Source organism: Shewanella sp. 38A_GOM-205m, assembly GCF_000518445.1.
Classification (GTDB): Bacteria; Pseudomonadota; Gammaproteobacteria; order Enterobacterales; family Shewanellaceae; genus Shewanella; species Shewanella algae.
In genome coordinates, this window is the sequence record NZ_JADP01000037.1 from 1 (window position 1) to 41,666 (window position 41,666).

General features: G+C 53.2%; 40 protein-coding genes and 1 pseudogene. 15 read left to right on the forward strand and 26 right to left on the reverse strand.

What is annotated here, in order from left to right; genetic code table 11:
• Together N512_RS0117380 and N512_RS0117385 are read left to right on the forward strand one after the other, a co-directional pair.
• Positions 1-350: transposase (locus tag N512_RS0117380; RefSeq protein ID WP_028781132.1), on the forward strand; the 350-nt coding region annotated here is incomplete at its 5' end.
• Between the two features lie 283 nt (positions 351-633).
• Positions 634-846, forward strand: a complete 213-nt coding sequence (locus tag N512_RS0117385) for a DUF1107 domain-containing protein (protein WP_025010850.1) — start codon at positions 634-636, stop codon at positions 844-846.
• A gap of 2 nt (positions 847-848) precedes the next feature.
• On the opposite strand, the gene zapB is transcribed toward N512_RS0117385, so the two are convergent.
• On the reverse strand, positions 849-1,052 hold the full coding sequence (gene zapB, locus N512_RS0117390) for a cell division protein ZapB (protein ID WP_025010851.1): 204 nt from the start codon (positions 1,050-1,052) through the stop codon (positions 849-851).
• A 202-nt stretch (positions 1,053-1,254) separates the two neighbouring features.
• Between zapB and N512_RS0117395 the strand changes: the two genes are divergently transcribed.
• Entirely contained in the window at positions 1,255-1,602 is a 348-nt protein-coding gene (locus tag N512_RS0117395; protein WP_028781133.1) for a RidA family protein, read from the forward strand.
• Here the strand turns inward: N512_RS0117395 and N512_RS0117400 are convergent.
• Both N512_RS0117400 and N512_RS0117405 read right to left on the reverse strand, forming a co-directional pair.
• Complete coding sequence (locus tag N512_RS0117400; RefSeq protein ID WP_028781134.1) at positions 1,599-1,877, reverse strand: Rho-binding antiterminator; 279 nt, start codon at positions 1,875-1,877, stop codon at positions 1,599-1,601. The two genes, N512_RS0117395 and N512_RS0117400, sit on opposite strands and share 4 nt — an antisense overlap.
• 278 nt (positions 1,878-2,155) lie before the next feature.
• The gene (locus N512_RS0117405) at positions 2,156-2,710 is read right to left on the reverse strand and encodes an outer membrane beta-barrel protein (protein WP_025010852.1); all 555 of its coding nucleotides are present in this window, start codon (positions 2,708-2,710) and stop codon (positions 2,156-2,158) included.
• A gap of 236 nt (positions 2,711-2,946) precedes the next feature.
• On the opposite strand from N512_RS0117405, the gene N512_RS0117410 reads away from it, so the two are divergent.
• Together N512_RS0117410 and N512_RS0117415 are read left to right on the forward strand one after the other, a co-directional pair.
• Positions 2,947-4,305 (forward strand): alpha/beta hydrolase, encoded by a 1,359-nt coding sequence (locus N512_RS0117410; protein ID WP_028781135.1) that lies wholly within the window; start codon positions 2,947-2,949, stop codon positions 4,303-4,305.
• Positions 4,306-4,410: 105 nt separating this feature from the next.
• Positions 4,411-5,502, forward strand: a complete 1,092-nt coding sequence (locus N512_RS0117415) for a branched-chain amino acid aminotransferase (RefSeq protein ID WP_028781136.1) — start codon at positions 4,411-4,413, stop codon at positions 5,500-5,502.
• A 60-nt stretch (positions 5,503-5,562) separates the two neighbouring features.
• Here N512_RS0117415 and N512_RS23280 read toward each other — a convergent pair whose 3' ends face one another.
• The 6 genes from N512_RS23280 to N512_RS0117445 all read right to left on the reverse strand — a co-directional run bounded on the left by N512_RS23280 (position 5,563) and on the right by N512_RS0117445 (position 17,127).
• Positions 5,563-9,999, reverse strand: coding sequence for an EAL domain-containing protein (locus tag N512_RS23280; protein WP_051472851.1), 4,437 nt, complete (start codon positions 9,997-9,999; stop codon positions 5,563-5,565).
• A gap of 228 nt (positions 10,000-10,227) precedes the next feature.
• Positions 10,228-11,427 carry a 2-methylaconitate cis-trans isomerase PrpF gene (gene prpF, locus N512_RS0117425; protein ID WP_028781137.1) on the reverse strand — a complete coding sequence of 400 codons (1,200 nt, stop codon included), beginning with the start codon at positions 11,425-11,427 and terminating at the stop codon, positions 10,228-10,230.
• A gap of 85 nt (positions 11,428-11,512) precedes the next feature.
• On the reverse strand, positions 11,513-14,104 hold the full coding sequence (acnD, locus tag N512_RS0117430; RefSeq protein ID WP_028781138.1) for a Fe/S-dependent 2-methylisocitrate dehydratase AcnD: 2,592 nt from the start codon (positions 14,102-14,104) through the stop codon (positions 11,513-11,515).
• Positions 14,105-14,208: 104 nt separating this feature from the next.
• Positions 14,209-15,336: a bifunctional 2-methylcitrate synthase/citrate synthase gene (gene prpC, locus N512_RS0117435; RefSeq protein WP_165768832.1), complete on the reverse strand. Its 1,128-nt coding sequence runs from the start codon at positions 15,334-15,336 to the stop codon at positions 14,209-14,211.
• A 177-nt stretch (positions 15,337-15,513) separates the two neighbouring features.
• Positions 15,514-16,389, reverse strand: coding sequence for a methylisocitrate lyase (gene prpB / locus N512_RS0117440; protein ID WP_025010856.1), 876 nt, complete (start codon positions 16,387-16,389; stop codon positions 15,514-15,516).
• Positions 16,390-16,401: 12 nt separating this feature from the next.
• Positions 16,402-17,127 carry a GntR family transcriptional regulator gene (locus tag N512_RS0117445; protein WP_028781140.1) on the reverse strand — a complete coding sequence of 242 codons (726 nt, stop codon included), beginning with the start codon at positions 17,125-17,127 and terminating at the stop codon, positions 16,402-16,404.
• Between the two features lie 417 nt (positions 17,128-17,544).
• Here N512_RS0117445 and N512_RS0117450 point away from each other — a divergent pair, with 417 nt between their 5' ends.
• Positions 17,545-18,042, forward strand: a complete 498-nt coding sequence (locus N512_RS0117450; RefSeq protein WP_051472852.1) for a DUF523 domain-containing protein — start codon at positions 17,545-17,547, stop codon at positions 18,040-18,042.
• A gap of 72 nt (positions 18,043-18,114) precedes the next feature.
• On the opposite strand, the gene N512_RS0117455 is transcribed toward N512_RS0117450, so the two are convergent.
• Positions 18,115-19,053, reverse strand: coding sequence for an acyltransferase (locus N512_RS0117455; protein ID WP_028781142.1), 939 nt, complete (start codon positions 19,051-19,053; stop codon positions 18,115-18,117).
• Positions 19,053-19,949, reverse strand: coding sequence for an acyltransferase (locus N512_RS0117460; RefSeq protein ID WP_231473608.1), 897 nt, complete (start codon positions 19,947-19,949; stop codon positions 19,053-19,055). The genes N512_RS0117455 and N512_RS0117460 overlap by 1 nt, the downstream gene beginning before the upstream one ends.
• 584 nt (positions 19,950-20,533) lie before the next feature.
• On the opposite strand from N512_RS0117460, the gene N512_RS0117465 reads away from it, so the two are divergent.
• Positions 20,534-22,837 (forward strand): zinc/cadmium/mercury/lead-transporting ATPase, encoded by a 2,304-nt coding sequence (locus tag N512_RS0117465; RefSeq protein ID WP_028781144.1) that lies wholly within the window; start codon positions 20,534-20,536, stop codon positions 22,835-22,837.
• Positions 22,838-22,916: 79 nt separating this feature from the next.
• Here N512_RS0117465 and N512_RS0117470 read toward each other — a convergent pair whose 3' ends face one another.
• The 4 genes from N512_RS0117470 to N512_RS0117485 form a co-directional block, all read right to left on the reverse strand.
• Positions 22,917-23,759 (reverse strand): class I SAM-dependent methyltransferase, encoded by an 843-nt coding sequence (locus N512_RS0117470; RefSeq protein ID WP_028781145.1) that lies wholly within the window; start codon positions 23,757-23,759, stop codon positions 22,917-22,919.
• Positions 23,760-23,783: 24 nt separating this feature from the next.
• Positions 23,784-24,503: an SAM-dependent methyltransferase gene (locus N512_RS0117475; RefSeq protein WP_028781146.1), complete on the reverse strand. Its 720-nt coding sequence runs from the start codon at positions 24,501-24,503 to the stop codon at positions 23,784-23,786.
• Positions 24,504-24,513: 10 nt separating this feature from the next.
• Entirely contained in the window at positions 24,514-24,771 is a 258-nt protein-coding gene (locus tag N512_RS0117480; RefSeq protein ID WP_025010861.1) for a YjhX family toxin, read from the reverse strand.
• Positions 24,772-25,036: 265 nt separating this feature from the next.
• Positions 25,037-25,813 carry an AraC family transcriptional regulator gene (locus tag N512_RS0117485; protein ID WP_028781147.1) on the reverse strand — a complete coding sequence of 259 codons (777 nt, stop codon included), beginning with the start codon at positions 25,811-25,813 and terminating at the stop codon, positions 25,037-25,039.
• A gap of 154 nt (positions 25,814-25,967) precedes the next feature.
• Between N512_RS0117485 and N512_RS0117490 the strand changes: the two genes are divergently transcribed.
• Positions 25,968-27,083 (forward strand): multidrug effflux MFS transporter, encoded by a 1,116-nt coding sequence (locus tag N512_RS0117490; RefSeq protein WP_028781148.1) that lies wholly within the window; start codon positions 25,968-25,970, stop codon positions 27,081-27,083.
• Positions 27,084-27,559: 476 nt separating this feature from the next.
• On the opposite strand, the gene N512_RS24455 is transcribed toward N512_RS0117490, so the two are convergent.
• A complete protein-coding gene (locus N512_RS24455) occupies positions 27,560-27,727 on the reverse strand; it encodes a hypothetical protein (RefSeq protein ID WP_156029263.1) in 168 nt (55 codons plus the stop codon).
• Between the two features lie 884 nt (positions 27,728-28,611).
• Here N512_RS24455 and N512_RS0117500 point away from each other — a divergent pair.
• Both N512_RS0117500 and N512_RS23290 read left to right on the forward strand, forming a co-directional pair.
• Entirely contained in the window at positions 28,612-28,914 is a 303-nt protein-coding gene (locus N512_RS0117500; RefSeq protein ID WP_028781149.1) for a hypothetical protein, read from the forward strand.
• Between the two features lie 174 nt (positions 28,915-29,088).
• A pseudogene (locus N512_RS23290) lies at positions 29,089-29,301 on the forward strand (IS5/IS1182 family transposase); the annotation flags it as partial.
• Positions 29,302-29,463: 162 nt separating this feature from the next.
• On the opposite strand, the gene N512_RS0117510 reads toward N512_RS23290, so the two are convergent.
• The 4 genes from N512_RS0117510 to N512_RS0117525 form a co-directional block, all read right to left on the reverse strand.
• The gene (locus tag N512_RS0117510; RefSeq protein ID WP_028781150.1) at positions 29,464-30,339 is read right to left on the reverse strand and encodes a hypothetical protein; all 876 of its coding nucleotides are present in this window, start codon (positions 30,337-30,339) and stop codon (positions 29,464-29,466) included.
• A 12-nt stretch (positions 30,340-30,351) separates the two neighbouring features.
• Entirely contained in the window at positions 30,352-31,614 is a 1,263-nt protein-coding gene (locus N512_RS23295; protein ID WP_197021470.1) for a DNA methyltransferase, read from the reverse strand.
• A gap of 302 nt (positions 31,615-31,916) precedes the next feature.
• Entirely contained in the window at positions 31,917-32,096 is a 180-nt protein-coding gene (locus N512_RS24180) for a helix-turn-helix transcriptional regulator (RefSeq protein WP_037475428.1), read from the reverse strand.
• Positions 32,097-32,960, reverse strand: a complete 864-nt coding sequence (locus tag N512_RS0117525; protein WP_028781152.1) for a YicC/YloC family endoribonuclease — start codon at positions 32,958-32,960, stop codon at positions 32,097-32,099. It lies immediately after the preceding gene.
• 180 nt (positions 32,961-33,140) lie between these two features.
• Between N512_RS0117525 and rph the strand changes: the two genes are divergently transcribed.
• A complete protein-coding gene (gene rph / locus N512_RS0117530) occupies positions 33,141-33,854 on the forward strand; it encodes a ribonuclease PH (RefSeq protein ID WP_025010865.1) in 714 nt (237 codons plus the stop codon).
• Positions 33,855-33,959: 105 nt separating this feature from the next.
• On the forward strand, positions 33,960-34,601 hold the full coding sequence (gene pyrE, locus N512_RS0117535) for an orotate phosphoribosyltransferase (protein ID WP_025010866.1): 642 nt from the start codon (positions 33,960-33,962) through the stop codon (positions 34,599-34,601).
• Between the two features lie 102 nt (positions 34,602-34,703).
• On the opposite strand, the gene folE is transcribed toward pyrE, so the two are convergent.
• The 5 genes from folE to coaBC all read right to left on the reverse strand — a co-directional run bounded on the left by folE (position 34,704) and on the right by coaBC (position 39,916).
• Positions 34,704-35,354 carry a GTP cyclohydrolase I FolE gene (folE, locus tag N512_RS0117540; protein ID WP_025010867.1) on the reverse strand — a complete coding sequence of 217 codons (651 nt, stop codon included), beginning with the start codon at positions 35,352-35,354 and terminating at the stop codon, positions 34,704-34,706.
• Between the two features lie 192 nt (positions 35,355-35,546).
• On the reverse strand, positions 35,547-37,517 hold the full coding sequence (locus N512_RS0117545; RefSeq protein ID WP_028781153.1) for an alpha/beta hydrolase family protein: 1,971 nt from the start codon (positions 37,515-37,517) through the stop codon (positions 35,547-35,549).
• A 129-nt stretch (positions 37,518-37,646) separates the two neighbouring features.
• A complete protein-coding gene (slmA, locus tag N512_RS0117550; protein ID WP_025010868.1) occupies positions 37,647-38,240 on the reverse strand; it encodes a nucleoid occlusion factor SlmA in 594 nt (197 codons plus the stop codon).
• Positions 38,241-38,264: 24 nt separating this feature from the next.
• Positions 38,265-38,723: a dUTP diphosphatase gene (dut, locus tag N512_RS0117555; protein ID WP_025888140.1), complete on the reverse strand. Its 459-nt coding sequence runs from the start codon at positions 38,721-38,723 to the stop codon at positions 38,265-38,267.
• Positions 38,720-39,916, reverse strand: a complete 1,197-nt coding sequence (gene coaBC / locus N512_RS0117560) for a bifunctional phosphopantothenoylcysteine decarboxylase/phosphopantothenate--cysteine ligase CoaBC (protein ID WP_028781154.1) — start codon at positions 39,914-39,916, stop codon at positions 38,720-38,722. The genes dut and coaBC overlap by 4 nt, the downstream gene beginning before the upstream one ends.
• A gap of 128 nt (positions 39,917-40,044) precedes the next feature.
• Between coaBC and radC the strand changes: the two genes are divergently transcribed.
• The 3 genes from radC (at position 40,045) to rpmG (ending at position 41,261) form a co-directional block, all read left to right on the forward strand.
• Complete coding sequence (gene radC, locus N512_RS0117565; protein WP_028781155.1) at positions 40,045-40,722, forward strand: RadC family protein; 678 nt, start codon at positions 40,045-40,047, stop codon at positions 40,720-40,722.
• 122 nt (positions 40,723-40,844) lie between these two features.
• Positions 40,845-41,081, forward strand: a complete 237-nt coding sequence (gene rpmB / locus N512_RS0117570) for a 50S ribosomal protein L28 (protein WP_028769274.1) — start codon at positions 40,845-40,847, stop codon at positions 41,079-41,081.
• Positions 41,082-41,087: 6 nt separating this feature from the next.
• A complete protein-coding gene (gene rpmG, locus N512_RS0117575; RefSeq protein WP_025010872.1) occupies positions 41,088-41,261 on the forward strand; it encodes a 50S ribosomal protein L33 in 174 nt (57 codons plus the stop codon).
• Positions 41,262-41,316: 55 nt separating this feature from the next.
• On the opposite strand, the gene N512_RS0117580 is transcribed toward rpmG, so the two are convergent.
• Positions 41,317-41,666, reverse strand: a 350-nt coding sequence (locus N512_RS0117580; RefSeq protein ID WP_028781132.1) for a transposase, incomplete at its 5' end; no start/stop codon positions are given.

Sequence of the window (41,666 nt, forward strand, 5' to 3'; positions counted from 1 at the left end):
ATCTCAACGAGCTGTTGGAGTCGAACAAAAGCTTAATGACGGTTTACCTGCTCAGGGAGCAACTCAAGGAGATGTGGTACTGCACAGATGAAGCCGAAGCCACGGCTCAATGGAACCTCTGGTGGCAACAAGTCAGAGAGAGCGGTATCAGGCCACTACTCCAATTTGGCCAGCGTCTTAAAAACTATCTTCATGGCATAGTTGCTTCAGCGGTTCATCCGTTGCACACCTGCCGACTAGAAGGGATGAACAACAAAATCAAACTGCTGAAGCGAATGGGCTATGGCTACCGGGATACCGAATACTTCTTTCTGAAAGTCAGAGAGGCGTTCCCCGGAGATCCGCGATGAACCAAAAAAAAACCGTACTCCCTGGTCGCAAGAAGCACGGATTAGAGCCATAGGGCTCAGTTTTTACCCTGAGTAACGGCTTTACTCTAGCAGTGCGTCAAAAAATTGGCAAGTGTTGCTTTATTGACTATTTTCGCCTGGGTGAGAGGTATAACAGCAAGATTTTTAGAACAAAAGCGCATATTTGCGAATTTTGACTCATTTTCCCGGATTGAAATGAAACCTTCCACCGGGTTGGGGGGTCAAAACTTCGGGATCGGAAATCAACTAAAGGAGGTTTCTCGTGCGTGTATTTCCTGTCTATGCTCCCAAGCTGATTGTCAAACACGTAAGGATATTCTTGACCGGCGCCGTCTGGGTGAAAGATCTGGGAAGATTAGAGTTTGATAAAGGGCGCTTTTTGCTGCCGAGAAAAAGCCTGCCAAAGGTAAAGCAGGCTATCATGGAATTGAACGAACTCATTGAAACTCAGAATAGCCAAGCTAAAACCGTTTAGATTCAGTTGACTTCGTCGTTGAGCAGACCAACAAGGCCGGTGACTTTCTCGTTCCACGAGTTGAGATCTTGCTGAAGTTGTTGGTTTTGCTCTATCAGATGGGCATTCTTCTGCTTTTCTTCTTCCAGCTCCATTTTCAGAAGCTCAATATTTTCGAGCGCGGCCTGGATCTTGGTCTCCAGTTTGGACAGTAATTCTAGGCTCATACAGGAGTCCTTAAATAGTTGGGCGAATGAGATATTGATTCTATCAGTGCCGCTGGCTTAAGGAATAGCTCTTATCTCCAAGTGTCCAAAAAATATGCGATAAAATTGGCTGTTTGGCAGTTTTTTTCACTTATCTGAACCACAACTGTCCCAAGCCGACTTTTGCCGGATAAAATAACGGTTTTCACCTGGAACCAAGCCGATGACAATTCAACGTATCGATACCAATCCGCGCATGAGCAGCATAGTGATCCACAACAACACGGTTTATCTCTGTGGTCAGGTTGCCAAGGATAAGTTTGCCGATATTCAGCAGCAGACCCGTACCATGCTCGAAGAGGTGGATGAACTGCTCAAGCGGGCTGGCAGTAGTCGTGAGCGGATCCTCTCTGCGACTATCTACCTGAAGCAGATGAGCGATTATGATGCCATGAATGCCATCTGGGATGCCTGGCTACCGGCGGGGCATGCACCGGCCAGAGCCTGTGTGGAGGCGGCTATTGCCGAACCCGAGTATCTGGTGGAAGTCTCGGTTATTGCGGCGATTTAAATCTCACAGCCTGCCGAGGCAATCAGCACTCGGCCAAACTCGGCGCCTTCCTGCTCAGGTGTGATAGCCAGCAGTTGATCCATTCGAATGGCGCGGTTGCTGGTGGCCGTTTGCACCAGCAGCCACTCGCTCTTGTCGGGACGGGTCTCGGTGATCAGCGCCTTGCCATGCAGTATCTCTCCTTGCAACAGCTCTATTTTCAGCGGATAACCGCGAATACAGGCCAACTCCAGGTAATCATAGCGGCCGCAATCTATGGCTTGGTAAGGTTTCATATCTTGGTCTTTTAGTTTGAAGTTAAATAATGCGCTTCCAGATGGAAGCTTGAGCTATCCAAAGTTGCACCTGCTTCCATGCAGAATGGTATAAAAGTAGTTCGAATTTTCACTTATACCAAAATAACTTGCAGTAAATTGTGAGACATAAACCTGTTGGGGGGAGTGGCTTGCTAAAGTCGCTGTATCGTCGTGGCTGTTAACCATGCCAATCGATTCAAGAAGAGATATTAAACAAAAAGCCCCATAAATGGGGCTTTTTAGAGGCTGGAGTTTGGCTAGAATCGATAGTCGACACTCAGGTACAGTTGCTGGGTGTTATCCAGTGCATATTTGCCTGAGTCTATCTTGTTGTCATAGTCCTGCTTCAGATAGCGATAACCTATCTCGGTATTGAGATTGTCGCTCAGCTTATACACCAGACCTGTCTGACCACCCCAGACAAAATTATTGTCTGATTCCAGGGCACCGCTGTCCGGTGCCGTGTGGTTGATACCAGCGCTGGCACCGACAAACCAGTTCAGTTTGTTGGCCTGATCCAAACCTATCAGGTAGTCATAGGAAACCAGTCCCATCTGCTGCTTGGCAAAGTCATCGCTGTTGTAGCTGTACGTCGCGTAGAGACGCTGGTTGGGGGTCAGGAAGGCACCACCACGCAGCATGTAGACGGCATTGCGATCATCATCGCTAAACTTGCCGCCATCAGTGGGCTTATGAGAGTAGTCATTTTGCTGCGCACCAACACCGCCGCCAACAAACCAGTCAGCTGCAAAAGAAGGGGCTGAGAAAGCGAGAGCCGCAGCGGAAGCCAGTACTAGAGATTGAATTTTCATAATTTACTCCTGGATCCGGGAAAGTCCGGATGGCTGTTTTTAAGCCGGGTCAACTTGTGTTCATCGGCAGGTTAGGACCGCTTTACTGAACTCCACCTGAATGAGAGCTGGATCGGGTTTTTAATCGTATGTATTGGCTTTTTGTGTTAAAAAACCTGATGTTAGAAATTCCAATTGTTGTGGGTCAGTGATGGGTTTGTGGTCGAAAAATAGACTGTTAACCTGAGGGAAAAGGGATGAGACTGGTATTTGTACACGGCTGGAGTGTGACGTCCACAGAGACCTATGGTTATTTGCCGCAGGCATTGGCCAAGCTGGCAGACACTGAGCTTGAGGTGAGTCATCTGCACCTGGGACGCTACATCAGTTTTCAGGACCAGGTGAAGTTGGAGGACGTTGCGCTGGCCTTCGAGTCTGCCAGACGTGAAGTGCTGGGGGATGAAGCTTTCGCGGTGATCACCCACAGCACTGGAGCAGCCGTGATACGTTGCTGGTTGGAGACCTTCTTCGGAGCCCAAAAATTGGCGGCTTGTCCCGTGACTCATATGATCATGCTGGCACCGGCCAACCACGGCTCCGCCTTGGCACAGCTTGGCAAGTCGCGCCTCGCCAGGATTAAGGCCTGGTTCGATGGATTGGAGCCGGGGCAGAAGATCCTCGACTGGTTGGAGCTGGGCAGCCTGGGGCAGGCTGCTTTAAGTAAAGCCTGGTTGAACTATGATTTTGAGGCCGCTCGGCTTTGGCCCTTGGTGCTGACCGGCGAAAGTATAGATGCGTCCCTCTATGATTATCTCAACTCCTATACCGCCGAGCCGGGCTCGGATGGTGTCGTGCGGGTCGCCGCGGCGAATATGAATTATGCTCGCCTGCGCCTGGTGGAGCAGGCACAGGAATGTGACAGCTTTGATGGTGCCTGCGTGGCCAAGCTGGCGCCGGAAAGTTTCATTCAGGCCCCTGTCAGTGGCTTCGGCATTATTCCCAAGGCCAGCCACAGCAAAGAGAAAATGGGGATCATGCGTTCCGTCAGCCGTAGAAACGCTGCCAACAAGCCGGTAGTGCAGGCGATTCTGAATTGGTTGAAGGTCGACTCGGTAGAGGCTTACCGCCGTGCCTGTCAGGAGCTTACGCGGCAAACCCAAAGCCGGACCACCAAGAAGCGTTACACCATGCTGGTGATTCGGGTGTGGGATGATACCGGCGCCGCCATAGAGGATTTCGATTTTTATCTGCTCAGTGGCGAGCAGTATCTGCCGGGTATTCTGCCAAGAGGCTTTATGCAGGATAAGCAGCGCAACCAGCAGAGCCCCAACTGCCTGACCCTGTATCTGGATGCCGCCAAGATGCAGACCCTGTCTCAAGGGAAAATCGGCTTTAAGTTGGTACCGCGCCCAGATGATGGCGCCTGTTATTATCGTGCGGTTGAGTTCCAGTCTGATGCCGGCGCGGTATCCAGGCTGTTAAAGGAGGACGCCACTTTGGAAGTGGATCTCTTGCTTAAGCGGCACAGGGATGCAGGGCTGTTTGCTCTGGTCAGCCCTGAAGAGGGCGGCGACTTTTCCAGCTTAGCTCCTCAGGGGGAACTTGCCGATATTTGATGGCTGAATTTTTTACAGTACTCCTGCTGGACACAGTCCTTGGTCCTCTTGACATTATTCCGGGCGCTCCCTAGTCTGCTTGAACAATAGTCAAGGTGGTAAGCAATGGAAATCAAGTATCAGTTAAAGCCCGCCGCAGAGCGTCGCTCAGAGCAGTTTTGCCCTGAAGGTAATGTTGGCTTTGGTCGTCTGCGCACCGACCATATGTTCATGATGGATTATTATGATGGCGAGTGGCGGGATCCCCGCATTGTCCCCTACGGTCCGTTTGAGATGGCTCCCGGCGCGATGGCGCTGCATTATGGTCAGAGTATTTTTGAGGGCGCCAAGGCCTTTATGCATGAAGACGGTGAGATTTATACCTTTCGTCTCAACAAGAATGCCGAACGCATGAACCGCTCTGCCGATATCGTCTGTATTCCCAATATTGATGAAGCCATGCAGCTTAAGGCGATCAACGCCCTTATCGATGTCGACCGTCTCTGGTTCCCCATGCAGGAGGGAGCTTGCCTCTATATTCGGCCCTTTATTTTTGCCACCGAAGACAGACTGTCAGTCAGCCCGGCCAACCGCTACACCTTCTGTGTGGTGATGAGCCCCAGCGGCGCCTACTATGGTGAGAGCCTCAATGCCATTCGCCTGCTGATCAGTAAAGAATTCCACCGTGCAGTATCCGGTGGTACCGGTGCCTCCAAGGCCGCTGGCAACTATGCCGCTTCACTGCGTGCCGGTAAGGCTGCCGCGGCTCACGGTGCTTCCCAGGTGCTGTATCTGGACTCGACCAATGAATATATCGAAGAAGCCGGGGCGATGAACCACTTCCATATTCTCAAGGATGGCACAGTGATCATCCCTGAGTTTACCGATACCATACTCAAGTCGATCACCTCGCAGTCTATTATTGAGCTGGCGCCACTGCTTGGCTGTGATGTCCGCCAGGAGCAGGTCAAACTGGATGATTTTATTGCAGGTGTCGAGTCGGGCGAGATCATCGAAGCCGGCGGTTTCGGCACAGCAGCCGTGGTTTCTCCGGTCGGCTCCTACATTTTTGAAGATGGCCGGGTGGTCACTGTTGGTGACGGCAAGGTGGGTGAACATATCAGTCGCATCTATCGAATTTTCACCGAAATCCAGAAAGGGCACAGACCGGGCCCACAAGGCTGGGTTTGCAAAGTGCCCAGGCTGGAGAAGGCATAAGCCAATAACTAATTATTGATAAAACGCGGCCATTTGAGCCGCGTTTTTTATGGGGTGATGCTATTTTCGGCCGAGTAAGGCTTGTGCTTGCGCTTCTGTCATTGGGCGCCCCAGCAGGAAGCCCTGTGCCTGATCGCAGCCCTGGGCGGCGAGGAAGTTAAGCTGGGCCTGGGTTTCTACCCCTTCTGCCACCACCTGTAACTCCAGGCTGTGAGCCAGGACTATGATGGCGCTGGTAATGGCGGCATCATCAGGATCTTTGGTGATATCACGGACAAACTCGCGGTCAATCTTCAAGGTGTTCAGCGGGAAACGCTTGAGATAGGCCAGACTGGAGTAGCCGGTACCGAAGTCATCGACCGCCAGGCTTAACCCCAACCCCTTCAGTTGATTGAGTATTTCCACTGATTCCAGCGGTTGCTGCATCACAGCCGACTCTGTCAGCTCTATCTCAAGTAGATCTGCAGCCAGACCATGCATGGCAAGAGCAACCTCTATGCTGGAAATAATGTCAGTCTGCAGCTGTTTGGCGGAGATATTGATCGCTATCGGAACCGCTTCCAGCCCCTGATTCTGCCAGCGCTCCAGTTGACTGCAGACACTCAGCAGTACCCACTGACCTATGGCGTTGACCAGGCCGGTTTCCTCGGCCAGCGGAATAAACTCCGCCGGAGAAATAGGTCCCAGATCCTGGCTTTCCCAGCGCAGCAGGGCCTCCATGCCGGTGAGTTTGCCGGTATGGACGCAGAATTTGGGTTGGTACAGCAGATAGAATTCGTCGCGATCCAGCGCCTGTTTCAGCCCGGCTTCCAGCTGCACATGGCGCACCGCATAGGCGTTGAGTTTAGCTGTGTAGAACTGGAAGTTATTGCGCCCCAGCGACTTGGCATGGTACATGGCGGTATCGGCAAACTTCAGCAATTCCAGCGCCTCTTCGGCATCATCCGGATAGAGGCTGATGCCTATGGATGGTGAAACATTGAGGCTGAAGTTCTCCAGTGCGAAGGGGCGCTCGAACGCCGCCAGCAGTTTTTCGGCGATAACGGTCGCCGCCTTGGTTTTTTGCAGGCCTTCGAGGATGATGATGAACTCGTCACCGCCCAGGCGGGCAACCGTATCTCCATCTCTTATCGCTTGGGTCAGTCTGGAGGAAACCGCTTTCAGCAGTTGATCACCCACATGATGGCCCAGAGAATCGTTAATGTGTTTGAACCTGTCCAGATCCAGAAACAGCAGGGCGACCATGTTACGGTTACGGTGCGCCTGGCGCAGGGCATGATCCAGTCTGTCCTGGAACAGAGTGCGATTGGGCAGGCCGGTGAGCTGATCATAGTTGGCCAACAGACGCAGGTCTTCCTCGGCCTGTTTGCGGTCTGTGATATCGGTAAATACCACCACGAAATGGCTGGCTTCGCCCTGGCTGTTGAGCACCTGATTGACTTCCATCCATACCAGCAGCGGCTGCTTGCTGTGGGTGCGGATCTGCACTTCACCGGACCAGTGTTTTTGGTTCAGCAATTGATGCTCTATCTGCTGATAGAAGCTTCTGGCGTAGAGTCCTCGGGTCAGGAACAGGAAAGACTTGCCGGAGATCTTCTGTTCGTTGAAGCCGGTCGTGCTGCAAAACGCCGGATTGACCGAGATGATGCGGTAGTTGAGATCGCAGACCACCACAGACTCATTCATGCTTTCCAGTACCTGGGACGATAGCCGCAGTGCCTCTTCCTGGCCACGGCGCATGCTGATATCCGTGTAGGTGCCCGCCAGGCGCAGTGGTTTGCCACTACGGTCGCGTTCGACGATTTTACCGCGATCCAACACCCAGCCCCAGTGCGTGTTGCCAAGCTTGATACGATACTCGGCCTCGAAGAATTCGGCATCCCCCTGCAGGTAGCTCTCCAGTGCCGCTTGAACATGGGGCCTGTCGTCGGGATGTACCAGCGCCATCTGCCGACTGGCGTTGGTTTCCAGTGGTGTTTCCGAGCCTTGTTTGGGGCCGGTAACGAAGAAGCGATCGTCTTCCAACTGCCAGTCCCACATCCGGTCACCCGAGCCCCAGAGCGCCAGTTTCAGCCTCTCTTCAGAAAGCTGGATATTGGACTGTGTTTGCTGCTCGAGACGACGTTGCGACAGGAAACGCCTTAGCCAGAGGCCAAACAACAACAGCGCCAGTGCCAGATAAAACAGATTAGCCAGGGTGGTGCGGTAAAAAGGGGCCGGCACTGTGAGTTTTAACAACAGTTGCTCATGTCCTTCGGGATTGTGCTGCAACTGATGGCGGGCAAACAGCCGATAGTCGCCGGGCGCCAAATTGGTATAGCTGATCTCGTGCAGCGACTGGGCCGGATGCCAACTCTTGTCCCAGCCCTCAAGGAAAAAGCTGAATCTGTGGCGTTGGGGATAGGCAAAATCCAGTGCCGTGATCTCAAAGCTTATTAACTGCTCACTGTAGGGAATCGTCAGCTCGGGTATATGGCCAAGATCCAGCCTGGGAAAATAGCTGTTGCCCAGGCGGTAACCGGCCAGGGCCAGTTTGGGTTGTTTGCGTACCTTGGGCACCTGCTGAGGGTAGAAATGGTTCAACCCATTGATGCCTCCAAACCAGATACTGCCATCCTTGTCCTGCCAACTGACATTGCCGTTGAATTCCAGCGCCTGCAAACCTTCATATTCGTTGAAGGTCAGCACCTTTTCCTTGTCGATGGCAAAGCGGCTGATCCCTGAATTACTGCTGAGCCAGAGGTCGCCGCTCTTGTCTTGCTCCATGGCATAGACGGTATTGCCCGGTAATCCCTGATTACGGCCGAAGTGTTGCAGCTCATCCTGGCGCAGGCGACTGAGGCCACCGTGAGTGGCAAACCAGATATTGCCGTCCCTGTCTCTGAGAATATCCCGCACCATGGGATTGGCCAGGCGATCACCGCGGATGATCTGTTGTTGGCCCGTGTCAGGTTGCAGCCAGTAAGCGCCATTGGTGGTGCCGACCCAGATGCCATTGTTGGCCGTGGTCAGGCTGAGGATCATCTGCGACTGTGGCCCTTCTTCAAGATACTCGTTGACAAAGTGGGCCTGGAAAACACCGGTTTCCGGGTCGAAATGGTATAAAGTGTTGCCGGCACCGAGCCAGATCTGTTCATCTGGGCTGATGATCAAATCGCGAATACCGGGTTCGTTGCCCGGGGGCCGATAGAGCTGCATTTGGCCGCTTTTGTTCAGTCTTATCAAGCCTTCACTGCTGGCCAGCCATAGCCTCCGGCGGCTGTCCTCGGTAATCGCCCTGATAGTGAGGTCCAAAAAGGATTCATCCTGCCCAAGTAGTTTGGCAAGCTGGCTGTTGTGGGAGAAAAATCGGCCATCTTGATCCATATGAAATAAGCCGGCCCTGTCGGTGCCCAAATACAGCAAGCCGTCGCCGGAGCGGAAAATGGCACGGATATTGTTGTCCCGCTGGCGCTCCAGGGGTTGTTGATTGTTGTAGATATGCTCGAAGTACTGCCGGGCCAGGTTCACCTTGTCTATGCCTGAAAACAGGCTGCCAATCCACAGAATACCGTTGTTGTCCTGCAGCAGGCTGTAGACATCATTATCGCTGAGGCTATTGGGATCGGATGGGTCATAGCGATAGTGCCTGGCTTGCCACTGGCCTTCTTTAAGCTGTAGCTGGATAAGCCCCGTCTGTTGGCCCCCTAGCCAGATGCCGCCCCTGCTGTCAAAGATAAACTCCAGAATGCCCCGATTGGGCGTTGGCAGCCGGTAGATGAACTCTGGGTTTTTCAGCCCGGGCGGATAACGCCAGAGTGCGTCATCGATAACCAGCCACAGGGCGCCATCTTCGCTCTGGCGAGCCTGTAGCGGATGACCATGTTCGGCATCGGGTAAGGGCAGGGGCTTGAGTCCTTCATTACGCAAAACCAGCAAACCATCACTTTGGGTGCCAATCAGCAGGGCATCTTTTCCTATGGGAGTCAGTACCCGGATATCGGCGCTGATATTTTGCCCCAGTGACAACTCATGCAGCTCACCGCTGACCGTATCCAGGGCGTAGAGTCCATTGCCGCTTCCAACCCAGAGTGTCTCACCCACCAGAGTCAGGCGGTTGATTCTTTTGCTGTTGATCCCCTTGTCACGGCCAACGGGAGTGAATACTCCCGTCTGTAGATCCAGGCGATTCAGTCCGCCGTTGAAGGTGCCTATCCACAACTGCCCCCGGCTATCCTGCAGTATGTCGGTGACATGATTATCCGACAATGTCTGGCTGTGGTAGGGGTCATGTTGAAACAGAGTAAATTCGATGCCGTTGTAACTGTGCAGCCCATCCTGGGTGCCAATCCACAAAATGCCCGCCTTGTCCTGGTAGAGGCTGGTGATGCTGTTCTGATTCAGGCCATTCATGCTGCTGACATGCTGGAATCTGAGCTGGGGCGCAGGTTCTGCCCTGAGCTCAAACAGGCAGACAGATAACAGTAGCGCGGCGAGTAGGCAGCAGATCCGAGACAAGAGGCCCTCTTTTTCCAGTAGGTTTTTGATTGGTGAGAATTTATTTTATAACAGATTTCTTTTCTCAGTTTGGCAAACTTTATCGCACTTTATCCTACTTTGTTGCCCAGTTGATAACAGAAAGGAAAAAAGGCCCCGCCGGAAGGGAGGAAGCGGAGCCTTTTGGAAAGGGGGAGAGGCAATCGACAGCTGTGTTATCAACGACTGCCATCGAAAGCCAAGCTACTGTTAGAAACTGTCGTCCGGAATCCGTACTGCGCCTTCCATCAGGATGCGCGCCGAGCGACTCATGATGGCCTTGGTCACCTGCCACTGGCCGTCCTTGAACTCGGCTTCGGCGCCGACTTTCAAGGTGCCAGATGGGTGGCCGAAGCGTACCGAACTGCGCTTACCGCCGCCGGCCGCCAGGTTAACCAGGGTGCCCGGGATAGCCGCGGCCGTGCCTATGGCCACTGCCGCCGTGCCCATCATGGCGTGGTGCAATTTACCCATGGACAGGGCGCGAACCAGGAGGTCAACATCGGTTTCGGCCAGCTGTTTGCCACTGGATACCTGATGCGCCTGCGGTTTGGCTACAAACGCTACCTTGGGAGTGTGTTGGCGGGTTTCGGCTTCGGATAGCTCCTTAATCAACCCCATGGCCAGCGCGCCGTGTGCCCTAAGCAGCTCAAAGCGAGCCAGCGCCTCGGGATCGCCGTTGATCTCCGGCTGCAATTCGGTGCCTTGATAGCCGAGATCGGCGGCATTGACGAAAATGGTCGGGATCCCGGCGTTGATTAGCGTCGCCTGAATTTTACCGCTGTGGTGTACTTCGGCGGGAACCGTCAGCTCATCCACCAGCTTGCCGGTAGGGAACATGGCACCGCCGTCTTCTCCGTCATCGGCTGGGTCGATAAATTCCAGCACAATTTCGGCGGCGGGGAAGGTGACACCGTCGAGCTCAAAGTCACCGGTTTCCTGCACTTCACCGGCGCTGACCGGCACCTTGGCGATAATGGTCTTGCCGATATTGGCCTGCCAAATCCGCACTTCGCAGATGCCGTTTTCCGGTACCCGTTCAGGAGCAACCAGACCGGCATGCAGGGCAAAGGCGCCTGCCGCAGTGGAAAGGTTGCCGCAGTTGCCGCTCCAGTCGACAAAGGGCTTATCTATGGAGACCTGACCATAGAGGTAGTCTACGTCGTGACCGGGAACCTGGCTGGCATTCATGATCACGCATTTGCTGGTACTCGAGGTCGCGCCGCCCATGCCGTCTGTGTGTTTGCCGTAGGGGTCCGGGCTGCCGATGACCCGCATCAACAAGGCGTCGCGGGCCGGGCCGGGCACTCTGGCCACCTCGGGCAGATCGTCCAGGCGGAAGAACACTCCCTTACTGGTGCCGCCGCGCATATAGGTGGCGGGAATTTTTATCTGTGGTTTAAATGCCATGGCATTGGATCCTTTGAGATAAATATTTTTATCAGTCGGCCATAACCTTGGCTATGGCCGACTTGGTCACGCATCAAGGGCCGGCTTAAACATTGCCCTGCAAGAAGTCCTGCGCGAAACGCTGCAGTACACCACCGGCTTCATAGATGGTTACTTCCTCAGCGGTATCCAGGCGGCAGCGCACAGGTACTTCCACCGTTTCGCCATTGCTGCGATGCAGCAACAGGGTCAGGGTGGCACCGGGAGTGCGCTCGCCGAGAACGTCGAAGGTTTCTGTGCCATCTATGCCCAGAGTTAGCCTGTCGGTCCCAGGGAAAAACTCCAGCGGCAGCACGCCCATGCCTATCAGGTTGGTTCTGTGAATGCGCTCGAAGCCTTCGGCCACAATTGCCTCGACTCCGGCCAGACGCACGCCCTTGGCGGCCCAGTCTCGGCTGGAGCCCTGGCCATAGTCTTTACCGGCTATGATGCACAGCGGTTGCTTGCGCTCCATGTAGGTTTCTATCGCTTCCCACATGCGTACCTGTTGCCCTTCGGGCTCGATACGGGCCAGTGAGCCCTGGATCACCTTGCCGCTATCGTCCTTCACCATTTCGTTGAACAGTTTGGGGTTGGCAAAGGTGGCCCGTTGAGCCGTCAGATGATCACCCCTGTGGGTGGCGTAGGAGTTGAAGTCTTCCTCCGGCAAGCCCATCTTGGCCAGGTATTCACCGGCGGCGCTGGATGGCAGAATGGCGTTCGATGGCGACAGGTGATCCGTGGTGATGTTGTCACCCAATACCGCCAGTGGCCGCATCCCCTTGAGCGCACGTTCACCGGCCAGGGCACCTTCCCAGTAGGGCGGACGGCGGATATAGGTGCTCATTGGGCGCCAGTCATACAGAGGGTCGACCCCATCACCATATTCCACGGCGATATTGAACATGGGCTCATACACCTTGCGGAACTGCTCCGGCTTGACCGACGACTTGACGATGGCATCTATCTCTTCGTCGCTGGGCCAGATGTCCTTGAGGGTTACGGCGTTGCCGTTCTGATCTGTGCCGAGTGCGTCTTTCTCTATGTCGAAACGCACAGTCCCTGCAATGGCGTAGGCCACAACCAAAGGTGGCGAGGCCAGGAATGCCTGCTTGGCATAGGGGTGGATCCGGCCATCGAAGTTACGGTTACCGGACAATACCGCGGTGGCGTACAGATCTCTGTCGATCACTTCCTGTTGGATTTTGGGATCGAGCGCGCCGCTCATGCCGTTACATGTGGTACAGGCGAAGGCGACTATGCCAAAGCCCAGCTGTTCCAGGTAAGGCAATAGTCCTGCCTCGCGCAGATAGAGGTCCACCGCCTTGGAACCGGGTGCCAGAGAGGTCTTGACCCAAGGCTTGCGTACCAGGCCTTTTTCCACCGCGTTGCGGGCGATAAGACCGGCGGCAATCACGTTACGTGGGTTACTGGTGTTGGTACAGCTGGTGATGGCGGCGATAATCACGGCGCCGTCCGGCATCAGGCCTTCTTGCTGCTCTACCTTGCCGGCAATGCCTTTGGCGGCCAAGTCGCTGGTGGCCAAACGGGCGTGCGGGTTGGAAGGACCGGCCATGTTGCGCACCACGGAGGAGAGATCGAACTCCAGTACCCGCTCATATTCGGCGCCTTCGAGGCTGTCGGCCCACAGACCCGTGGTCTTGGCATAGTTTTCCACCAGCGCTACCTGCTCGTCATCACGGCCGGTGAGGCGCAGATAATCTATGGTTTGCTGATCGATATAGAACATGGCGGCAGTGGCGCCATATTCGGGAGTCATGTTGGAGATGGTCGCCCTGTCACCCAGGGTCAGGCTGGCGGCGCCTTCACCGAAGAATTCCAGATAGGCACCCACCACCCGCTCCTTACGCAGGAATTCGGTCAGCGCCAGCACTATATCCGTGGCGGTAATGCCGGGAGCGGCCTTGCCGGTCAGCTTGACGCCGACTATGTCCGGCAGGCGCATCCAGGAGGCGCGGCCGAGCATCACGCTTTCGGCTTCCAGGCCACCCACGCCTATGGCGATCACCCCGAGGGCATCCACGTGTGGTGTGTGGCTGTCGGTGCCGACACAGGTGTCCGGGAAGGCTACACCGTCGCGGCTCTGGACCACGGGGGACATCTTCTCCAGGTTGATCTGGTGCATGATGCCGTTACCGGGCGGGATCACATCGACGTTTTTAAAGGCCGTCTTGGTCCAGTTGATAAAGTGGAATCTGTCTTCGTTGCGTCTGTCTTCAACGGCGCGGTTTTTCTCGAAGGCATCCGCTTCAAAGCCGGGGTGTTCCACTGCCAGAGAGTGATCCACAATCAGTTGGGTTGGCACCACAGGGTTAACCTTGGCCGGATCGCCCCCCTTGTCGGCGATGGCATCACGCAGACCGGCCAAATCAACCAGTGCTGTTTGGCCGAGAATGTCGTGACACACCACCCGCGCCGGGAACCAGGGGAAGTCCAGATCCCGTTTGCGTTCGATAATCTGTTCGAGGAAGTCGTTGAGCCTGCCTGGCTCGGCGCGGCGGACCAGGTTTTCAGCCAACACCCGCGAGGTGTAGGGCAGTTTGGCATAGGCTCCGGGGCTGATGGCCTCGACCGCGGCGCGGGTATCGAAATACTCAAGGCTGGTGCCGGGCAGGGGAATTCGGTAATTGGTATTCATGAGTTCTGTCCACTGAGAAGCAACTGCAAAAAGAGCCGGGCCCCTGCTCACTTGGGTGCCCGCTCTTGCTCATTCATCGGGCGGCCGTTTGGCCGCCGCCGGGATCAACGCTCGCTGAGAGGCGTCACCTTGCGTGGCTCAACCCCAACATAATCGGCACTCGGGCGGATAATGCGGTTGTTGGCGCGTTGCTCCATCACGTGCGCGGCCCAGCCGGTGAGGCGGGAGCAAACGAAGATGGGAGTAAACAGCTTGGTGGGGATCCCCATGAAGTGATAGGCACTGGCGTGGAAGAAGTCGGCGTTACAGAAGAGTTTCTTCTCTTCCCACATCAGGGCTTCACAGGCAACAGAAACGCGATAGAGGCGATCATCACCATATTCCTGCGCCAGCTTTTCCGACCACTCTTTGATGATCACGTTGCGGGGGTCAGACTCGCGGTAGATGGCGTGACCAAAGCCCATGATCTTCTCTTTGCGCTCCAGCTTGCCCTTGAGCACTTCGCGGGCATGGTTTTCATCGCGCATATCCTGAATCAGCTCCATCGCCGCCTCGTTGGCGCCGCCGTGCAGAGGGCCGCGCAGTGAGCCAATGGCGCCCGTGATGCAGGAATGCATGTCAGACAGGGTAGAGGCGCAAACCCGGGCGGTGAAGGTAGAGGCGTTGAATTCGTGCTCGGCGTAGAGGATCAGTGACACATCCATAACCCGGGCATGCAGGGCCGATGGGGCTTCGCCGTGCAGCAGGTGCAGGAAGTGGGCGCCTATCTGGTCGTCATGGGTTTCTGTGTCTATACGCACGCCGTCATGGCTGTAGCGATACCAGTAACAGATGATGGAAGGAAATGCCGCCAGCAGACGGTCGGCCACTTCGCTCTGTTCGGAGAAATCTTTTTCGGTCTCCAGGTTACCCAGCATGGAGCAACCGGTACGCATAACGTCCATAGGGTGGGCATCGGCCGGGATCCGCTCCAGCACCTCTTTCAGTGCCTGTGGCAGGCCGCGCATGCCTTTGAGTTTCTGACGATAGGCCGCCAGTTGCGTTTCGGTGGGCAGTTCGCCGTAAAGGATCAGGTAGGCCACTTCCTCGAAGCTGACGTTTTCGGCCAGATCTTTGACGTCATAGCCGCGGTAGGTCAGGCCTGAGCCGGACTTACCGACTGTGCTCAGTGAAGTTTCGCCTGCGCTTTGGCCGCGTAATCCGGCGCCGCTCAGTTTCTTGTCAGTCATAATGCATTCCCTCTTCCGTTACACTCTTGTCAATTTGTTGGCCAGCCATGGCTGGTTTGGTATGCGGTTGCCTTTTTCAGCGCTCTGGGGTGCTGTGTAGGGCGGCAACCCCGGGTGTTTCTTGGGGCAAACCCTGCAACCGGCGCGTCTGCGCCGGTCAATCATCCCTGGATTCAGCCGTTACTTTTGGCTGAACAGCTCATCGAGCTTGGTTTCGTAGTGGTGGTAGCCGAGGAACTTATACAGTTCTTCACGGGTTTGCATGGCATCGACCACATTGCGTTGATGACCGTCGGTCATCAGTGCCTGCATCACTTTCAGGGCGGCCAGGTTGGCGGCGCGGAAGGTGCTCAGTGGGTAGAGCACCATGTCGGCACCGGCTTCGGCCAGTTGTTCCTTGTTGAACAGTTCTGTCTTGCCGAATTCGGTCATGTTGGCCAGGATCGGGGCGTTGACGGCCGCCTTGAATCGACGGTACTGATCCAGCTCGGTCAGCGCCTCGGCAAAGATCATGTCGGCGCCCGCCTCGATATAGGCCTGGGCGCGTTCGATACCTGCATCCAGTCCTTCCACGGCAACCGCGTCTGTGCGGGCCATGATGACGAAGTTCTCATCTGTGCGGGCATCCACAGCGGCCTTGATACGGTCAACCATCTCTTCGGTGCTGACCACGGCCTTGTTGGGTCTGTGACCACAGCGCTTCTGTGACACCTGATCTTCCATATGCACGGCGGCGACACCGGCCTTTTCAAATTCCTTGATGGTGCGGGCAATGTTGAAGGCGCCGCCCCAGCCTGTGTCTATGTCGACCAGCAGCGGCAGTTCGGTGGCCGATGTGATGCGGCCGGCATCGATCAGTACATCGTTCATTGAGGTCATGCCGAGATCCGGCAGGCCGTAAGAGGCATTGGCGACACCGGCACCGGAAAGGTACAGGGCCTGAACACCGGATTGCTCGGCCATCAGGGCGAAATAGGCATTGGTGGTTCCCACGATTTGAAGTGGCTTGGCCTTGGCCAGAGCCTGGCGGAATCTGAGTCCTGCGCTGCGAGTCATCTGTTTGCTTCCTTATATTGAGTCCAGGGCGGCATGCTCCGCCTGAAGCTGTTTGAGTCTGAGTTCGGTATTGCGCCGTCCCTGCTCGATATGACGGCGCATCAGCAAGCCGGCCAGTTCGGCATCGCGCTGGGCTATGGCTTCGACTATGCGTCTGTGCTCGGCGATGGCTTTGACCGGGCGGTTCTTATTGGTGCATTGATAGCGATACATTCTCAGCAGGTGATATAAGCCGCCGATCAGGGTTTCCTGCAGGTGCTTATTACCGCTGGCGCGGATGATCTGGTAGTGAAAGTCCACATCACCCTCTTCCTGAAAATAGGTATCGCCTTCTGCCAGCGCCGCTTCCTGACGGGCCAGCAGTTGCCACAACTGGTCGAGCTGCTCATCGGATATCCGTTTGGCGGCCAGTTCACAGGCCATGGCTTCCAGCGTGCTGCGCAGTTCGTAGAGGTCGTTGAGCTCGGCCACAGTCATGGCGGCGACTCTGGCGCCCACATGGGGGATACGTACTACCAAGCGCTGACGCTCGAGGATATGCAAGGCCTCACGGGTTGGACCGCGGCTGATACCGTACTTGAGTGCCAGCGCCTGCTCGTTGATCTTGCTGCCGGGAGCCAACTCACCCTTGATGATGCTGGTCTGAATTTGCACCAGGATCTGATCCACCAGGGTACTGCTCTTCTCCGGAGTGGCTTTATCAACGCCGTTTTTGTCCAATACAGGTGCCTGAGTCACTGCTTAAGTTTCGCTCGATTGTTAACAATGGTTCGACATTAGATGTGATCTGGGTCATTGTCAACAATACCTTTACCTAGACGTAAGTCTAATATTTTGGTGTTTTTGGTATTTAAAATCTTATATAACATTGCGTTAAGTTTATTTTTTAAACTTGCTGTTAGCATGGGTTTACACTTGCTATTGCAACTATTGTCGACAATCTTGTTTTAAACAGTTTTCTTGAGGGGCGACTGATAGAATGCTCCTTGTCAGCGGCAGACAAGGAAAAGAGCGAAGCTTGTTATCCGTAGCAGTGCCCCAGACCCTGGGCCGTTAAACAGAGAGAATGAGCCACTGCCAATTAGGCGAGGGCGGTTCCCCGGAGTGAATCGTCCGAGTGATGAGAGAGGCAAGAGTGACAAGAGTGGACAAAGTATGAGCGCAGAAATCATCAACACAGCAAAACCGAATCGGATATTGATAAGCGCCTGTTTATTGGGGCAAGAAGTACGCTATGACGGTGGCCATAACTTGCTCAATGATGCCAGAGTGCAGCTATGGCAGGCCCAAGGGCGGTTTGTGCCTTTCTGCCCCGAGTGCGCCGGCGGCTTGCCGACACCCAGAGCACCGGCCGAACAGATACAGGGACGAGTGCTGACCTGTGACGGTGAGGACGTGACAGAGGCCTTTGAGCGAGGCGCCGAGCTGGCACTGGCCAAGGCGCAGCAACAGCAAGTGGTTGCGGCCATTCTCAAGGCCCGCAGTCCTTCCTGTGGTAAAGGCAAGATTTACGATGGCAGCTTCTCCCGCCAACTCATAGAGGGCGACGGCGTGACCGCCGCCTTGCTGATGCGCCATGGTATTCAAGTGTTCAGCGAATTTGAGCTGGACGCCGCCGAGAACTATCTGACTGAATGTGATAAAAGCGCTTGAGTCGAAATACTCAGTTTTAAAATAACAATGCCGGGCTTAGACCCGGCATTGTTTTGTCTTGGACAATCACTGTCAGTGGCTTTTTTGTGCCAGCTTGCTGTAGTCGTCGGCGGGTTTGCATTCGGCCAGCAACTGGTCTATTTGGGCATCCTTTTGTTGCCAGATGTCGTTGAGCCAGCGTTGAAACTCTACCCTGTACTCTGGCTCGCTGAAGTAGCGAACAGAATCCACCTGAGGCACAGGCAGAGCCTCGATTCGCACCACGATTTTGTGCACTTTACCCTGCATCACGGCGCCGAGAATATCCTTGGGGGCATCGGGATAAAGCACAGTCACGTTCAGCAAGGCATCAAACTGTTCGCCCATGGCTGACAAGGTGAAGGCGATGCCGCCGGCTTTTGGCCGCAGCAGGTGCTTGTAGGGGGATTTTTGCCGTTGCCGTTTGTCTTCGGTGAAGCGACTGCCTTCCACATAGTTGATGATGGAGGTGGGCAAGTCTTTGAATTTTTCGCAGGAGCGCCGGGTCGTTTGCAGATCCTTGCCCCTGAGCTTGGGGTTCTTCTTCAGCTTTTCCGGGCTGGTGCGGTTCATAAAGGGCATGTCCAGCGCCCAGCAACCCAGGCCCATGATAGGAACATACAGCAGCTCTTTCTTGAGAAAGAACTTCAGCATGGGGATGTTGTTGCGCAGGATATAGGTCTGCGCGGCAATATCAAAGCCACTGAGGTGGTTGCTGATCAGCAGATACCAACCATCTGGCTTGAGGCTTTCAAGTCCCTGCACATCCCATTCGACCTTGGCTATCAGGTGCAGTATGCCGCCATTACAGCTGGCCCAGGCCCACATGAAACGGTTCATTAACCGGGTCATGGCGATGCGGCCACCCTTCCAGGGCAGCAACAATTTGAACAGGCCGCCGATACACACCAGCGATCCCCAAACGGCGGTGTTGATGATCAGCAAGCTCAGGCTGAGAATAAACAGCACAGGCCCGGGCAGGAAGTGCAACATCAGGAGTCCCCTTGAGAATGGTTTGCCTTGGCGGCCAATTGTTCCAGCACTTCATCCTTGTGCTGCCAGAGGGCGTTCAGCCGCTCCTGGAAGGCTTGTTTGAACTGACGATCATTGGCGTAGTCACCCCGCATCCCCGAGTCTATCTCCTTGACCTCCAAATGGAGGTAAACCTCAGGCAAACGGCCGCTGATATAGTCCCAAAAACTGGGGATCTTGCCGGGATAATAGATGGTGACATCCACCAGTTTGTGGATCTGATCGCCCATGGCCGACAACGCAAAGGCCATGCCGCCAGCCTTGGGTCTGAGCAGGTGTTTGAACGGTGAGTTTTGCTTCTGGTGTTTGCTGGGCTGAAAGCGGGTACCTTCGACAAAGTTCATCACGCTCACCGGCTTGTGCTTGAATTTGGCACAGGCCTTACGGGTAATTTCAATGTCTTTGCCTCTGAGTTTCGGGTTCTTTTTCAACTCGGCCGTGCTGTAACGGCGCATAAAGGGAAAGTCCAGCGCCCACCAGGCCAGCCCAAGTACGGGCACATAAATCAGCTCTTTTTTCAGGAAAAACTTGAGAAAAGGGATCCGCCGATTAAGCAGTCGCTGCAGGATCAAAATATCGACCCAGCTCTGGTGGTTGGCTACCACCATATACCACTCCTGCTCTGACAGCTCCGGAAGCTCGTCTATATGCATCTTCAGCGGATGAAACAGCTTTTCTATGCCGCCGTTAACACTGATCCAGGCGCTGGCGCAGAAATCCAAAGCGTGGCTGCATAGGCGCTGTAATGGCTTTATTGGAAGCAGTTTTATCAGGCTGCCCAGCAGAATTGGCAGGCTCCAAAACAGGGTGTTGATAACATAGCCACTAAAGGCAAGACAACCTCGAATCAAGGACAACTTGGGCTCCCTCAGGATCATAAAAAGAAAAATCGACCGACTATGTTAACCGCAGTCGCCACCTGGCTTCAATCTTAAGCTGGCGTTGACAGGGAGTTAGGGCCTGCTCACATAAGCATTGGTACAAGAGGTTTAACCAGCTTCAGCCGCATAAGTTGCGCCATCTATTCTTTGCGCTGTGCAGAAGATGGCTTGCAAAGCAGCGTCTTTCAGTATCTTCCTGAGCCTTTACCCGTATGTTGCTTTGTGGCGAAACTGCGCCTGGCTCTTTAAGTCCCCGGCGCATTTTTGGTGGAAGCCGGTTGACTGTCAAGCGCAACACTGGCGCCGGTAAATGGGACAATCGGCGCCGTTGTAGGCTAGGGCGGCATAGCGACTATGGCTGGTTAATTGATAGTGGCTGGCTGATAGGGCTTTGGCTGGCTGGTTAATTGATAGGGCTTTGGGGCCGGGCAAATACTTTAGCCCAGATGCTTGACTCTGGAGCTTACTCCAAGCTTTACACTCCTTGGCAATAACAAACGGCTCGGATAGTCACATTTGGGTTCCGAGGCATCATTTGAGCCATAGCATGAGGCACAGTTATGAGTCATTCCTGTTGTGATCCCAAACCCACGCCCGAGACTGTAAAGGCGGGGGCTAAGGACCCGGCAAATTGCACAGATAGCCAGATAGCCGGTAACGCCGTCAGTCATTCCAACGAGCATTCTGGCTGTCATTCGGCTTGTTGCCATGATCATCATGAGTCCCATCAGGCCGACTCCGCTGCCGAAGTCAACACTGCCCGGCTTGGCCAAGGTGAGCAGCATCAGTGGCAAATACTGGGTATGGACTGTGCCAGCTGTGCCCGTAAAGTCGAAACTGCGGTTTCCAGGGTGAGCGGCGTTTGCAGCGCCAGGGTGGTATTTGCCACCGAAAAGCTGCTGGTGGAACTGAAGCCCGGCGTTTCGCCCCAAGGCATAGTCGATGCTGTGCATGCGGCCGGTTTTAAGCTTAAGCAGCAGACTCAGGCAGGTAAGGAAGGTTCCAAGCCCGGCCCGGCGAGCCGGCTTGGCAAATACTGGCAACCACTGTCACTGGCACTGTTAATGCTGCTGGCGGCTCTGGCGCCAGCGAGTATCAGCACTAGCCTGTTCACTTTGGCTACAGTTTTGGGGCTGTTGCCTATTGCCCGCAAGGCTTGGGCCCTTATTCGCAGCGGCACCCCTTTTGCCATTGAAACCCTGATGACAGTTGCCGCCATAGGTGCCTTGTTGCTGGGCGAAACGGCTGAGGCGGCCATGGTGTTGCTCCTGTTTATGCTCGGTGAGCAGCTCGAATCGTTTGCGGCTGGCCGCGCCCGCGCCGGAGTCAGCGCCTTGATGGCATTGGTACCGGACATGGCATTGAGGCTGAATGATGGCCAGAGGCAAGAGGTGGCCGCCTCTGAGCTGCGCCCGGGCGACATCATAGAAGTTGCGCCTGGGGCACGCCTGCCGGCCGATGCCGAACTGCTTGATGCCTCGGCGACATTTGATGAAAGCGCCCTTACGGGAGAATCTATCCCGGTAGAAAGGATTAAGGGCGAACGGGTCGCCGCCGGCTGCCTGGCAGCCGACAGGCTGGTGAAGATGAAGGTTGTCTCCGAGCCCGGCAGCAACGCCATAGACCGCATCCTGCATTTGATTGAAGAGGCCGAAGGACAGAGAGCTCCGATAGAGAGATTCATCGACAAGTTCAGTCGCTGGTACACTCCAGCCATTATGTTGCTGGCTTTGTTGACAGTACTTTTGCCGCCTCTGCTGTACGCCGAACCTTGGGAGCAATGGATCTACCGTGGCCTGACACTGTTGTTGATAGGTTGCCCCTGCGCCTTGGTAATTTCGACGCCGGCGGCGGTAACCTCTGCGCTGGCGGCCGCAACCCGTCAGGGAGCCTTGATTAAGGGCGGCGCGGCATTGGAAGCACTGGCACATGTCGATACCGTCGCCTTCGATAAGACCGGCACCCTCACAGAAGGTAAACCTGAAGTTACCTTGGTGGAGAGCCTCACAGAGCAGGATGCGACCAAGTGGCTCAGGGTGGCCGCCGCCATTGAATTGGGCTCACACCACCCCCTGGCACAGGCGATAGTCAATCATGCCAAAGAGCAGCGGCTGGAACTGCCAGGCGCAGAAGCTATTCGGGTCTTACCCGGTATGGGCGTTGAAGGGCGGGTCGATTCGCAAAACTGGCGACTGCTGGCCCCTTCAAGGTTGCCAAGCTTAGCTCCTGAGTTGCGGCAACGCGTCACAGAACTGGAGCAGCAGGGGCAGACCCTGGTCGTACTGTGTGATGCCGAGCAGGAGCCACCTCGTCCTGTGGCCATTATTGCCCTCAGGGATCAGTTGCGCGTTGAGGCCGCCGAAGCCATAGCCAAGCTACGCCGTCTCGGTATCGACAGCATAATGCTGACAGGTGATAACCCAAGAACCGCCAAGGCGATTGCCGAGGAGCTGGCCATCGACTGGCGCGCCGGGCTGCTGCCGGAAGATAAAGTTTCTGAGGTGGCGGCATTGGCCGAGCATCGCAATGTGGCCATGACGGGAGATGGTATCAATGATGCCCCGGCAATGAAGCGAGCCCGTATCGGCATTGCCATGGGCGGCGGAACCGATGCCGCGCTGGAAACCGCCGATGCGGCCCTGACCCATAATCAGTTGGGAGGGGTGGCGGCAATGATCCACTTGGCCAGGGCAACTCTGAGCAATATCCGCCAGAACATAGCCTTGGCGCTGGGGCTGAAGGCGATTTTTCTGGTGACCAGCTTACTGGGGATCACCGGCCTCTGGCTGGCGGTGATGGCCGATACAGGCGCAACTGTGTTGGTAACTGCCAACGCCTTGAGACTGCATAGAAAGCGCTACTGAAATGTATTGGTGTTGATAACAATAAAAAAGAGGAAGGTACCTTAGACCTTAACACCTTCCTCTTTCAAACGGACTCAGGTTATGCCTTGGAGCATGCCATTAGTGTGTAGAGCTTGCCCTCAAAGGTATGGCTGCTGGGCCACACTGCAGTGTCTATCCGCTGAATCTTGTTGAAGCCGCACTCGTTTAACAGCTGCAGATATCCCTCATCTTGCCAAGCCTGCATTCGGCTGCCGAATCGCGTCACCTTGCCGTTTTCTTCAATCACCCAAAACAGTGTGGAACTGGTTTGGAGTGCCTCGTCCCAAGCATGCTCCGTCAGTAGCAGGTGGGGAGCATCGAGAAATAGGCCCTGTGAATGCCTTTGCCAGCTTGGCTCTGCCTGTCCCTGTCGTTTGACTTCATCAAAGCTGTGAACTTCCACAAGTAGTTTGCCATTCGGCATCAGCCAGTTTGCACAATCCTTGAGTAAACTCTTGGCATCCGCTGCGCTGAAAACATTCAGCTCACCGAAGGTCATCATGATGAAGTCAAACTTCTTGGCCGGCCGGTAGCTTCTGACATCCAGCAGTTGATAGTCGATATCCAGTCCAGCCGTCTGCGCTTGTTGTTGGGCGTAGGTTATAGAGGCTGGAGAGAAGTCAACGCCAGTGCAGCAAAAGCCGCGTTTTGCCAGCAATTGAGTGTAAAAGCCGGGGCCACAACCCAGATCCAGCACTTGTGCGCCAGGAGCCAGTTGGCTGCAGAGCCAATCTACCTGGCGCTCAATCACCGCCAGTTTTCTACTGGCCCAATCGTGCTCCTGGGAGAGGTGGTTTTCCAGCATTCGCTGGCTGAAATCGGCATCATTCCAGGGAATTTTGCTTTCGTTCGGCGACAGCCTTATTGGCAAATGCTGGCTGATTAGCTTATTGATATTCATACCTTTCCTTGCTTTTTTGAAAGCTTACTTGTGTATGCGGCCTGTCATTTTGGTAAAGTTGAACCACTGGCCGTTTTCGGCGGCCATCATCTCGCGATCCCGTACGGCATAAGGGTTGTCGCATGCCAGCCACTCCTGCCATGCCTGGGCGCACAGCCCGCTCTCTTCGCACAGCTCCAACTGCAAAAATGCGCTCTGTTGCCAGAGTTGCATCCACCAGTCGACGGTGAAAAAGTTCATCCCGGGTTGCCACCAGGGGGCCAGCTCAGGGGCAACGCTTTGCTGCAGTGGAAATGGCTTTTTCAGCCCGGGCACCACTATGGCGACCTGGCCGCCCGGCTTGATGAAAGGGGCGAGGTGGGTGTCAAAAAACGCTGAACTGGCACCAAAGTAGTGATAGGCATCGATGGACAAGACGGCATCGAAACTGTTTTCTGCAAATGGGGCATGTCCCGGCCGCATCTGGGTTACGTCAAAGTTTACCGCTGTGATCCTGTCTTCCTGGCCAGCGGCCTTGAATCTTGCCTGGTTGTCTTCGGCCGCTATCCAAAGATCCATTGCGGTGACTTCGAGGTTGAAGGCCTTCGCCAGATAGATGGAGGTCATGCCTGTGCCACAGGCCAAGTCCAGCACCCGCATCCCTGGTTGCAGTTGCAGTGACCGGCAGACTTCTTCGGTCAGCAGCAGGGCGTTGGGGCCCATCATGTTGCTGTTGATATAGTCACGGGAAAATAGTGTATTCATCTTTCTTTCCTCAACGGTTGTCCAGTTGGGCGCGCACATTGTGCAAGCCGGCCGTGGTTATGCGATAGGGCTGACCTTTGACAGATTTGATCAGTTTTTTGGCTTTGAGCTTTTTGAAAATGGCGAGGGTACAGTCGCAAAGAACAAGCCCTTCGCGGCTATAACATTCAACGGCTGTGACGCGACCTGAAGTGTCGCGGAAATAACAAATGCGTCCGCCTTTGGCGAGGACGTGCAGGGTACGTTGTTCCTGACGGGATATATTCATACTGGAAAAACTCGATAATCATCATGAGCAAAACATGCGGGCACTTGTCAGTGTCCACCTTTGATTTACGCGCATTGATAATCAGACCGGCCTTGGAAGGTCAGTTAACTGATTATCTGATGATTACAATCTCCAGCATCAATGCCTCAATGAGAGTTGAAAGTAGGTTTACTGCTCAATTTTTACCACTAAGGATGTTAGATGTAAATCAACCGGTTGGGGAACTGTGATTTTAGGCTGTTTTTTGTGCATTTTACTCTTGTTTTCAGTTGATTGGATTGTGAATAAAGCTCAAAGGCGTTTGGCCCGTCTGCTTTTTAAAAAACGCAATGAAGGCGCTGTCGGAAGAAAACGCCAGATTGTGGGCCACTTCGCTGACAGATCTGGCGCCGGATAGGAGTTCAATGGCCTTCAAAAGGCGCCATTGTTGGCGCCATTGCTGATAAGTCATACCGGTTTCAGCCTTGAATAACCGGGTGACTGTTTTGGTGCTGGCGCCGACACTGCCGGCAAGTCGGCCTATATCAGGCGCGAGAAACTCTTCCTTGATAAGCTGCTGGCGGAATCGGCGAAACCTGCGATCCTGTGGCAGTGGCAGCTGAAATGAATGTTTCTTGGCGGCATAAAACTCTTCCCAAAATAACGCACTGCTATTGGCCATATTCTGCTCCGGCGTGTCCCAAGGCCACAGTGCCATTTTGTCTATCAAGGCTTTCAAGAGGGCGTTGACCTCTATCATGCGAAGCTCAGCCGGAGTGTTGAACCTGGCACAATCAAAATACAAAGAGCGATAGGCCACCACATTGGTCATTACCGCGCGGTGCGAAATACCGGGCGGGATCCACACGGCTTTGGTGGGTGGCAAGATGCAGATGGCATTCTCCAATGCAAAGCTCATGCATCCGTGGGGGGCATAAAGCAGTTGCCCTTTATGGTGTTGGTGCATGCCCGAATCGTGCTGGCCAACATCGGCCGCAATGCCGATAACACTGGCTGGAAAGGTATCCGCATCGAACTCAGTTTCCTGCTCAATAATCGCCATGATGTCCCTATTTTGATGTTTCTTGTCTTTATGTCGTTAACGTGCCGTTTCATCACGAGTATACACTGCGCGCCGACCCGGAAAAGCGCGAATCAAGCCTGCATAGAGTAACAGGGCTTGTTCGCAGCTTGCTTGATTGTGATAAGGATAAGAGATGAAAACCAAACCTTCGCTATGCTTGATGCTGGCGCTACTGATGTTCCCGCAAATAGTGGAAACCATTTACAGCCCGGCCCTGGGGGCGATTTCGCAGACATTTGCCGTGTCCTACCCTCAGGCGGCGCAAACCCTATCGGTTTATTTTCTGGCTTTCGCTTTTGGCGTGGCAGTGTGGGGCATAGTGGCCGACAGTTGCGGCCGTCGCCAGGCCATGTTGCTGGGACTCTTTATCTATGGCGTCGCAGCCTGGGTGGCCATGTCAACAACCAGCTTCGCCGTGCTGATGGCCGCCAGAGCCTGCAGCGCTTTTGGTATTGCTGTCGGCTCAATCGTCACCCAAACCATGCTGCGTGACGCCTTCAGCGGCGAAGAGTTGGCGAAAGTGTTCAGTGTGATGGGACTTGGGATTGCCATCAGCCCGGTTATCGGCATGTTTTCCGGTGGCCAATTGGTCAAGGTGGGTGGTCATCATGCGGTATTTTTAGCTTTATTTATTATGGCCTTGGGACTATTCGCCTATTGTTTTATCAGGCTGCCGGAAACCCAAACCAGCAGGCAGAGTTTGCAACTGGTCGCCTTGAGTAAACGTATGCTCGGTGACAGGCAAATCTGGCAATCTGCACTCTTGGTCACTGCCTATAACGTCGCCCTGTTTTCTTACTACCAACTCGGTGGATTCAACTTTGCCAGGCTTGGGTTCACGCCGGAACAGTTTGGTTACAGCGGCTTAATCCTTGGCCTGGGCTCACTGATCGGCAGCTACAGCAATAAACGCTTGATCTCCAAGGGAGTCTCTCAAGGCAAACTCTTGCAAGGCGCCGCTTTACTGCTGCTCCTGGGAGCCATAGGAGTACAACTCTCGCTGAACTCCATCGGGTTTCTGGCGCCTATGCTACTCGTGGTTATGGCATTCGGAATAGCTATCCCCAATGTGCTCAGCATGGCCTTGGTTCAGTACCGACAGCAGGCCGGCAGCGCCGGTGCCCTATTCGGCTTGATGTACTACTTACTCATCGGCAGCGGCCTGGCTCTGGCAGGCGCGGTGCAGCACTTGGGATGGGTACTGTTAGCCTGCGGCAGCATGGCGCTGTTGATAAGCCGGGTTCGCTGATGAGTTTGCCGCAGTTGGCCACTGTTCAATGCAGAGTTTGCGCTATTAGGCCCTGTCTCCGGTCTTAGTGTTCATTTGCGGCGACCAGCTATTAGGTAGGCTCTAGAAATGACAAAGCCCCTTATTGACGGGGCTATGGGGTTTGCCGGATTTTTGAACGTTTTTAACAGCGCGGAACATTATTCTAGGTTCTGGATCTTAATATTGATTGGCTGTCTGGGGTGGTCTTTTTATTGGTGCTTTAAGGGGGTTGCTTAGGTGTTTGCATACATTTACTCCCCGTATCACTACCCACTTGCGCTTGATAACTAGCACTTGTTAGGAACACAGTTACTGAGTAATCCAGTGTTGGTCCTTGAGCCGTTCCCATGCAGCCAGAATATGTGCTGGCTTCATTTGGGCTTTACGAGGGTCCCATGAGTGAACTTTACTAACAACATCCTCTGGGGTTAAAGAGCCGTCAGACTCCTTGGTTGCTACCCAGTGAATTCCATACCGTTTTGCGACTCAAAGCCTTCAATGAGCTTAGAAACGCGCTCAAAGCGTTGCTTGGTGTCAGCATGTTGCTCTAGATAACTCATTGCTTCTTCGGCTGCATCAGGTTTAAGTTCTATGGGAGTTTCAGGTTTATTTTTGCCGGTCACTAAACCCCGTAATGAAATGGCCTTCCATTCGGTTCAATACCTGGCGTAGAACATCTGCATAGGGCCCGTAGTGGTGTTTACAGAACACTACTTTATTTAAAACAGACTAGTTTTTGCGCTTCCAATGGAGATAGTCGACAGTCAAAGCCGGTAGACTTATAGCGTTCTATCACCCCTAGCACTGCTGCTCGTCAGGGAGTCATTTCAGGGCGTGCAGTTTTATCTGCCATTGCTTTGGCATCAGGTGCAGATTGCTGAGGATAAACCCGCCACTTGATATCTATTATAGTCGCAAATTTTTGTTCAATTACTTTGCTTTAATTCATTCTAGCGCTAGCCTCCCAAACCACTTCCCAGGGCTGGAATGGCAACGGACCTGAGTTGGAGTGGTAGTCCCCCGAAAAATAGCAGCACCTCAATTAGTCAGCATTTTTTTGCCACAGGGAAGTGAAATGCAAATTGTACATTGTCCAAGTTGCGGTCAGAGTCAATATAGCGCCGGAGACATGGACTTTACTCCACGTGAGCACACGGCTTTCATTTTCTTTGGGGCAGCCGGTGAGTTCTCTTACCGAACTGAAGAGTTTAAAAGTCATTTTTGGAGATGACCTGATTGATGAGCTTTAGATTGACCTTCTTGCGGTCGCAGGCTACGAAGATAATATGCTGATTCTGGAAGTTAACTGTGGCATGGCCCTAATGCGTTCCACTGACACTTTCGGCTTTGATTACAACATGATGAAGCTTTAACGTATCAAGCAGCTGGCGGTATCTGTTAACGCCAGCATTCACCTTCCGTCCGCAGGCAGTAGGCTCCATAGCCTTGCATTTAACACTACTTTCTAGTCCAATAACCTCCCCCCAGAGTCACGCAAAGGCACCAAATGAAACTGCTCAATACATATGAAGACAGAGATGAAGCAGAAATTGCACTGACAAAGGTTCAAGGACAAAAGCGCCTGGCCAGTGAGAGAGATGATACCGAAGTTATCTACAACCTCTTTGGCGAACCTAGCTGGGGAAATTTCTATCGCCTTGGGATGTTTCAATTGCCAGAGCTGCAAGGACTGGTGGCGCAAAGGCAGAATGGCCAGACTTATGATGAACAAAAGCATGGTGAGATCATCACGATGCTTCAATATGTTGCCAAGAACTTCGAACTGGAAATTCCTGGGCATTGGAAGTAACGAAAAGAAGGGGGGGCCGCGCCTCCAAGCTGGGCCACCATCTTCTTGAACAACTTCTTTAGGTAAACCGGGCCAGTATCTTCCATAAACAACACATTACGTTCTTCTAGCTTATCCTTCGGCTACGGAACGTTGAGCAAATCTGAATACAACGTTTCCGAAACAATGAACCCACTCAAGGTTGGAGAACTGAAGCAATGGAAGTTGATGAACAACTACCATCAGCGCTCATTGTTCGAGACAGCTATGTACCGCTACAAACAACTTATCAGCGCCAAATTGAGTTTGTGTGACTACAACGGACAAGTGGGTGAGGCATTAGCTGGCGTGAAGGCATTAAACAAAGTCATAAGACTAGGAATGCCTGTTCGCCAGACAATCTCGTAAAGTAGCGGAAAGCCTTGGGGTTGTTGTGTTTCTGCGAGTGATTTGGTCAACAACGCCAGAGTTAATATGTGTTTGATAGCTCTTTTATAACCATCCGGTAGGCTTTATGGCATCTTCTTTCTCATCTGCCCTTTAGCGATAAAAGCATGTACAAACCAATCGTCAGATTTCAGCATTCCCGCGTAAAAAACGCTGCGCACTCACTGATGATTTGAAGTTACCCTCGATCCTATCGCCATTATTATAAACCATTTGCACATATAAATTCATAAAGCCAATATCTTCAGGTACTTCCGTTATACCATCAGTACTTAGGTACTCAATTGCCTCATCAATAGTATGGAAATTCCGGTTTGCACCAAACATCGGAGCAACAACGACAGTGCTGACTTGTCTGTCCAAAGTGTCCTCGAGCGTTTTCTTGAATCGAGCAACCTCTCCCTCAGTTTTTAAGACAATCTGTGAAAAGATATCCCTCTTCTGTTCTGGTGTTAGTGACTCGAAAATTCCAATCATCCTCGTCGCATCGTCATCAGATGTTTGCTCATCATAAAAAATATCAAAACCAGCCTCTTGAAATGCCTCGAATACTTCTTTTGATTCAAAGTATACTGTTGAAAAACCACAACTATTTAATTGTTCAACTGAGGGCTTAGTAAAATCACCCGCGATCACTGCACCTAAAAACGGCTTATGGTACTTATATTTTTCAGCTACCGGTAATACAGCACCCTGAATTTCTTGTGCTTTATTTTTGGAGTGCTTAGTGTAACGTCGCCAAGCACACTCAATTAGCGCAACGGGTAATCCTAGTTGCTCGTTTGTGCCGTCACGTTCGATAACAAAATCAAGATCATGTTTACTACCATATACATCAACCCAAGTTACTTTTTTGCCATATCGAGCCTTTCTAGGAGTGCCTACCACATCCAAATATAGACCTCGATTTTGACAGATGGTTGTAAGCTCATACTCAAAATATTTTTCGATAAAATTACCGATTAGCTGACCTAATTTATGCGCTGGTGATTGTGCCACTTTTAATCCTTACTACCCATTTACCCAAAGACGACCTTCATGCAATGGCACTGTATGCGTCCTATTCTTCCATTTAACGTTTCGATCTCGAAGTTTCTCAAAACTGTAACCTTTAAAACCACTTGCTATCGCCAGTTTACCTAACCATTCTTCGGCAGGGACATGTACTCCATAAGGTGCAGAGTCACCGATAACAAAGCAGACCTTCGAATCAGGGGCCATTACAGCTCTGGAATTTTGCCAAATTTTTGCCAGATCAAAAAAGTAAGCAGCAACCATAGTGTGGTACGTCTTTTTTCCACCTTTAGTCAGGCGAACTTCTGCCAACTCTCTTGTAACTGGCTCTAACTCATCAATAATTGGGGATAGCAGCGGCTCTTGAAGTATTTCATCCAATATTACTTTGTCCAAAGCCGAATGCTGAGAGCAGGAACGCATAATCTGTGGACGAACTGCTGTTTTTAAGTCTCCATAACCAGCAATCTCCCCCCAAAACATCATTTCTAGACGTGTGGCGTCAGCATAATCGTAATTATTTGGGTAAGGTGGTGAAGTAATTAATAAATTGCATGGCTCCGCAATTTGAAACGGCTTTCGCACATCATGCTCGACAATACTCGCTGACTGTAACCAACCATTGTTTTGTGCGTAGAACATATCTGAAGCCATGAGTTCGGCTTTTCCCATAAAAGCATCGAATACATCGAGCACTTTAGCCTTTGTTTTGTTGGGTAAAACATATTGCCACTGAGCTGTTCCCACACTACTACATGCTCGCAAGATGGAAGTTATGTTGAGACGAACCAATTCCCAAACAGGACTTTCATCGACTAACTCCTCATACGCAAGCCTTAACTTATCGAGCTTTGTAAGTGCTTCTAGTGTATAACATTTTCCAAGAAGATTTGATTCATCATATCTTTCGGTAAAGCCTGAGCGACTTTGTGCGTTGCTAAGAACCTCATTACAAGCCGTTATGAAATCATCAACTTCCAAAAACCATAAATTCTTTGCTCTAGCTATACGAGCCACAAAAGGGTGCCCGTCGAAGCCATATGCAGTCCGACCAAGAGCACTAGCTGCAAATGCTGTCGTACCCGAACCAACAAATGGGTCAAGTACAACTGCTCTATTCCCTGATTCGCTCTCAAATTTATGGATCTCAGATTGAACCCATTCAGCTGAAAAACCAGCAGAATATCTAAACCAACGGTGAACTGGTAGTTTCATGTTGTCGAGAAATGTTCCCGAGCGCGCTCTGATTTTAGCTGACATAATGCTTCACAAATTACTGAAATTGGGGAGAGCATACCATTAAAGCCTGTGGATATACACAGTGCTTTAATAGACATTGCAGGTATGTCGTCTTGCTGTCTAATGCAACGAGTGGTGCACTGCTTTAGTGCAGCGTGTCAGAACTACCTGTTTGTTTTGGTGAGTAAGTCAGCCGTTAGACGATGGAGGTTGCGCCGAGTCTATGCCTAGTCCAGGAGGACAAGTGTTATTGAAGTATGTACAAATCAGGTTACAGCAGAATTAACGGCATAAACCGGGAGCAACTGCTCCCGGTTTATGCGTTATGCCTCTGCTGCGTCTCGCTGTTCGATTTTTTCCATTATCCAATCTTCAATTTCACTCTCTACCCAGGCAACGTTGCGCTCGCCCAGAGATACTGGCTTGGGGAAGTTGCCATCGTTCATGTATTTGTACACGGTTGATTTAGGTAAGCCACTACAGGGTGAGAATTTTATTGGAATTTATTCCACGTTTTGGATCTGCTCTCTCATCTGCTCAATCAGCACTTTAAGCTCGACTGCGGCGGCGGTGATTTCGCTGCTGATTGATTTGGAGGCCAGGGTGTTGGATTCGCGGTTGAACTCTTGCATCATGAAGTCCAGTCTGCGGCCTTCGCTGCCACCCTTGTTGAGGATCCGGCGGGCTTCGGCCACATGGGCTTCAAGGCGGTCCATCTCTTCGGCCACGTCCTGTTTTTGGGCCAGCAATACCATTTCCTGTTCCAATCTGGCCGGGTCCAGTTCGCCCTGGATTTCGGCCAGGCGGTTGCTGAGTTTTTCCCTTTGCCATTCCATGACCTTGGGCATGTGCTCGCGGACTATGGCGACCTGGGCTTCAACGGCATCCAGGCGGGTCAGCAGCATCTCTTTGATGGCGCTGCCTTCACGGCCGCGGGCTTCGATAAACTGATCGACGGCGTCGTCGAAGGCTTTGAGCAGTTCGGCGGCAATGGCATCCATGTCTTGCTCGGATGAGGACATGACCCCTGGCCAGCGCAGAATATCCACCGGGTTGAGCTCACCTTGGCCGGCTTGCTGTTTTACCCAGTTGGCGGCCTGCAACAGTTGCAGTGCCAAGTCCTGATTCATATTCAGCTGGGTACCTTGTTGATCGCTCAGCTCGTAGCGCAGGTTGACTTCTACCTTACCGCGATTGAGACGCTTGCGCAGTCTGTCTCGCAGCACAGGCTCCAGACTGCGGAACTGTTCCGGCAGGCGCAGATAGGTTTCCAGATATCTCTGGTTGACTGAGCGGATTTCCCAGGAGGCTGTGCCCCAGTCGGCTTTATGCTCGATACGGGCGTAGGCGGTCATGCTGTGGATCATCAGATATTCCAGTTGCTTGAAGACGGGTGTAGCAGAGGATTATAGACAGCTTGCCCCCGGGGTTAAAGTGAAGTGTATACACTTTGTCGGTTCGATACGGATCCGCCATAGCGTCAAGCGCCGCAAGGCCCTATAATATGCAGCCAATTCAGTCCAGACGACAAAATACAGGAATTCACTATGCGTCCCAGCAACAGAACTCCGGCTCAAACCCGCCCCATTTCAATCACTCGCCAGTTTACCGCCCATGCGGAAGGTTCCGTGCTGGTCGAGTTCGGCGATACCAAAGTACTCTGTACCGCCAGTTTTACCGAAGGGGTGCCGAGATTTCTCAAAGGCCAGGGCCAAGGTTGGGTGACGGCAGAATATGGCATGTTGCCCCGTTCTACCCATAGCCGTATGGATCGCGAAGCGGCCCGGGGCAAGCAGTCTGGTCGTACCCAGGAAATTCAGCGCCTCATCGGCCGTGCTTTGCGCGCTGCTGTGGATATGAAGCTGCTGGGTGAAAACACCATAGTGATCGACTGTGATGTGATTCAGGCCGACGGCGGTACCCGCACCGCAGCCATCACAGGTGCCTGTGTGGCTCTGGTGGATGCGCTTAATTGGGCTCGTGCCAAGGGTATTCTCAAGGCCAATCCACTCAAGTTCCTTATCGCCGCCGTGAGCGTGGGGATTTTTGAAGGTGAGCCTATCTGTGACCTGGAATATATCGAAGACAGCGCCGCCGAAACCGATATGAACGTGGTGATGACAGAAACCGGCAAGATCATCGAGATCCAGGGCACCGCCGAAGGCGAGCCGTTCAGCCATGAAGAGTTGCTGAGTCTGCTGGAGCTGGCCAAGCATGGCATTCGTGAGATTATCGATGTGCAGAAGGCTGCATTGAGTTAAGTTTTTTTAAGGACCCCATGAGGGTCCTTTTTTTCGTACTCCAGAGAGTACTTGTTCGTACCCGTGAGCCTTAAGGGCTTACCCATAATCACAAGAGGAGAGATCGTGAAAGCCTATCAGCGCGAGTTTATTGAATTTGCCCTTGAGCGTCAGGTGTTGAGATTCGGTGAGTTTACCCTGAAGTCCGGCCGCAAGAGCCCATACTTCTTCAATGCCGGTCTGTTTAACACTGGCCGGGATCTGGCCCGCCTGGGCCGTTTTTATGCTGCTGCGTTGGTGGATGCCGGTATCGACTACGATCTCCTGTTTGGCCCGGCCTACAAGGGGATCCCCATCGCCACAACCACGGCTGTAGCCTTGGCCGAACACCATGATCTGGATATTCCTTACTGCTTTAACCGCAAAGAGAAGAAAGACCACGGCGAAGGCGGCAATCTGGTTGGCAGCGAGCTCAAGGGTAAGGTGATGTTGGTGGATGATGTAATCACCGCAGGTACCGCTATTCGCGAGTCCATGGAGATCATTCAGGCCAATGGTGCGACTCTGGCCGGGGTATTGATTGCACTCGACCGTCAGGAGAAGGGCAAGGGCGAACTGTCTGCCATTCAGGAAGTGGAGCGCGACTTTGGTTGCCAGATAGTGGCCATCATCAAGCTGGCCGATTTGATTGCCTACTTGGCCGAGAAACCTGGAATGGAGCAGGAGTTGGCCGCCGTTAGCGCCTATCGTGAACAGTATGGTATTTAATGCCACCCAGGATAGAATGTCAGTTCTTACAGAAGCTTGAGTAAACTTCTGTACAGCCCATAAAAAAACGCTGCCTTGGCAGCGTTTTTTATGGCGGAGAGGCTATTTGGCCTGATGCAGAAACTCGGCGCGGGTGGCCGGGTTTGACTTGAACACGCCGCCAAGAGCCGTAGTGGTGGTGGAGCTGGTGGAGTCCATCACACCGCGGGATTTAACACAGTAATGCACCGCATCCATTTTTACCGCCACATCTTTGGTTTCCAGCAGGGTCTGCAACGCAACCAGTACTTGCTGGGTCAGGCGCTCCTGCACTTGTGGCCGCTGGGCAAAGAAACGCACTATGCGGTTGATCTTCGACAGGCCGATGATCTTCTTCCGCGGCAGATAGGCCACAGTAGCAGTGCCGTCTATGGTCACCAGATGATGCTCACAGGTGCTGGTGAGGCTGATGTCCTGCACCCGCACCATTTCATCGAAGCCCATCTTGTTGTCGATAACAGTGATCTTGGGGAAGTTGGCATAGTCGAGGCCGGAGAAAATTTCGTCGACATACATCTTGGCGATACGTTTCGGCGTATCCATCAGGCTGTCGTCGCTCAGATCCAGCGACATCAAGGTCAAAATGGCCTTCATATGGGCTTCTATTTTTTCCTTGCGCTCCTCGGCCGACAAGCCACAGGGTACCATGGGGGTCTCGAGTCCTCGCTCCAGGAGCGCGGTCTGAACCATCAAAGCTGCTTCACTCAATGCCATTGTTTTCCTCCGGCGGATAGACGCCAAGCCAGTGCCTTCCGTTTGTTACTGTCCGCGCAAGCTGTGACGCTTTTCACATTTATCTGCGGGAAGCGGAGGATACCGCTATTTGCTGTAAATTCATACCAGAAAAGCCCCATAGCACGAAAAAAGCCGCTCCCTGGAGAGCGGCTTGGTTTACGGCTGTTAAACTTAAACGCCCAGATTCTGCTTCAGGAAGTTTAGCATTTTCTGATAATAGATGGCTCTGTGGCTTTCATCGTAGAAACCGTGGCCCTCATCATCCATGATGATTTTCTGGTAGGGGTAGTTACGCTTCTTGAGCGCATCTTCCAGGGCTTCAAACTGCTCTATCGGAGCGCGCTCATCATTGCCACCGTGCACAAGCAGCAGATTGGCCTTGAGCTTGTCGACGTTGCGAGTGGGCGACATGGCACGCAGCACGGCCTGATCCTGACCAAGCACAGTTCGCAGGTAGCTGGTACCCGAGTCACGTTCTTGCACGTCACCTTCTTTAAACATCATTTCCAGGTCGTACACCCCGGCAAAGCCGATGGCACACTTGAACAGATCCGGCTCCATGACCGAGCTTTGCAGCGCGCTGTAGCCGCCAAAGCTGCCGCCGACGATACAGATGCGCTTCTTGTCCACTATGCCTTGGTCTATCAAATGGCGGGTGGCGTCTATGATGTCGTACTGAATTTCACTGCCCCACTTGCGGTAGCCCGCTTGCTGGAAGGCTTCGCCGTAACCACCCGAACCGCGGAAGTTAACCTGCAGTACGGCTATGCCCTGATTGGCCAGCATCTGGTTTTGAGGATCAAAGCCCCAGCTATCCCTGACATAGTGTGGGCCGCCGTGCGGGTTGACCACCAGAGGCAACTGCTTGGGATCTTTGCCGGGTGGCAAGGTCAGGTAGGCCTGAATTGTCATACCGTCACGCACCTTGATGTCCATGGGTTTCACTTCGGCCATTTTGGCCGGATCTATGCTTCCCATGGTGCGCAGCAGGTGTCTGAGTTTGACCGCTTTGGTGTCAAACAGATAGTAGTCACCCGGGTTGCGGTCGTTGAAGGCCAGAATAATCATCTTGTCGGCGTTACGGGTCTCGCTGACGATGCGCACCTGGTGCCCCGGCAGGCTGGCCAACAGTTGCTTCAGATACACGGCATGCTGATCTTCAGAGTCAACAAAGGCGTAGGTTGGGTAACCGTTGGCAAATTCCACCGCGTAGAGCTGTTTGTTCTGGCCGTTGATCCAGAAGTTGTCCGGCTCGACTCTGGCATCACTGACTATCTGCTGTTTTTCACCGGTTTTCAGGTTGACCCGATATACGGCCTTGGGCTCACCGGCCAGGGAGGCGGAGGCATAGACACTGTTGGGATCTTCGGTAAAGGAGATAGGGGTAAAGTCCTTCAGACCTATGTTCAGCTTGTCTGTGTCAATCCATTCGCCGTCGTTACGGTAGAAAATCCGGGTGTTGTTGCTTCTGTCCTGACCGGCAACAAAGCGCACTTCACCGTCATCATCTGTCATGAAGCTGGCCATACCTATGGGAGAGCGGGTGATTTTCTTGCGGGTGCCGCGGTAGACATCAACCTGATAGACATCCTGCAACTGTTCATAATCCAGGCTGCGACCGCCGTTCCAGGGGATGGCGTTGACCAACATGTAGCGGTCATCATCCGGCAGGGGATCGAGTACATAGGCCGTGGCCTGGATAGCGGTGTTTTTCTTCAGGTGGGAACCGGTTTGCTGCTGGCCCGAATTGTAACCGAACAGATAGGCGGCCTTGGAACCATCGGCATTCACCGCCATCAACTCACCATAGTAGAGCGGGCGATCATCCCAGCCCTTGAGGTATTCCTTGGCGACCACGACACGTTCATCGTTGACCCAGGAATAACTGCCCACTTGGGCATTGCCCGGGAAATAAACAATGTGCTTGGCACTGAGATCTTCAGTATTGAGGATCAGTAGCTTATCTTTTCCTTCGTGATTCATGATCACGCTGAGATAGTCACCTGAGGGGGAGATTTTGACATTGGTGTATTGCGCACCCTGGCTGAAAATTTCTGCCGGCGTGGGTGCTTGATTGCTCTGGGCCAAAGCGAGAGTGGGTGCCAGCAGTAACGTGCTAGCCAACAAAGGTTGGAACTTCATTTGACATCCTTGTATTTATTATTGGCGGTTTATGTTTGTTTGATGTTAATGAAATGCTTGGGTTTGGACAAGGCTAAATCCATAAAAAAAGGACGGTTTTTACCGTCCTTGATCCCGAAAACAGGGGGCTCAGCTCTGTAATAACTGGCTTTGAATAAACTGCCACTGCTCCTCGAAGTGAGCCGTTGGCTTGAGCTTGAATTCACTGCGAACAAACTGGGCAATACGGCCTTCGGCCACGGCCAACAGCAGGTTTGCCAGAATGGCTTCATCCAGGGCGAATTTTTGCCCTTCTCGCAGGGATTTTTCCCGCAGGATCTGCTTCAGATGGGTTTCCAACTTGGCAAACAACAGGTTGATCCTTTCTCTGAGACGCTCATTTTCGCCCAGCAGGGCATCACCGCTCAGTACCCGGGAGATCCCTGGGTTGCGCTCGGCAAACACCAATAACAGCTGCAGTGCCTGTTGGCAGCGTTTCATGGTGTCTTTCTCCTCATCCATGATGAGGTTGATGCGTGACAGCAGAGAGTCTTCAATAAACTCAATCAGGCCTTCAAACATCCGCGCCTTGCTGGGAAAGTGGCGATAGAGCGCCGCTTCCGACACGCCAACTTCCGAGGCCAGCTTGGCGGTGGTAATCCTTTGCCCCGGATTGGTTTCCAGCATTCTGGCAAGGGATTGGAGTATGTGTTCACGACGATTGATTTTTTCTTTTACAGCCATGTTTCGCTCTGTCAGTGGCAGGAATTATTGAGTGCCTGAATGGCCGAAGCCACCTTCGCCTCTGTCCGAGGTGTCAAATTCATCCACCAGTTTGAACTGGGCTTGAACGACGGGCACAAACACCAATTGGGCCAAGCGGTCACCTATCTCCAGGGTGAAAGGTGTCTGGCTGCGGTTCCAGCAGGAAACCATCAGCGGGCCCTGATAGTCAGAGTCGATCAGGCCGACCAGGTTGCCGAGTACTATGCCGTTTTTGTGGCCCAGACCCGAGCGGGGCAGGATCACCGCCGCCAGAGAAGGGTCGGCCACATGAACCGCAATTCCGGTCGGGATCAATACAGTTTCACCCGGGGCTATGGTGATGCTGGTGTCCAGCATGGCGCGTAGATCCATGCCGGCACTGCCTGGGGTCGCATAGCTTGGCAGCGGAAATTCACTGCCAATACGCGAGTCGAGAATTTTCAGTTCTATGGGTGTTTTCATGAGTTGTTTTTATGCTTCGCTATCAGGATCAGCAACTGTTTGGCCAGGCTCAACTTGTCGGTGGCCGGCAGTTCATCACAACCTGTTGCAGAAAATACTTTCAGGGCATTCCGGTCGGCGTTGAAACCCTGATCCGGAACAGACACATCGTTGGCGGCAATCATATCGAGTTTCTTGCGCTTGAGCTTGTCACGCGCATAGGTCTCCACCTCATGGGTTTCTGCCGCAAAACCCACGGTAAAGGGCCGGATAGGATGGCTGGCGACCGTGGCCAGAATATCCGGGTTACGCACCAGTGCCAATGCCATGGTTTCGGAAGATTTTTTTATCTTGGCTTCGGCGACATCGGCGACACGATAGTCTGCCACTGCAGCGCAGCCAATAAAAATATCTTGCTGTTCCACTCGTTGCATCACGGCATCGAGCATCTCTTTGGCCGATTGCACATCGACTCGGGTCACCCCTGCCGGGGTCGCCAAATTAACCGGGCCGCTGACCAGAGTCACTTCGGCGCCCATCTGCGCCGCTGCGGTGGCCAGTGCAAACCCCATCTTGCCTGAGCTGTGGTTGGAAATATAACGCACAGGATCTATCGCTTCGCGGGTCGGTCCGGCAGTCAGCAGCAGCTTTTGGCCTGCCAACAGCTGTGGCTCAAAGCAAGCGGCGGCTCGCTGGGCGATATCATTGGGTTCCAGCATACGCCCCGGGCCGACTTCACCACAGGCTTGGCTGCCGCTATCCGGGCCCCAGATACCATAGCCGCGCTCGGCCAGCACCTTGAGGTTCTCCTGAGTTGCTACGTTTTGGTACATCTGTTGGTTCATCGCCGGGCAGAGCACCACCTTAGCCGCCGTTGCCAGGCAGGTGGTGGTGATCAGTTCATCGGCCATACCGGCACGAATGCGAGCCAACAGGTTGGCGGTTGCGGGGGCAATGATAACCAGATCGGCCCAGCGGGCCAATTCGATATGTCCCATGGCAGCCTCGGCCGCAGGATCCAGCAGATCTGAGGCCACAGGATGGCCGGATAACGCCTGCAAGGTCAGCGGGGTAATGAATTCCATGGCGCTCTGGCTCATGACGACCCTGACTTCGGCACCTCTGTCCTGCAGGCGCCGCACCAGATCGGCACTCTTGTAGGCGGCAATGCCACCGCCAATCCCCAAGAGGATTTTTTTATGCTTCAGGCTCATAGAGACAATCAACTGATGGTAATTGGCGGCTAAGATATCACAAAGCTCCCCCGACTTGGCAGGATGCAGCTTCAAAAATCTCGACCATAATTGAAACAAAGTATAGGGCACAGGGATGGGAGCCAAGGATGGGGATCAGAGACTGGCCAACGGGCGAGGGACCGAGGGAAAAGTTGTTGCAGCAGGGAGCCAAGGGCCTGAGTGATGCCGAGTTACTGGCAGTATTGCTGCGTAACGGCCTGGCGGGGCAGAGTGCGGTCGAATTGGCCAGAGATTTGCTCGCGGCATTCGGTTCACTGCGGCAACTCTTGGTGGCACCACTGAATCAGGTTGCCCGAATTCCGGGAATGGGACCGGTAAAATATACCCAATTGCAGGCGGCTGCTGAACTTTCGAGGCGAATTTCCCGGGAAAAGCTGCAAAGAGGGACGGTTTTGACAAATCCTGATTTGACTCGCGACTATTTAATGAGACAATTAGCGGACCGTGCCACCGAGGTGTTTGCGATTCTGTTGCTGGACAGCCAGCACCGAGTGATCCAATTCGTGGAATTATTCCATGGCACCCTGGGCTCTGCATCTGTCTACCCACGAGAGGTGGTTAGGCTGGTGCTGGAAAAACAGGCCGCGGCGGTCATAGTTTGCCATAATCACCCGTCCGGCGTGGCTGAGCCCAGCCAGGCTGACAGGCGAATTACTGAGCGGTTGAAATGTGCGCTCGCAACCATAGATGTTTCACTTCTGGATCATATGGTTGTAGGGGATTGCGAGATAGTTTCCTTCGCAGAACGCGGATGGATGGATTGATCCATCGCTTGATCTTTCCTCAGTTATCCTGTATAACATGCGCCCTCTTTGTGCCTCGGGCGACGGCCATACGAGGCACATTAATGCTCGAGCGTTAAAATTGTTTTTTGGAGAAGATTGACATGTCAAGAGTATGCCAAGTTACTGGCAAGCGACCAATGGTTGGTAACAACCGTTCGCACGCAAAAAACGCAACTCGTCGTCGTTTTTTACCTAACCTGCAGAACCACCGTTTCTGGTTAGAAGACGAAAAGCGTTTCGTACAATTGCGCGTTTCTACCAAGGGTATGCGCATTATCGACAAGAAAGGTATCGAAGTCGTTGTTGCTGAACTTCGTGCCCGTGGCGAGAAGGTGTAATAGAAAATGGCTAAAGCTAAAGGCAATCGTGAGAAGATCAAGCTGGTTTCAAGCGCCAAGACTGGTCACTTCTACACTACCGACAAGAACAAGCGTAACATGCCTGAGAAAATGGAGATCAAAAAGTTTGATCCCGTAGTTCGTCAGCACGTTATCTACAAAGAAGCCAAAATCAAGTAATTCACTTGGTATTTGAATTCTTGGAAAGCCCCTCTCGCAGGGGCTTTTTTTTGGTTCATCGCGGATCTCCGGGGAACGCCTCTCTGACTTTCAGAAAGAAGTATTCGGTATCCCGGTAGCCATAGCCCATTCGCTTCAGCAGTTTGATTTTGTTGTTCATCCCCTCTAGTCGGCAGGTGTGCAACGGATGAACCGCTGAAGCAACTATGCCATGAAGATAGTTTTTAAGACGCTGGCCAAATTGGAGTAGTGGCCTGATACCGCTCTCTCTGACTTGTTGCCACCAGAGGTTCCATTGAGCCGTGGCTTCGGCTTCATCTGTGCAGTACCACATCTCCTTGAGTTGCTCCCTGAGCAGGTAAACCGTCATTAAGCTTTTGTTCGACTCCAACAGCTCGTTGAGAT

What these genes read in the sequence shown, in the direction of transcription:
- N512_RS0117400 (WP_028781134.1), bottom strand. Translation starts at nt 1,877, where the DNA reads ATGAAACCTTACCAAGCCATAGATTGCGGCCGCTATGATTACCTGGAG.
- acnD (WP_028781138.1), bottom strand. Translation starts at nt 14,104, where the DNA reads ATGAATACCAATTACCGAATTCCCCTGCCCGGCACCAGCCTTGAGTAT.
- N512_RS0117450 (WP_051472852.1), top strand. Translation starts at nt 17,545, where the DNA reads ATGAGCGCAGAAATCATCAACACAGCAAAACCGAATCGGATATTGATA.
- folE (WP_025010867.1), bottom strand. Translation starts at nt 35,354, where the DNA reads ATGGCATTGAGTGAAGCAGCTTTGATGGTTCAGACCGCGCTCCTGGAG.
- zapB (WP_025010851.1), bottom strand. Translation starts at nt 1,052, where the DNA reads ATGAGCCTAGAATTACTGTCCAAACTGGAGACCAAGATCCAGGCCGCG.
- N512_RS0117410 (WP_028781135.1), top strand. Translation starts at nt 2,947, where the DNA reads ATGAGACTGGTATTTGTACACGGCTGGAGTGTGACGTCCACAGAGACC.
- N512_RS0117490 (WP_028781148.1), top strand. Translation starts at nt 25,968, where the DNA reads ATGAAAACCAAACCTTCGCTATGCTTGATGCTGGCGCTACTGATGTTC.
- slmA (WP_025010868.1), bottom strand. Translation starts at nt 38,240, where the DNA reads ATGGCTGTAAAAGAAAAAATCAATCGTCGTGAACACATACTCCAATCC.
- N512_RS0117415 (WP_028781136.1), top strand. Translation starts at nt 4,411, where the DNA reads ATGGAAATCAAGTATCAGTTAAAGCCCGCCGCAGAGCGTCGCTCAGAG.
- N512_RS0117525 (WP_028781152.1), bottom strand. Translation starts at nt 32,960, where the DNA reads ATGATCCACAGCATGACCGCCTACGCCCGTATCGAGCATAAAGCCGAC.
- prpF (WP_028781137.1), bottom strand. Translation starts at nt 11,427, where the DNA reads ATGGCATTTAAACCACAGATAAAAATTCCCGCCACCTATATGCGCGGC.
- N512_RS0117455 (WP_028781142.1), bottom strand. Translation starts at nt 19,053, where the DNA reads ATGTTGCACTTCCTGCCCGGGCCTGTGCTGTTTATTCTCAGCCTGAGC.
- prpB (WP_025010856.1), bottom strand. Translation starts at nt 16,389, where the DNA reads ATGACTCGCAGCGCAGGACTCAGATTCCGCCAGGCTCTGGCCAAGGCC.
- N512_RS0117500 (WP_028781149.1), top strand. Translation starts at nt 28,612, where the DNA reads ATGAAACTGCTCAATACATATGAAGACAGAGATGAAGCAGAAATTGCA.
- dut (WP_025888140.1), bottom strand. Translation starts at nt 38,723, where the DNA reads ATGAAAACACCCATAGAACTGAAAATTCTCGACTCGCGTATTGGCAGT.
- N512_RS0117480 (WP_025010861.1), bottom strand. Translation starts at nt 24,771, where the DNA reads ATGAATATATCCCGTCAGGAACAACGTACCCTGCACGTCCTCGCCAAA.
- N512_RS0117465 (WP_028781144.1), top strand. Translation starts at nt 20,534, where the DNA reads ATGAGTCATTCCTGTTGTGATCCCAAACCCACGCCCGAGACTGTAAAG.
- N512_RS0117395 (WP_028781133.1), top strand. Translation starts at nt 1,255, where the DNA reads ATGACAATTCAACGTATCGATACCAATCCGCGCATGAGCAGCATAGTG.
- N512_RS0117545 (WP_028781153.1), bottom strand. Translation starts at nt 37,517, where the DNA reads ATGAAGTTCCAACCTTTGTTGGCTAGCACGTTACTGCTGGCACCCACT.
- N512_RS0117475 (WP_028781146.1), bottom strand. Translation starts at nt 24,503, where the DNA reads ATGAATACACTATTTTCCCGTGACTATATCAACAGCAACATGATGGGC.
- coaBC (WP_028781154.1), bottom strand. Translation starts at nt 39,916, where the DNA reads ATGAGCCTGAAGCATAAAAAAATCCTCTTGGGGATTGGCGGTGGCATT.
- rph (WP_025010865.1), top strand. Translation starts at nt 33,141, where the DNA reads ATGCGTCCCAGCAACAGAACTCCGGCTCAAACCCGCCCCATTTCAATC.
- rpmB (WP_028769274.1), top strand. Translation starts at nt 40,845, where the DNA reads ATGTCAAGAGTATGCCAAGTTACTGGCAAGCGACCAATGGTTGGTAAC.
- rpmG (WP_025010872.1), top strand. Translation starts at nt 41,088, where the DNA reads ATGGCTAAAGCTAAAGGCAATCGTGAGAAGATCAAGCTGGTTTCAAGC.
- N512_RS0117470 (WP_028781145.1), bottom strand. Translation starts at nt 23,759, where the DNA reads ATGAATATCAATAAGCTAATCAGCCAGCATTTGCCAATAAGGCTGTCG.
- N512_RS0117405 (WP_025010852.1), bottom strand. Translation starts at nt 2,710, where the DNA reads ATGAAAATTCAATCTCTAGTACTGGCTTCCGCTGCGGCTCTCGCTTTC.
- N512_RS0117485 (WP_028781147.1), bottom strand. Translation starts at nt 25,813, where the DNA reads ATGGCGATTATTGAGCAGGAAACTGAGTTCGATGCGGATACCTTTCCA.
- N512_RS23295 (WP_197021470.1), bottom strand. Translation starts at nt 31,614, where the DNA reads ATGTCAGCTAAAATCAGAGCGCGCTCGGGAACATTTCTCGACAACATG.
- radC (WP_028781155.1), top strand. Translation starts at nt 40,045, where the DNA reads ATGGGGATCAGAGACTGGCCAACGGGCGAGGGACCGAGGGAAAAGTTG.